The organism is Microbacterium aurantiacum, assembly GCF_002872075.1.
Taxonomy (GTDB): Bacteria; Actinomycetota; Actinomycetes; order Actinomycetales; family Microbacteriaceae; genus Microbacterium; species Microbacterium aurantiacum_A.
In genome coordinates this window covers 335217-392887 of record NZ_PGGU01000005.1, presented here as the reverse complement: position 1 = coordinate 392887, position 57671 = coordinate 335217, and the positions used below count along the sequence as shown (strand labels likewise).

At 68.1% G+C, this 57671-nt stretch carries 55 protein-coding genes and 1 tRNA gene (1 of these 56 only partly in view); 50 read left to right on the top strand and 6 right to left on the bottom strand.

Going from position 1 to position 57671, the window contains the following annotated elements:
- The 31 genes from CUR96_RS04915 to CUR96_RS04765 all read left to right on the top strand — a co-directional run.
- Window positions 1-526, top strand: the 3' portion of a protein-coding gene (locus tag CUR96_RS04915; RefSeq protein WP_102192147.1) for a molybdopterin oxidoreductase family protein. It extends 1583 nt beyond the left edge of the window; only the last 526 of its 2109 coding nucleotides appear in the window; its start codon lies off the left edge, out of view; it ends in the stop codon at window positions 524-526.
- 74 nt (window positions 527-600) lie between these two features.
- Entirely contained in the window at window positions 601-2178 is a 1578-nt protein-coding gene (locus CUR96_RS04910; protein WP_102192146.1) for a Rieske 2Fe-2S domain-containing protein, read from the top strand.
- Window positions 2179-2259: 81 nt separating this feature from the next.
- Window positions 2260-2790 (top strand): bifunctional pyr operon transcriptional regulator/uracil phosphoribosyltransferase PyrR, encoded by a 531-nt coding sequence (gene pyrR, locus CUR96_RS04905; protein WP_102192145.1) that lies wholly within the window; start codon window positions 2260-2262, stop codon window positions 2788-2790.
- Window positions 2787-3752: an aspartate carbamoyltransferase catalytic subunit gene (locus CUR96_RS04900; protein WP_102192144.1), complete on the top strand. Its 966-nt coding sequence runs from the start codon at window positions 2787-2789 to the stop codon at window positions 3750-3752. The genes pyrR and CUR96_RS04900 overlap by 4 nt, the downstream gene beginning before the upstream one ends.
- On the top strand, window positions 3749-5053 hold the full coding sequence (locus CUR96_RS04895) for a dihydroorotase (protein WP_102192143.1): 1305 nt from the start codon (window positions 3749-3751) through the stop codon (window positions 5051-5053). The genes CUR96_RS04900 and CUR96_RS04895 overlap by 4 nt, the downstream gene beginning before the upstream one ends.
- The gene (locus CUR96_RS04890; protein ID WP_102192142.1) at window positions 5050-5577 is read left to right on the top strand and encodes a hypothetical protein; all 528 of its coding nucleotides are present in this window, start codon (window positions 5050-5052) and stop codon (window positions 5575-5577) included. The genes CUR96_RS04895 and CUR96_RS04890 overlap by 4 nt, the downstream gene beginning before the upstream one ends.
- Entirely contained in the window at window positions 5574-6737 is a 1164-nt protein-coding gene (carA, locus tag CUR96_RS04885) for a glutamine-hydrolyzing carbamoyl-phosphate synthase small subunit (RefSeq protein WP_102192141.1), read from the top strand. The genes CUR96_RS04890 and carA overlap by 4 nt, the downstream gene beginning before the upstream one ends.
- Window positions 6737-10024: a carbamoyl-phosphate synthase large subunit gene (gene carB, locus CUR96_RS04880; protein ID WP_102192140.1), complete on the top strand. Its 3288-nt coding sequence runs from the start codon at window positions 6737-6739 to the stop codon at window positions 10022-10024. The genes carA and carB overlap by 1 nt, the downstream gene beginning before the upstream one ends.
- Window positions 10021-10866 carry an orotidine-5'-phosphate decarboxylase gene (pyrF, locus tag CUR96_RS04875; RefSeq protein WP_102192139.1) on the top strand — a complete coding sequence of 282 codons (846 nt, stop codon included), beginning with the start codon at window positions 10021-10023 and terminating at the stop codon, window positions 10864-10866. The genes carB and pyrF overlap by 4 nt, the downstream gene beginning before the upstream one ends.
- Window positions 10859-11767 carry a guanylate kinase gene (gene gmk, locus CUR96_RS04870; RefSeq protein ID WP_102192138.1) on the top strand — a complete coding sequence of 303 codons (909 nt, stop codon included), beginning with the start codon at window positions 10859-10861 and terminating at the stop codon, window positions 11765-11767. Before pyrF ends, gmk begins: the two co-directional genes overlap by 8 nt.
- Before the next feature lie 64 nt (window positions 11768-11831).
- Window positions 11832-12089: a DNA-directed RNA polymerase subunit omega gene (gene rpoZ, locus CUR96_RS04865; protein ID WP_102192137.1), complete on the top strand. Its 258-nt coding sequence runs from the start codon at window positions 11832-11834 to the stop codon at window positions 12087-12089.
- A 90-nt stretch (window positions 12090-12179) separates the two neighbouring features.
- Window positions 12180-13373, top strand: a complete 1194-nt coding sequence (gene metK / locus CUR96_RS04860; RefSeq protein WP_102192136.1) for a methionine adenosyltransferase — start codon at window positions 12180-12182, stop codon at window positions 13371-13373.
- A gap of 31 nt (window positions 13374-13404) precedes the next feature.
- Window positions 13405-15363 (top strand): hypothetical protein, encoded by a 1959-nt coding sequence (locus CUR96_RS04855; RefSeq protein ID WP_102192135.1) that lies wholly within the window; start codon window positions 13405-13407, stop codon window positions 15361-15363.
- Window positions 15364-15381: 18 nt separating this feature from the next.
- Window positions 15382-16302 carry a methionyl-tRNA formyltransferase gene (gene fmt, locus CUR96_RS04850; RefSeq protein WP_102192134.1) on the top strand — a complete coding sequence of 307 codons (921 nt, stop codon included), beginning with the start codon at window positions 15382-15384 and terminating at the stop codon, window positions 16300-16302.
- On the top strand, window positions 16299-17816 hold the full coding sequence (locus tag CUR96_RS04845; RefSeq protein ID WP_102192133.1) for an RsmB/NOP family class I SAM-dependent RNA methyltransferase: 1518 nt from the start codon (window positions 16299-16301) through the stop codon (window positions 17814-17816). Before fmt ends, CUR96_RS04845 begins: the two co-directional genes overlap by 4 nt.
- A gap of 4 nt (window positions 17817-17820) precedes the next feature.
- The gene (gene rpe / locus CUR96_RS04840) at window positions 17821-18501 is read left to right on the top strand and encodes a ribulose-phosphate 3-epimerase (RefSeq protein WP_281255044.1); all 681 of its coding nucleotides are present in this window, start codon (window positions 17821-17823) and stop codon (window positions 18499-18501) included.
- Entirely contained in the window at window positions 18498-18761 is a 264-nt protein-coding gene (locus CUR96_RS04835) for a phosphoribosyl-ATP diphosphatase (protein ID WP_102192131.1), read from the top strand. Before rpe ends, CUR96_RS04835 begins: the two co-directional genes overlap by 4 nt.
- Before the next feature lie 38 nt (window positions 18762-18799).
- Entirely contained in the window at window positions 18800-19639 is an 840-nt protein-coding gene (gene hisG / locus CUR96_RS04830; protein ID WP_102192130.1) for an ATP phosphoribosyltransferase, read from the top strand.
- Window positions 19639-20400 carry an imidazole glycerol phosphate synthase subunit HisF gene (gene hisF / locus CUR96_RS04825; RefSeq protein ID WP_102192129.1) on the top strand — a complete coding sequence of 254 codons (762 nt, stop codon included), beginning with the start codon at window positions 19639-19641 and terminating at the stop codon, window positions 20398-20400. Before hisG ends, hisF begins: the two co-directional genes overlap by 1 nt.
- On the top strand, window positions 20397-20756 hold the full coding sequence (gene hisI, locus CUR96_RS04820; RefSeq protein ID WP_102192128.1) for a phosphoribosyl-AMP cyclohydrolase: 360 nt from the start codon (window positions 20397-20399) through the stop codon (window positions 20754-20756). Before hisF ends, hisI begins: the two co-directional genes overlap by 4 nt.
- Window positions 20753-21349 (top strand): Trp biosynthesis-associated membrane protein, encoded by a 597-nt coding sequence (locus CUR96_RS04815; RefSeq protein WP_102192127.1) that lies wholly within the window; start codon window positions 20753-20755, stop codon window positions 21347-21349. Before hisI ends, CUR96_RS04815 begins: the two co-directional genes overlap by 4 nt.
- Before the next feature lie 48 nt (window positions 21350-21397).
- Complete coding sequence (locus CUR96_RS04810; protein WP_102192126.1) at window positions 21398-21643, top strand: HGxxPAAW family protein; 246 nt, start codon at window positions 21398-21400, stop codon at window positions 21641-21643.
- Window positions 21643-22422 (top strand): indole-3-glycerol phosphate synthase TrpC, encoded by a 780-nt coding sequence (gene trpC, locus CUR96_RS04805; protein WP_102192125.1) that lies wholly within the window; start codon window positions 21643-21645, stop codon window positions 22420-22422. The genes CUR96_RS04810 and trpC overlap by 1 nt, the downstream gene beginning before the upstream one ends.
- Entirely contained in the window at window positions 22419-23642 is a 1224-nt protein-coding gene (trpB, locus tag CUR96_RS04800; protein ID WP_102192124.1) for a tryptophan synthase subunit beta, read from the top strand. The genes trpC and trpB overlap by 4 nt, the downstream gene beginning before the upstream one ends.
- Window positions 23639-24442 (top strand): tryptophan synthase subunit alpha, encoded by an 804-nt coding sequence (trpA, locus tag CUR96_RS04795; RefSeq protein WP_102192123.1) that lies wholly within the window; start codon window positions 23639-23641, stop codon window positions 24440-24442. Before trpB ends, trpA begins: the two co-directional genes overlap by 4 nt.
- Before the next feature lie 10 nt (window positions 24443-24452).
- Window positions 24453-25481 carry a prolipoprotein diacylglyceryl transferase gene (gene lgt / locus CUR96_RS04790; RefSeq protein ID WP_102192122.1) on the top strand — a complete coding sequence of 343 codons (1029 nt, stop codon included), beginning with the start codon at window positions 24453-24455 and terminating at the stop codon, window positions 25479-25481.
- Window positions 25482-25560: 79 nt separating this feature from the next.
- Entirely contained in the window at window positions 25561-30141 is a 4581-nt protein-coding gene (gene gltB, locus CUR96_RS04785) for a glutamate synthase large subunit (RefSeq protein ID WP_102192121.1), read from the top strand.
- Window positions 30134-31600, top strand: a complete 1467-nt coding sequence (locus tag CUR96_RS04780; protein ID WP_102192120.1) for a glutamate synthase subunit beta — start codon at window positions 30134-30136, stop codon at window positions 31598-31600. Before gltB ends, CUR96_RS04780 begins: the two co-directional genes overlap by 8 nt.
- 55 nt (window positions 31601-31655) lie before the next feature.
- The gene (gene pyk / locus CUR96_RS04775) at window positions 31656-33104 is read left to right on the top strand and encodes a pyruvate kinase (protein WP_102192119.1); all 1449 of its coding nucleotides are present in this window, start codon (window positions 31656-31658) and stop codon (window positions 33102-33104) included.
- Window positions 33105-33223: 119 nt separating this feature from the next.
- Entirely contained in the window at window positions 33224-34006 is a 783-nt protein-coding gene (locus CUR96_RS04770) for an alpha/beta fold hydrolase (RefSeq protein WP_102192118.1), read from the top strand.
- On the top strand, window positions 34003-34695 hold the full coding sequence (locus CUR96_RS04765) for an esterase/lipase family protein (protein ID WP_180968937.1): 693 nt from the start codon (window positions 34003-34005) through the stop codon (window positions 34693-34695). The genes CUR96_RS04770 and CUR96_RS04765 overlap by 4 nt, the downstream gene beginning before the upstream one ends.
- A 14-nt stretch (window positions 34696-34709) precedes the next feature.
- On the opposite strand, the gene CUR96_RS04760 is transcribed toward CUR96_RS04765, so the two are convergent.
- Window positions 34710-34792 (bottom strand) — tRNA-Leu (locus CUR96_RS04760).
- Between the two features lie 101 nt (window positions 34793-34893).
- Between CUR96_RS04760 and CUR96_RS04755 the strand changes: the two genes are divergently transcribed.
- The 5 genes from CUR96_RS04755 to CUR96_RS04735 all read left to right on the top strand — a co-directional run bounded on the left by CUR96_RS04755 (window position 34894) and on the right by CUR96_RS04735 (window position 38018).
- Window positions 34894-35520: an ANTAR domain-containing response regulator gene (locus CUR96_RS04755; RefSeq protein WP_102192117.1), complete on the top strand. Its 627-nt coding sequence runs from the start codon at window positions 34894-34896 to the stop codon at window positions 35518-35520.
- Window positions 35520-36074 (top strand): GNAT family N-acetyltransferase, encoded by a 555-nt coding sequence (locus tag CUR96_RS04750; RefSeq protein ID WP_102192116.1) that lies wholly within the window; start codon window positions 35520-35522, stop codon window positions 36072-36074. The genes CUR96_RS04755 and CUR96_RS04750 overlap by 1 nt, the downstream gene beginning before the upstream one ends.
- 148 nt (window positions 36075-36222) lie before the next feature.
- The gene (locus CUR96_RS04745) at window positions 36223-36879 is read left to right on the top strand and encodes a GAF and ANTAR domain-containing protein (RefSeq protein ID WP_102192115.1); all 657 of its coding nucleotides are present in this window, start codon (window positions 36223-36225) and stop codon (window positions 36877-36879) included.
- Window positions 36846-37559: a GAF and ANTAR domain-containing protein gene (locus tag CUR96_RS04740; RefSeq protein WP_245861083.1), complete on the top strand. Its 714-nt coding sequence runs from the start codon at window positions 36846-36848 to the stop codon at window positions 37557-37559. Before CUR96_RS04745 ends, CUR96_RS04740 begins: the two co-directional genes overlap by 34 nt.
- A 111-nt stretch (window positions 37560-37670) precedes the next feature.
- On the top strand, window positions 37671-38018 hold the full coding sequence (locus tag CUR96_RS04735) for a hypothetical protein (protein ID WP_102192114.1): 348 nt from the start codon (window positions 37671-37673) through the stop codon (window positions 38016-38018).
- Window positions 38019-38030: 12 nt separating this feature from the next.
- Here CUR96_RS04735 and CUR96_RS04730 read toward each other — a convergent pair whose 3' ends face one another.
- Window positions 38031-38456: a hotdog fold thioesterase gene (locus CUR96_RS04730; protein WP_102192113.1), complete on the bottom strand. Its 426-nt coding sequence runs from the start codon at window positions 38454-38456 to the stop codon at window positions 38031-38033.
- A 45-nt stretch (window positions 38457-38501) separates the two neighbouring features.
- Here CUR96_RS04730 and polA point away from each other — a divergent pair, with 45 nt between their 5' ends.
- The 6 genes from polA to CUR96_RS04700 all read left to right on the top strand — a co-directional run bounded on the left by polA (window position 38502) and on the right by CUR96_RS04700 (window position 46971).
- Entirely contained in the window at window positions 38502-41135 is a 2634-nt protein-coding gene (polA, locus tag CUR96_RS04725) for a DNA polymerase I (RefSeq protein ID WP_180968936.1), read from the top strand.
- Between the two features lie 65 nt (window positions 41136-41200).
- Window positions 41201-42874: a DUF885 domain-containing protein gene (locus CUR96_RS04720; RefSeq protein WP_102192111.1), complete on the top strand. Its 1674-nt coding sequence runs from the start codon at window positions 41201-41203 to the stop codon at window positions 42872-42874.
- A 93-nt stretch (window positions 42875-42967) separates the two neighbouring features.
- Window positions 42968-44002, top strand: coding sequence for an LLM class flavin-dependent oxidoreductase (locus CUR96_RS04715; protein ID WP_102192110.1), 1035 nt, complete (start codon window positions 42968-42970; stop codon window positions 44000-44002).
- A gap of 50 nt (window positions 44003-44052) precedes the next feature.
- Entirely contained in the window at window positions 44053-45405 is a 1353-nt protein-coding gene (locus CUR96_RS04710) for an MFS transporter (RefSeq protein ID WP_102192109.1), read from the top strand.
- 50 nt (window positions 45406-45455) lie between these two features.
- Window positions 45456-46202 carry an SGNH/GDSL hydrolase family protein gene (locus CUR96_RS04705; RefSeq protein WP_102192108.1) on the top strand — a complete coding sequence of 249 codons (747 nt, stop codon included), beginning with the start codon at window positions 45456-45458 and terminating at the stop codon, window positions 46200-46202.
- Between the two features lie 19 nt (window positions 46203-46221).
- Window positions 46222-46971, top strand: coding sequence for an SUMF1/EgtB/PvdO family nonheme iron enzyme (locus tag CUR96_RS04700; RefSeq protein ID WP_245861082.1), 750 nt, complete (start codon window positions 46222-46224; stop codon window positions 46969-46971).
- 4 nt (window positions 46972-46975) lie between these two features.
- Here CUR96_RS04700 and CUR96_RS04695 read toward each other — a convergent pair whose 3' ends face one another.
- Both CUR96_RS04695 and CUR96_RS04690 read right to left on the bottom strand, forming a co-directional pair.
- Window positions 46976-47395 carry a GNAT family N-acetyltransferase gene (locus CUR96_RS04695; protein WP_102192106.1) on the bottom strand — a complete coding sequence of 140 codons (420 nt, stop codon included), beginning with the start codon at window positions 47393-47395 and terminating at the stop codon, window positions 46976-46978.
- 21 nt (window positions 47396-47416) lie between these two features.
- Entirely contained in the window at window positions 47417-48748 is a 1332-nt protein-coding gene (locus CUR96_RS04690) for an MFS transporter (RefSeq protein ID WP_102192105.1), read from the bottom strand.
- An 81-nt stretch (window positions 48749-48829) separates the two neighbouring features.
- Between CUR96_RS04690 and CUR96_RS04685 the strand changes: the two genes are divergently transcribed.
- Complete coding sequence (locus CUR96_RS04685) at window positions 48830-49198, top strand: VOC family protein (RefSeq protein WP_102192104.1); 369 nt, start codon at window positions 48830-48832, stop codon at window positions 49196-49198.
- Between the two features lie 71 nt (window positions 49199-49269).
- Here CUR96_RS04685 and CUR96_RS04680 read toward each other — a convergent pair whose 3' ends face one another.
- A complete protein-coding gene (locus CUR96_RS04680; protein WP_102192103.1) occupies window positions 49270-49749 on the bottom strand; it encodes a hypothetical protein in 480 nt (159 codons plus the stop codon).
- Between the two features lie 155 nt (window positions 49750-49904).
- Between CUR96_RS04680 and CUR96_RS04675 the strand changes: the two genes are divergently transcribed.
- The gene (locus CUR96_RS04675; protein ID WP_102192102.1) at window positions 49905-50987 is read left to right on the top strand and encodes a DNA polymerase IV; all 1083 of its coding nucleotides are present in this window, start codon (window positions 49905-49907) and stop codon (window positions 50985-50987) included.
- A gap of 262 nt (window positions 50988-51249) precedes the next feature.
- Here CUR96_RS04675 and CUR96_RS04670 read toward each other — a convergent pair whose 3' ends face one another.
- Window positions 51250-51579 carry a GNAT family N-acetyltransferase gene (locus tag CUR96_RS04670; RefSeq protein ID WP_180968935.1) on the bottom strand — a complete coding sequence of 110 codons (330 nt, stop codon included), beginning with the start codon at window positions 51577-51579 and terminating at the stop codon, window positions 51250-51252.
- A gap of 89 nt (window positions 51580-51668) precedes the next feature.
- On the opposite strand from CUR96_RS04670, the gene CUR96_RS04665 reads away from it, so the two are divergent.
- The 6 genes from CUR96_RS04665 (at window position 51669) to CUR96_RS04640 (ending at window position 57291) form a co-directional block, all read left to right on the top strand.
- Complete coding sequence (locus CUR96_RS04665) at window positions 51669-52232, top strand: GNAT family N-acetyltransferase (RefSeq protein ID WP_102192101.1); 564 nt, start codon at window positions 51669-51671, stop codon at window positions 52230-52232.
- Window positions 52233-52236: 4 nt separating this feature from the next.
- Window positions 52237-52782, top strand: a complete 546-nt coding sequence (locus tag CUR96_RS04660) for a GNAT family N-acetyltransferase (protein WP_102192100.1) — start codon at window positions 52237-52239, stop codon at window positions 52780-52782.
- A gap of 188 nt (window positions 52783-52970) precedes the next feature.
- Window positions 52971-53912, top strand: coding sequence for a helix-turn-helix domain-containing protein (locus CUR96_RS04655; protein WP_102192099.1), 942 nt, complete (start codon window positions 52971-52973; stop codon window positions 53910-53912).
- Window positions 53913-54074: 162 nt separating this feature from the next.
- Complete coding sequence (locus CUR96_RS04650) at window positions 54075-55466, top strand: hypothetical protein (protein WP_102192098.1); 1392 nt, start codon at window positions 54075-54077, stop codon at window positions 55464-55466.
- A gap of 290 nt (window positions 55467-55756) precedes the next feature.
- A complete protein-coding gene (locus CUR96_RS04645; RefSeq protein ID WP_102192097.1) occupies window positions 55757-56557 on the top strand; it encodes a CPBP family intramembrane glutamic endopeptidase in 801 nt (266 codons plus the stop codon).
- An 83-nt stretch (window positions 56558-56640) separates the two neighbouring features.
- Window positions 56641-57291: a GNAT family N-acetyltransferase gene (locus CUR96_RS04640; protein ID WP_102192096.1), complete on the top strand. Its 651-nt coding sequence runs from the start codon at window positions 56641-56643 to the stop codon at window positions 57289-57291.
- Window positions 57292-57671: the final 380 nt, after the last annotated feature.

Here is a 57671-nt window from a genome sequence, read left to right as displayed (position 1 = left end):
CCATGCGTTGCTCGATGAGGGGACGCCGGCATACTGGCCGTATCCCGCAGGTTCCGGCGGCACTCCGAGGCCGTTCGAGCGACGTTTCGCGCACTCCGACGGGCTGGCGAGGATCGTCGCCGTCTCGGTCGCGCGACCGTCCGAACCCGCTGCAACTGGTGGCGAGCTCACCCTCATCACCGGCCGGCTCCTCGAGCACTACCAGTCCGGAGCGCAGACGCGCCGGGTTCCGGAGCTGATGGACGCGCGCCCTCGGCTGGAGGCGACGCTGCACCCCGCCACAGCCGCGGACCGCGGTCTGGCGGACGGCGACGACATCGAGCTCTCCAACGGCCGCGGGGTCGTCCGAGCCCGGGTCACGACGACCACCGGCATCCGGCCGGACACCGTGTTCCTGCCGTTCCACTACCCGGACGATCACAGCGCGAACCTCCTCACCAGTGACGCCACCGATCCGATCTCATCGATGCCGGAGTTCAAGACGGCGGTCGTGCGGCTCCGCGCGATGTCCGTCGCCGCACCCTGATGGTCCGGCTCGGACTCCGCGGGCGCCCAGAGAGGCCCGGGTAGAATCGAGCGGTTCACTTCAGGAGGAGCGCAATGCGGATCACGGGACTCGGCCATGCCGGGATGTTCATCGAGACGGCCGGCGGAAACATCATCTGCGACCCCGTGCTCGGGCCGTCCTTCTTCGGCTCCTGGTTCCCGTTCCCCGACAACCGGGGCCTCGACTGGGAGCGGTTCGGCCGCGAAGCGGACTTCCTGTACATCTCGCACCGGCACCGGGACCACTTCGATCCCAAGCTGCTCGAGCGGTACATCCGCAAGGACATCGAAGTGCTCCTGCCGGAGTACCCGATCGACGATCTCGAGAAGGACATCCGCGCCCTCGGCTACGACAACATCACATACGCGCCCGCCGGCGAGGTCATCGAGCGCGGCGACCTGAAGATCATGATCACCCCGCTGCGTGCCCCCAGCGACGGCCCGATCGGCGACTCGTCGCTGAGCGTCGACGACGGCACCGGATCGGTGCTGAACCAGAACGACTCGCACCCGCTGGATCTCGAGGCGCTGCTCGACTTCGGCACGCCCGATGCCTATTTCACCCAGGTCTCCGGCGCGATCTGGTGGCCCATGGTCTACGACTTGCCGCTGGAGGCCAAGCAGAACTTCGCTCAGCTCAAGCGCGACGCGCAGAACAAGCGCGCGATGTACTACATCGAGAAGGTCGACGCTCCGCACGTCTTCCCGATGGCCGGTCCGCCGATGTTCCTCCGCGACGAGCTGTTCGACTTCAACGGCCTGGGCCGGAACGGCGAGTCGATCTTCACCGATCAGAAGCAGTTCCTCGCGCACATGAAGGAGCTGGCGCCGCAGTACGACGGCCGGCTCTTCATTCCGGGCACGGTCGTGACCGTCGACGGCGGAGCTGTCACGAGCGAGCAGACGCTGTACACGGACGCTGAGATCGCGCACATATTCGACGAGAAGTGGGACTACCTCGAAGAGCAGCGCGCCGCGCGACAGCAGGAGATCCGTGATGAGGAGGCTTCGCGCGCCGAGATCATCGCGCCCGCGGAGATGCTCGAGGCGATCAGGACCTGGTGGGAGCCGCTGCTGAAGAAGTCGCGCACCATCCGTCTCGGCGTCGGCGGGTGCGTGCGGTTCCGCATCGGCGAGCTCGACATGGTCGTCGACTTCCCGCGCGCGAAGGTGCGCGAGTACGCCGGTGACGAGTGCATCTACTGGTACACGATCCCCGCCGACCTCGTCTCGACGAACATCCGCGACCATGAGATCGACTGGTCGAACTCGATCTTCCTGTCCATGCAGTTCCATGTGGGCCGCAGCGGCAAGTTCAACGAGTTCCTCACCACCTTCCTCAAGTGCCTCTCGGTGGATCGCATCGAGTACGTCGAGAACTGGTACTCCGAGCAGACGGACCAGACGGAGGATGCCGAGGTCGGCGACTGGGTCGTGCAGCGCCGCTGCCCGCACCTGCGCGCGGATCTCACGAAGACCGGCAAGGTCGACGAGGACGGCATCCTCACCTGCAGCATGCACGACTGGAAGTGGGATCTGAACACCGGGCGCTGCCTGTCCACGAGCGGGCACGCGATCCGCTCGAAGAAGATCGACGACGTCACCGACGAGGCGCTGCGGCCGGCGGTCTGAGGGATGCGGGATCGCTCCGCTAGACTCGACGGAGCAAGCAACCTTTAACACCGTCCTGTGAGGCGGAGAAGGGAGCGGCGAATGAGCACGCGCACCGTGCTGCATGAAGCCGATATCTCGCGGGCACTGACCCGTATCGCACATGAGATCCTCGAATCCAATCGGGGGGCTTCCGGACTCGTCCTGCTGGGGATCCCGACCAGGGGCGTCACGCTCGCACACCGCCTCGGCGCTTTGATCAGCGACATCGCGCAGACCCCGATCCCGGTCGGGTCTCTCGACATCACGCTGTTCCGCGACGACCTGTCGAAGCATCCGACGCGGTCGCCGCATCCGACCGACATCCCGGTCGGGGGCATCGACGGGAAGACGGTCGTCCTCGTCGACGATGTGCTCTTCTCCGGCCGCAGCATCCGGGCTGCGCTCGACGCGATCCAGTCGATCGGCCGCCCTGCCGTCGTGCGTCTCGCGATCCTCGTCGACCGCGGCCACCGAGAGCTGCCGATCCGTCCCGACTACATCGGCAAGAACATCCCGTCCGCCCGGACCGAGCGGGTCAACGTGCGCCTGCGCGAGAACGACGGCGCCGAGGAGGTGACGATCGGCGAATGAGACACCTCCTCGACACCCGCACGCTCGACAGGGCGACGGCCCTGCAGATCCTCGACATCGCCGAGGACATGGCCGACACGCAGTCCCGCGAGGTCAAGAAGCTGCCGACGCTGCGCGGCAAGACCGTCGTGAACCTCTTCTTCGAGGACTCCACACGCACCCGCATCTCCTTCGAGGCCGCCGCGAAGCGCCTCTCCGCCGACGTCATCAACTTCGCGGCCAAGGGGTCCAGCGTCTCCAAGGGCGAGAGCCTGAAGGACACCGCGCAGACCCTCGAGGCCATCGGAGCGGATGCCGTCGTGGTGCGCCACCCCGGCTCCGGCGCCCCGCAGACCCTCGCCACCAGCGGCTGGATCTCGGCCGGCGTCGTGAACGCCGGTGACGGCACGCATGAGCATCCGACTCAGGCCCTGCTCGACGCCTACACGATCCGCAAGCGCCGGTTCGGCGCCGCCAGCCGGGGTCGCGATCTCTCCGGCATCCGCGTCGTCATCGTCGGCGACGTGCTCCACTCGCGCGTCGCGCGCTCCAACGTCTGGCTGCTCGCGACCCTCGGCGCCGAGGTGACGCTCGTCGCTCCGCCCACCCTGGTTCCGCAGAACGTGTCGCTCTGGCCGGCGCGCGTCGTCTACGACCTCGACGAGGCCCTCGCCGAGGGGCCGGACGCCGTGATGATGCTGCGGATCCAGCTTGAGCGCATGAACGCCGCATATTTCCCGACTGAGCGGGAGTATTCCCGCCGCTGGGGTCTGGACGCACTGCGAGTCGCGCGGCTTCCGGAAGGTAGCATTGTGATGCACCCCGGTCCGATGAACCGAGGACTGGAGATCTCCTCCGAAGCCGCTGATTCGCCCCGTTCGACGGTGCTGGAGCAGGTGGCGAACGGAGTCTCCGTCCGGATGGCGGTGCTGTACCTGCTGCTGGCAGGAGAACGAGACGACGAACGAGGGGGAGACCTGTGAGCGAGACCCTCGTCATCACCGGCGCACGGCTTCTCGGCGCGGACAGCGCCGACATCATCGTGGAGAACGGGACGATCACCGAGATCGGCGCAGGCCTCAGCAGGGCGGGCGCCCGCGTCATCGACGCGGACGGCCTGGTCGCGCTGCCCGGCCTCGTCGACCTGCACACGCATCTGCGTGAGCCCGGCTACGAGGCGTCCGAGACGATCCTCACCGGCACGAGGGCGGCCGCTGCCGGGGGTTTCACCGCCGTCTTCGCGATGCCGAACACCTCACCGGTCGCCGACACGGCCGGCGTCGTCGAGCAGGAGCTCGCCCTCGGCGAAGCCGCCGGCTACGCCACGGTGCAGCCGATCGGCGCCGCGACGGTCGGGCAGAAGGGCGAGCGTCTCGCCGAACTCGGCGCCATGGCCTCGTCCCGTGCGAAGGTGCGCGTCTTCAGCGACGACGGCTTCTGCGTGTTCGACCCCCTCATCATGCGCCGGGCTCTCGAGTACGTGAAGTCCTTCGGCGGGGTCATCGCGCAGCACGCTCAGGACCCGCGCCTCACCGAGGGCGCCCAGATGAACGAGGGCACCGTCTCGGCAGAACTCGGCCTCGCCGGCTGGCCGGCCGTCGCCGAAGAGTCGATCATCGCCCGCGACGTACTCCTCGCCGAGCACGTGGGGTCGCGTCTGCACGTCTGCCACCTGTCCACTGCCGGCTCGGTCGACATCATCCGCTGGGCCAAGAAGCGCGGCATCGACGTCACCGCCGAGGTCACCCCGCACCATCTGCTCCTCACGGACGAACTGGTGCGCGGCTACGACGCCCGGTACAAGGTGAACCCGCCGCTGCGCCGGGAAGAGGACGTGCTCGCCGTGCGCGAAGGCCTCGCCGACGGCACGATCGACATCGTCGCGACGGATCACGCGCCGCATCCGAGTGAGCACAAGGCGTGCGAGTGGCAGGCCGCGGCCAACGGCATGGTGGGCCTGGAAAGCGCCCTGCGCGTCGTGCACCAGTCCATGGTGCAGACCGGTCTCATCGGCTGGGAGGATGTCGCCCGTGTCATGAGTGCGGCTCCTGCCCGCATCGGCATGCTCGCCGGGCATGGCACACCGCTCGAGGTCGGACGGCCCGCGCAGATCACGCTCTACGACGCCTCGGTCGACGGGGTGTTCACCGAGGCCGACCTGCATGGGCGCAGCACGAACTCGCCCTACCTGGGCAGGCCGCTGCCCGGACGGGTGCAGTACACGGTGCACGGGGGCGTCGTGACGGTGGATGCCGCCGCGGTCGTCGAGGAGCTGAACGGATGAGCGTACGCGACATCGCCATCGCGATCACGATCGCCGTGGCACTGCTCGTGCTGCTGACGATGTTCTTCGCCTGGCGTCGGCGCCTGCGTCGCGATTCCGGCCTCAGCGCGCCGCTCGGTGTTCCCGAGCACGCAGAGGTCGGGAGCCGGCACGAGGTGCTCTACGTCTCGACCACCCAGCACGACAAGCCCCTGGAGCGCCTGGCGATCTCACCGCTGGCCTATCGGGCACGCGGCGAACTCGCGGTCACGGACCGCGGGATCGCGCTCTGCCTCGACGGTGCCCCCACGGTGTTCCTCGCATCGGCGAAGCTCCGCGCGATCGACCGCGCGACCGTCACCATCGACCGCGTCGTCGAGCCCGGCGGACTCGTCCGCATCGTCTGGAACGCCGACGACGACACGACCGTCGACTCCTATCTCCGACTCACCACCGGAGACCCGAAGAACCTGATCTCCGAACTGCAGCGACTCGTCGCCCCATCCGACGGCCCAGCCGCCCCCGACCAAGGAGCCGCACAATGACCCCTTCGACACACGCCGGGACCTCGCTTCCCGAGAAAGCCGTCCTCGTCCTCGAGGACGGAACCCGTCACACCGGACGCGCCTACGGCGCGCTGGGCACCACGCTCGGCGAGGTCGTCTTCGCCACCGGCATGTCCGGCTATCAGGAGACGCTGACCGATCCGTCCTACGCGGGGCAGATCGTGCTGCAGACGGCACCTCACATCGGCAACACCGGTATGAACGACGAGGACCCCGAGTCCCGCCGGATCTGGGTGGCCGGATACATCGTCCGCGACCCTTCACGCGTCGTCTCCAACTGGCGCGCCGACACCTCGCTCGACGCCGCCCTCGCCAAGGATGGCATCGTCGGCATCAGCGGCATCGACACCCGGTCGATCACCCGGCACATCCGCTCGGCGGGTTCGATGCGCGGCGGCATCTTCTCCGGCCCCGCCGCCGACCTCGATCCCGAGGAGCAGCTGCGCACGGTGCAGGAAGCGCCACTGATGTCCGGACGGAACCTCTCGGCGGAGGTCTCGGTCGACGTCGCCACGATCACGACAGCGCTGGGGGAGCGGATCGGCGACCTCGCCGTGCTCGACCTCGGCGTCAAACAGGCCACGATCGACAACCTCGCCGCTCGCGGCTTCGATGTGCACGTGCTGCCGCAGAACGTCACCATCGAGGAGATCCGCGCCATCGACCCGGTCGCGGTGTTCTACTCGAACGGGCCCGGCGACCCCGCCGCATCCGACGGCCACGTCGAACTGCTGCGCGCCGTGCTGGACGACGGGTTGCCGTTCTTCGGCATCTGCTTCGGCAATCAGCTGCTCGGCCGAGCGCTCGGCCTCGGCACCTACAAGCTGCCCTTCGGTCATCGCGGCATCAATCAGCCTGTGCTCGACAAGACCACGGGCAAGGTGGAGATCACCGCGCACAACCACGGCTTCGCGGTCGACGCCCCGCTGGACGGGCCCTTCGACAGCCCGAACGGCTACGGCAAGGTCGAAGTCAGCCACATCGGGCTGAACGACAACGTGGTCGAGGGTCTGCGCGCCCTCGACATCCCGGCCTTCTCGGTGCAGTACCACCCCGAGGCCGCCGCCGGCCCGCACGACGCCAACTACCTCTTCGATCGCTTCGCGGCAATGGTCCGCGAGAACAAGGACGCCAAGTAATGCCCAAGCGCGACGACATCCGCTCCGTCCTCGTCATCGGCTCCGGCCCCATCGTCATCGGCCAGGCCTGCGAGTTCGACTATTCCGGCACCCAGGCGTGCCGGGTGCTGCGCGAGGAGGGCGTCCGCGTCATCCTCGTCAACTCCAACCCGGCCACGATCATGACCGATCCGGACTTCGCCGACGCCACCTACGTCGAGCCGATCACCTGGCAGGTCATCGAGACCATCATCGCCAAGGAGAAGCCCGACGCGATCCTGCCGACCCTCGGTGGTCAGACCGCGTTGAACGCGGCGATCGACCTGCACAACCACGGCATCCTCGAGAAGTACGACGTCGAGCTGATCGGTGCGAGCTTCGAGGCGATCAACAAGGGCGAGGACCGCCAGATCTTCAAGCAGCTCGTGCTGGATGCCGGCGCCGATGTCGCCGACAGCCGCATCGCCCACACGATGGACGAGGTCCTCGCCGCGGCGGGCGAGCTCGGGTACCCGCTCGTCGTGCGTCCCTCGTTCACGATGGGCGGCCTGGGTTCCGGCTTCGCCTACGACGAGAGCGACCTGCGACGCATGGCCGGCGCCGGACTCCACGACTCGCCGACCAACGAGGTGCTCCTGGAGGAGTCGATCCTCGGCTGGAAGGAGTACGAGCTCGAGCTCATGCGCGACACGGCCGACAACACGGTCGTCGTCTGCTCGATCGAGAACGTCGACCCGGTGGGCGTGCACACGGGCGATTCGATCACCGTCGCTCCGGCGTTGACGCTGACCGACCGCGAGTACCAGAAGCTGCGCGACATCGGCATCGACATCATCCGCGCGGTGGGCGTCGACACCGGAGGCTGCAACATCCAGTTCGCGGTCAACCCGGAGAACGGCCGCATCATCGTCATCGAGATGAACCCGCGCGTCTCCCGCTCGAGTGCGCTCGCCTCGAAGGCGACCGGCTTCCCGATCGCGAAGCTCGCCGCGAAGCTGGCGCTCGGATACCGTCTCGACGAGATCCCGAACGACATCACCGGGGTGACCCCGGCGAGCTTCGAGCCGACGCTCGACTACGTCGTGGTCAAGGTGCCGCGGTTCGCCTTCGAGAAGTTCCCGGCCGCCGACGTCACGCTGACGACGACCATGAAGTCGGTCGGCGAGGCGATGGCGATCGGCCGCAACTACGCGACAGCGCTGCAGAAGGCCCTCCGTTCGCTGGAGAAGCGCGGCTCGAGCTTCCACTGGGGCGCCGAGGACCGCACGGTCGAGGAACTCCTGGAGATCTCGAAGACGCCGACCGACGGGCGCATCGTGGTGCTGCAGCAGGCGCTGCGCAAGGGAGCCACCCTCGAGCAGGCCTTCGACGCCACGGCGATCGACCCGTGGTTCCTCGACCAGATCGTGCTGATCAACGAGGTCGCCGAGATCGTGCGGACGGCTCCCGAGCTGGACGCCGCCACCCTGCGCTACGCCAAGGAGCACGGCTTCTCCGACGCGCAGCTGGCCGAACTCCGCGGCACCACCGAAACCGAGATCCGGGCCAGCCGCCACGGACTCGGCATCCGCCCGGTCTACAAGACGGTCGACACCTGCGCGGGGGAGTTCCCGGCGCTCACGCCGTACCACTACTCGAGCTACGACTTCGAGACCGAGGTCGCGCCGTCGGAGCGCACCAAGGTGGTCATCATCGGCTCCGGCCCGAACCGCATCGGCCAGGGCGTCGAGTTCGATTACTCCTGCGTGCACGCGTCGTTCGCGCTGTCGGATGCCGGCTTCGAGACGGTCATGGTCAACTGCAACCCGGAGACCGTCTCCACCGACTACGACACCTCAGACCGGCTCTACTTCGAGCCGCTCACCCTGGAGGACGTGCTCGAGGTCCTCGATGCCGAAGCCGCCAGCGGCACCATCCTCGGCGTCGTCTGCCAGCTCGGCGGACAGACGCCACTGGGGCTCGCGAAGGGCATCGAGGCGGCAGGGTACGCGATCCTCGGCACCAGCCCCGAAGCGATCGACCTCGCCGAGGAGCGGGCGCTGTTCAGCGGCATCCTCGACGCGGCCGGACTCCTCGCGCCCCGGCACGGCACCGCGACCGACGTCGACGGCGCCGTCGCAGTGGCCGAGGACATCGGCTACCCGGTGCTCGTCCGCCCGAGCTTCGTGCTCGGCGGTCGCGGCATGGAGATCGTCTACGACACCGAGAGCCTGCGCGACTACTTCGTGCGTACCGCCGGCGAGGTCATCATCGAAGAGGGCAAGCCGCTCCTCGTGGACCGCTTCCTCGACGATGCGATCGAGATCGACGTCGACGCGCTGTACGACGGCGTGGACCTGTACATCGGCGGCGTGATGGAGCACCTCGAGGAGGCCGGCATCCACTCCGGCGACTCCAGCTGCACCCTGCCGCCGATCTCGCTCGGCCGCTCCGACATCGACCGGGTGCGCACCGCCACGCTCGCGATCGCCGAGGGCGTCGGCGTTCGCGGTCTGCTCAATGTGCAGTTCGCGATCAGCGCCGGCGTGCTCTACGTCATCGAGGCGAACCCGCGCGCCAGCCGCACGGTGCCGTTCGTTTCGAAGGCTCTGGGCATCCCGCTCGCGAAGGCCGCCAGCCGGATCATGGTCGGCGCGACCGTCGCCGAGCTGATCGGCGAGGGGATGCTGCCCGAGCGCGACGGTTCACGGGTGCCCCTGGGTGCGCCGGTCGCCGTCAAGGAGGCCGTGCTGCCGTTCAAGCGGTTCCGCACCAAGGAAGGCAAGATCGTCGACTCGGTGCTGGGCCCGGAGATGCGCTCCACCGGCGAGGTGATGGGCATCGACAAGGACTTCCCGACCGCGTTCGCGAAGAGCCAGGCCGCGGCCTACGGTGGCATGCCGACATCGGGAACCGTGTTCATCTCGGTGGCCGATTCCGACAAGCGCGCCGTGATCCTGCCCGCGCACCGGTTGCAGCAGCTCGGCTTCACGATCGTCGCGACCGAGGGCACCGCCGAGATCCTGTCCCGCAACGGCATCGCCGTGACGGTCGTCGAGAAGTACAGCGACACGCAGGTCAGCGGCGCGCGGAACATCGTCGACCTCATCAACGACGGCGAGATCGACATCGTCGTGAACACGCCGTCCGGCGGCACCGCCCGTGCCGACGGCTACGAGATCCGGGCAGCCGCGGTCGCCGCGGACAAGGCCCTGTTCACCACGATGGCGGTGCTCGGCGCTGCGGTCAGCGGGATGGACGCGGCGCACAAGGGCTTCGACGTGCGCAGCCTGCAGGAGTACGCGCTCGACCGGAAGGCGGCGCTGTGAGCCCACGCTTCGGTGAGCGGGTCCGCGCGGCACTGGACGCGCGCGGACCGCTCTGCGTCGGAATCGACCCGCACGCGAGCCTGCTGGGCTCCTGGGGCCTGTCCGACGATGCCGCCGGAGTCCGCGAGTTCGGGCTCCGCACGGTGGATGCCGCGGCGGGCCGTGCCGCGATCGTGAAGCCGCAGGTGTCGTTCTTCGAGCGGTTCGGCTCCGCCGGCATCGCCGCGCTCGAGGATGTGCTGCTAGCGGCACATGCTGCCGATCTGCTCGTGATCGCCGACGCGAAGCGGGGCGACATCGGCTCGACGATGGATGCCTACGCCGCAGCCTGGCTGACACCGGGCTCGTCGCTGGAGGCGGATGCCGTCACCGTGAACCCGTTCCTCGGTGTGGGGGCGCTCGACGGCGCCTTCGCGCTCGCGGAGCGCACCGGCAAGGGACTGTTCGTCCTCGCCGCCACGAGCAACCCCGAGGCCCGGCTCCTGCAGCGCTCGACGAACGATCAGGGCAGCACGGTCTCGGCTGCGCTCATCGCCGAGGTATCGGCGCGCAACGCGCAGACGACACCGGCAGGGGAGTGGGGGAGCTTCGGCTTCGTCATCGGCGCCACCGTCGACTGGGCGGATGCGGGACTCGCGCCGTTCGCACCGGCAGCGCCGATCCTCGCCCCGGGTTTCGGCGTGCAGGGCGCTGCACCCGAGGATCTTCGTCTGCGCTTCGGCGCGATGAGCGAGTGCGTGATCGCGAGCGAGAGCCGCAGCATCCTGATGGCGGGCCCGGCGGACCTCGCCGCGGCCATCGACGCGCGCAACGCGCAGTACCTCGAGGTGACCCATGGCTGAGGGCAGGACCGTTCCCGAGGTCGACCGCGCCGCGGCGGCCCGCAAGGCCGTGGAGCGTCGTCGCGCACGTGCCGCACTCAAACGCGACCTCACGATGAGGGTGACGAGCCCGCAGACGGTGCTCGCGCACGCCACCGCCGATGCGGACTCGGTCGCGGGCTCCATGCGCATCACCGACTTCCTGCTGGCGCTGCCGGCGATCGGCTCGGGGAAGCGCGATCGCATCCTCGCCGATCTGCACATCTCTCCGGTGAAGCGCCTCGGCGGTCTCGGCGTACGCCAGCGCGTGCTGCTCCTGGACTGGCTGGATGGCAGGTTCCCGCAGCCACACCCGCGCGACGGACGCAGCCGTCTGCTCGTGCTGGCCGGTCCCACCGCCGTCGGAAAGGGCACTGTCGCGGCGCACATCCGGGAGAACCATCCCGAGATCCACCTCTCCGTCTCCGCGACGACGCGCGCACCGCGGCCCGGAGAGATCGACGGGGTGCACTACTACTTCGTCGACGACGCGGAGTTCGACCGGCTCATCGCGAACGGCGAGCTCCTGGAGCATGCGGTCGTGCACAACCGCTCCCGCTACGGCACGCCGCGGGCTCCGATCGACGACGCTCTGGCTCAGGGGAAGACCGTACTGCTCGAGATCGATCTGCAAGGCGCGCGTCAGGTGCGTCAGGCCGAGCCGTCCGCCACACTGATCTTCCTGCTGCCGCCGAGCTGGGACGAACTGGTCCAGAGACTCGTCGGCCGCGGCACCGAAGGCCCCGAGGAACGGGCGCGTCGCCTGCGCACGGCGAAGGTGGAGCTGGCCGCTCAGAGCGAGTTCGATCACCGCATCGTGAACGAGGACGTCGCCGTTGCCGCGCGCGAGGTCGTAGAATTGTCTTCAAGCTCTGTGCGCTGAACGTCTCCCGCGCCTATTGCACCGTCTTCGCGACGATCCCGTCGCCTGATCAGGAGGTCTCACCATGGCCGGACACCACACCAAGGGCATCATCGATCCCCCCATCGACAACCTGCTGTCGCGCGTCGACTCGAAGTACGAACTGGTCATCTACGCCGCCAAGCGCGCGCGCCAGATCAACGACTACTACTCCGACCTGCACGAGGGCAACCTGTTCGACAACGTCGGGCCGCTCGTCGACTCCTCCGTCGAGGACAAGCCGCTCACCATCGCACTGCACGAGATCAACGAGGACAAGCTCCGCCTGCGTCACGCGGAGTGACATTCGGTCCGCGCCCCCGCTCATGTCGGAGGCGCGGACCAGAATGGGTGCATCAGCCCTTCCCCCGTCCGTCCCCGTTCTGGAGCACCGATGAGCGCCCTGCGTCTGTTCACGTCCGAGTCCGTCACCGAAGGGCACCCGGACAAGATCTGCGACCAGATCTCGGACAGCATCCTCGACGGGCTCATCGCCAAGGATCCGGAGTCCCGGGTCGCGGTGGAGACGCTCGTCACCACCGGCCTCGTGCACGTCGCGGGCGAGATCCGCACCGAGGCCTACGTCGACATCCCGACGATCGTGCGCAAGGTCGTCAACGACATCGGCTACACGTCCAGTGACACCGGCTTCGACGGCGACTCCTGCGGTGTGAGCATCTCGGTGGGCGAGCAGTCCACCGACATCGCGCACGGCGTCGACAATGCGCAGGAACATCGAGACGGCTCATCCGTCGATCCGCTCGACCTGCTCGGCGCCGGCGACCAGGGCATCATGTTCGGCTTCGCCACGAATGAGACCCCCCAGCTGATGCCGATGGCCGCATGGACGGCGCACCGCCTCGCGGAACGTCTCGCCGAAGTGCGCCGCTCCGGGCTGCTCCCGTTCCTGCGCCCTGACGGCAAGACTCAGGTCACGCTCGGATACGACGGGTTCACGCCGAAGACCGTCGATGCCATCGTGCTGTCGACGCAGCACAACCCCGACATCTCCCAGGACGAGCTCAAGGCGCAGCTGCGCGAGCACGTCATCGACCCGGTCCTGGAGACCACAGGTCTCGACCTGTCCGATGTGACCTACTACATCAACCCGGCGGGCCCGTTCGTCACGGGCGGCCCCAAGGGTGATGCGGGCCTCACCGGCCGCAAGATCATCATCGACACCTACGGTGGCGCGGCACGGCACGGCGGTGGCGCGTTCAGTGGCAAGGACCCATCGAAGGTCGACCGATCCGGCGCGTACGCGACCAGGTGGGTCGCCAAGAACGCCGTGGCCGCCGGCCTCGCCGACCGCCTCGAGGTGCAGATCGCCTACGCCATCGGCGTCGCCCGTCCGGTGGGCCTGTATGTCGAGACGTTCGGCACCGGCAAGGTCTCCGACGAGTCGATCATCGAGGCGATCGATTCGGTCTTCGACCTCCGCCCGCAGGCGATCATCGAAGAGCTCGACCTGCTCCGGCCCATCTACGCCCAGACGGCCGCCTATGGGCACTTCGGGCGCGAGCTTCCCGACTTCACCTGGGAGCGCACCGACCGCGCCGAAGAGCTGCGCCGCGCTGCCGGGCTCTGAGGGAGCCGGTTCCCGTGACACCTCGGTCCTCATGAGCGCCGAGAGCCGGCGCATCGCGCGCGTGCTGCTGGATTCTCCGCTGCCGCAGCTCGACAGGCTGTTCGACTACGCGCTTCCCGCGGAACTGGGCGAGGTTCCGCTCGGCGTCCGCGTCCGCGTCCCTCTGCGCACAGCGGGCCGTGTGATCGACGGCTACATCATCGAGATCGACACCGAGGACGACGCGGACCGGGCGCTCTCCGAGGTGGAGAGCATCGTCTCGACGGCCGCCGTCCTGCCGGATCGGCTGTACCGGCTGGCCAGGCGCGCCGCAGACCGGGCAGCCGGTTCCGCATCGGACGTCCTGCGCCTCGCGATCCCCAAGCGCCAGGTGCGGGTCGAGAAGGCCTGGACGGCGGATGCCCCCGCCGTCCGCCCCCACGAGACCGCGCTCACCCGGGCGGCCGAGGTCGTCGGTCGCTACGAAGGCCTCGAAGAGGTCCTGACCGGTCGCGGTCGCGCCGCCGTCGAAGCCGTTCCCGCACTCGACGACGGTTCCCCGGCGTGGGCGCAACTGCTTGCCGCTGCGGCGGTGCGCGCCCTCGCATCGGGATCGTCGACGGTCCTCGTCGTGCCGGACCACCGCGACGTCGACAGCCTTCTCAAGACGCTGTCTGTGCTCGTGCCCGACGAAGCCGTGGTGCGCCATGACTCGAGGCAATCGAATCCCGATCGCTACCGCGCTTTCCTGCGCACCCTCGAGGATGCGCCGTGCATCGTCGTCGGCAACCGCTCCGCCGTCTATTCACCGGTCGAAGCCGGGCTCGTGGTCATCTGGGACGACGGCGATCCGCTGCTGGGCGAGCAGCTCGCCCCCTACATCAACGCACGGGACGCGGCGCTGCTGCGCCAGGAGCAGGAGGGTTCGGCTCTCCTCATCGCCGGACACACCCGTACGACCGACACCGAGCGTCTGGTCCTGCACGGCTGGCTTCAGGAGGTCCGCGCCGCTCGCCGCGTCCTGCCGCGGGTGCTGCTGAGCACGCCGCAGGAGATGGAACAGCCACAGGCGCAGCGGCTGCCGTCTTCGGCATTCCTCGCCGCCCGGACGGCCGCCGCCGAGGGCCCGGTGCTGGTCCAGGTGTCCCGCCCTGGTTTCTCACCATCCCTCGTGTGTGCGGGATGCCGGGCGCCGGCACGTTGCGTCCACTGCGGCGGGCCCCTCGGCGCCCGGCATCGCGGGGCCGTTCCGGTCTGCGGCTGGTGCGGGCGATCGGCACGCGCCTGGGCGTGCCCTTCCTGCTCGGGCGTGCAACTGCGCCTGGCCTCCTCCGGGAGCGAGCGCACAGCCGACGAACTCGGCCGCGCGTTCCCCGGTGTGCGCGTCATCGTCGCCGACGGCGCACATCCCGTCGAGAAAGTCGACGCGCGCCCTGCCCTCGTCGTCGCCACCCGCGGAGCGGAGCCGCTCGCGGAGGGCGGCTATCGCGCGGTGGTTCTTCTCGACGGCGCCCGGATGCTGCAGGCTCCCGATCTGCGCGTCGGCGAGGCGTGCCTGCGATGGTGGTCGAACGCCGCCGCCCTCGCCGCGCCCGGTGCGCCGATCCACCTGGTCGGTGTCAACGGTCCTGTGGCCATGGCGCTCGCGACCTGGAACCACGCCGGGTATGCCCGCTCCGAATTGGAGTCGCGGGCCCCGCTGCATATGCCGCCGACCATGCGGGTCGCGCTCATCGAGGGCACGACGGACGCCGTCGCACGCGCCCTGGAGGCGCTGCGCGAACTCTCCCTTCCTGCCGAGGCCGTGCTCGGCCCTGTTCCCATCGAACCCGAGGATGACCCGCCACGCGTGCGCGCCCTGCTCCGGTTCGACTACGGTTCCGGCCTGCGGGTCGCGACGACACTGCGTGCCGCCGTCGTCGCCGAGGCGGTGCGGCACCGACGTGGCCGAGGTCGCACCACGCGCAGCACTCTCACGGTGCGCCTCGATATCCTCGACCCAGAGCTCTGACCCTCCCGGAGAACCTTCATGCGCCTCGTCTTCGCCGGCACACCCGCTGCCGCCATCCCCACTCTCCGCCGTCTGGCGTCTGAGCACGACATCGCCGCGGTGGTGACCCGACCGGACGCGCCCCGCGGACGCAAGCGTGTGCTGACACCCTCGCCGGTCGCCGAGGTGGCAGGCGAGCTCGGTATCCCCGTGATCAAGGCGGCACGCCTGGACGAGGAGGCCTCGGCGCGCATCGCCGCTCTGCGGCCGGATCTCGGCGTGATCGTCGCCTACGGCGGTCTCGTCCGCGAACCACTGCTGTCCACACCTACGCATGGCTGGATCAATCTGCACTTCTCACTTCTCCCGCAGTGGCGGGGAGCAGCACCGGTCCAACGCGCGCTGATCGCCGGTGACGCGGAACTCGGCGCGAGCGTGTTCCAGCTCGTCGCCGAACTCGACGCCGGAGATGTCTTCGCCGCACGGACGATCGCGGTCCCGGACGGGGCGACGGCTGACGTGGCTCTCGACACGCTGGCCGGCGACGGCGCGCAGCTCACCGCTGAAGTCGTCGCCGGCATCGACGCAGGCACGGCGCGCGCCGTGCCGCAGACCGGGGAAGCGACGCTCGCTCCGAAGCTCACGCTTGACGACGGGCTCCTGGACTGGTCGCTGCCCCTCGATGCCGTCTACGCGCGATACCGCGGGGTCACCCCCGAGCCCGGCGCGCACACGACGGTCGACGGAGTGCGTGTGAAGATCCTCGACGCACGCAGGGCGACCGACGCCGAGGCTCTTCTGCCGGGTGCGATCGCAGCGAGCAGGTCGGCGCTGCTCATCGGCACCGCCAGTCAACCGCTCGCCGTGACCCGGGTGCAGCCGGCCGGGAAGGCGGCGATGAGCGCCGTCGACTGGTGGCGTGGCCAGCGCGGCACCGAGGGCCTGCGAGCCGGCGCATGAGCGGTCAGGAACGACGTCAGCGCCCCCAGGGTCAGGGCGCATCCGGATCCACTCGTCGAAGCACCGACCGCGGTGGTCAACCGCAGCGCTCGGCGCAGCCCTCTCGTGCCGTCCAGCCCGCGCGTCGCGTCGCGTACGACGTGCTGCGCGCGGTCACCGACTCCGACGCCTACGCGAACCTGCTGCTGCCCTCGGCGATCGTCGAGGCGGGTCTCTCGACGCAGGACGCGGCTCTCGCCACCGAGCTCGCCTACGGCACGCTCCGCCGGCGCGGAATGTACGACGCGATCATCGCGGCTGCAGCCGACCGCGACGTGGCGTCGATCGATCCTGCCGTTCTGGATGCGCTGCGACTGGCCGTGCATCAGCTCCTGGCCACCCGCGTGGCCTCGCACGCGGCCGTGAACGAATCCGTGAATCTCGCCGCAACCGCGCAGGGCCGCGGAGCGGCGAGCTTCACGAACGCGGTCCTCCGCCGGATCGCGAAGGAGACGCCAGGGGAGTGGCAGGAACGCATCGAGCGCTCGGCCCGGTCGGACGACGAACGGCTCAGCCTGCGCACCGCGCATCCGGTCTGGGTGATCCGTGCCCTGCGGAGAGCCTTGGCCGCGGAGGGTCGAGCCGACGAGCTGGAAGACCTCCTCGACGCCGACAACGTCTCGCCCGAGGTGACGCTCGTCGCCCTTCCCGGTCTGGCCGAGCGGGACGAGCCGGTCCGGCCCTACGCCGCGACCGCTTTCGGCTCTCCCGGTGGCGACCCGCACCGGATCATGGCCCGCTCCGGTGGCAGGATCCGTGTGCAGGACGAGGGCTCCCAGCTGGTCGCGCTCGCTCTCGCCGATGCCGCGCCGATCCGTCCGGGGGAGCGATGGCTCGACCTCTGCGCCGGCCCCGGCGGGAAGACCGCTCTGCTCGCCGCCATCGCAGCGCAGCACGGTGCACACCTCGAGGCCAACGAGGTCGTCCCGGCGCGAGCCGGACTCGTCCGAAACGCCCTCCGTGCCGTCCCCGGCGACGTGGTCGTGCATCAAGAGGACGGCCGCGAGCTCGCCCGTTCCCGTGCGGGCCAGTACGACCGCATCCTCGTGGACGCACCGTGCACGGGTCTCGGAGCCCTCCGTCGACGTCCCGAGGCGCGCTGGCGGAAGACGCCGGCCGATGTCGCCGAACTCGTGCCGTTGCAGGAGCAGCTCCTCTCCGCGGCGGTGAACGCCCTCGTCCCGGGCGGCATCGTCGCCTACGTCACGTGCTCGCCCCACCTCGCCGAGACCACCGGTGTCGTGCAGGAGGTGCTGCGCGGCCGCGGCGATCTTCGTGAACTCGACGCGCGATCCGTGCTCGCACATGTCGCGCAGTCGCCGATCGATTTCGGAGCGCACGGCGACCAGCCCGGCGGAGGATCCGCGCAGTTGTGGCCGCACCGTCACGGCACCGATGCGATGTTCCTCGCGCTCCTGCAGCGCTCCGATCCGGCTGTGGCAGGCGACGGCGACGCCGCCTCGAAGGGAGAATAGATCTGTGGACCTTCCCCGTGCCCCGCGCATCAACCCCAGCATCCTCGCCGCCGACTTCGTGAACATGCAGCGCGATCTCGCGAAGATCGCCACCGCCGACTTCGCGCACGTCGACGTCATGGACAACCACTTCGTTCCTAACCTCACATTCGGCCCCCAGATGGTCGAACGCATTCAGGCGACCAGTCCGATCCCGCTCGACGTGCATCTCATGATCACGGATCCGGACCACTGGGCGCCCGGCTACGCGGAACTGGGCGCCGCGAGCGTCACCTTCCACCTCGAAGCAGCAGCCGATCCGATCTCGCTGGCTCGCCGTCTGCGGGACATCGGCGCTCGCGCCGGAGTCGCCATCAAGCCGGGAACCCCGGCCGAGGGGCTCTACGACGTGCTCGACGAGTTCGACCAGATCCTCGTGATGACGGTGGAGCCGGGCTTCGGCGGCCAGGGATTCATGCACGAGGCGATGCCGAAGCTGCGCTCGCTCGCCGATGAAGCCCGCCGGCGCGGCTCGAACGTCTGGCTGCAGGTCGACGGGGGCATCTCCGACCGCACCATCGAGATCGCCGCCGCCGCCGGTGCGGACACGTTCGTCGCCGGCTCCGCCGTCTACGGCGCCGACGACGTCGAGGCCGCCGTCACGCGGCTCAGAGACCTCGCACGAGCCGCTAGCCTGGAATCGTGAAGACTTTCGACGAGCTGTTCGCCGAGCTCAGCGTCAAGGCCGAGACCCGTCCGGCAGGATCGGGGACGGTCGCCGAGCTCGACGCCGGCGTGCACACGATCGGCAAGAAGATCGTCGAAGAGGCCGCCGAGGTGTGGATGGCGTCCGAGTACGAATCCGACGAGGCTGCCGCCGAGGAGATCTCCCAGCTGCTGTACCACCTGCAGGTGATGATGATCGCGAAGGGCCTGAGCCTGCAGGACGTCTACCGACATCTGTGATGCGCTCCGCCCCCGTCGACCCCATCTGAAGGTTTCCCATGCTGCGCATTGCTGTACCGAACAAGGGCTCGCTCTCCGAGACCGCCGCCGAGATGCTCGCGGAGGCCGGCTACGCCGGACGACGCGACGCCAAGACCCTGCACCTCATCGACACCGAGAACGACGTCGAGTTCTTCTTCCTTCGTCCCCGTGACATCGCCACCTATGTCGCGTCCGGCGCGCTCGACGTGGGCATCACCGGCCGCGATCTGCTGCGCGACGTGCCGCAGCAGGCGCGTGAGATCGAGTCGCTGGGCTTCGGCGGATCCACCTTCCGCTTCGCGGGTCCTCCCGGACGGTTCCACACGGTCGCGGACCTCGCGGGTGTCCGCGTGGCTTCGGCATACCCCGGCCTCGTCGGCGATTTCCTGCGCGAGCACGGCGTCGCGGCGGAACTCGTCCAGCTCGACGGAGCCGTCGAGTCCGCCGTGCGTCTCGGGGTCGCGGATGCCGTGGCCGACGTCGTCTCGACGGGAACCACCCTCCGGCAGGCGGGGCTGGACATCTTCGGCCCGGTGATCCTCGAGTCCGAGGCCGTTCTGATCAGCCGCCCGGGCGACGCCGAGGGCACAGAGACGCTGCTGCGCCGCCTGCGCGGTGTGATGGTGGCCAGGCGGTTCGTGCTGATCGACTACGACCTGCCGGCCGAGCTCGTCGATCAGGCTGTCCAGATCGCACCGGGCCGTGAATCGCCGACGATCTCCCCGCTTCGCGATCCTTCCTGGGTCGCGGTGCGCGTGATGGTGCCGAGCCGTGGCGTCAATCAGGTGATGGACGACCTGTACGCCCTCGGTGCGCGCGCCATCCTGGTGACCGCGATCCACGCCGCGAGGCTCTGATGACCCTCGCCAGCCGCGTCATCCCGTGCCTCGACGTGGCCGCAGGCCGTGTCGTCAAGGGCGTGAACTTCGAGAATCTCCGTGACATGGGCGACCCCGTAGAACTCGCCCGGCACTACGCCGCGCAGGGCGCGGACGAGATCACCTTCCTCGACGTGACGGCCACCGTCGACGCGAGAGCCACCACCTACGACGTCGTGCAGCGCACGGCCGAGCAGGTGTTCGTGCCGCTCACGGTCGGCGGAGGAGTGCGCAGTGTCGACGACGTCGCCCGGCTGCTCGCGGTCGGCGCCGACAAGGTCGGCGTGAACTCCGCCGCGATCGCCCGGCCCGGGCTCATCGACGAGATCGCCGACCGGTTCGGCGCACAGGTGCTGGTGCTCTCGCTCGACGTCAAGCGCGCCGAGGGAACGCCCTCGGGATTCGTGGTCACCACGCACGGCGGGCGCACGCAGACGACCCTCGACGCCATCGCCTGGGCGCGGGAGGCGATCGAACGGGGTGCCGGCGAGCTGCTGGTGAACTCGATCGACGCGGACGGCACGCGTGACGGCTTCGACCTGGAACTCGTCCGCCTGATGCGCGAAGCGGCGACGGTTCCGGTGATCGCTTCCGGCGGCGCCGGGAAGGCGGCCGACTTCGCACCCGCGATCAAGGCGGGTGCGGATGCCGTGCTGGCCGCCAGTGTCTTCCACACCGGGGCCCTCACGGTCGGCGACGTCAAGGACGCGCTGCGCGCCGAAGGGGTGCTGGTCAGATGAGCGATCTGGAGACGCGCATCGCGCAGGTCGCCTGGAACGACGACGGGCTCGCGCCCGTGATCGTGCAGCAGTGGGACACGCACGAGGTCCTGATGCTGGCGTGGGTGGATGCCGAGGCACTGCGCCGCACGCTCACCTCGGGGCGAGTCACCTACTGGTCGCGCTCGCGTCAGGAGTACTGGCGCAAGGGCGACACCTCCGGCAACATCCAGACCGTCCGTGAGGCGCGTCTGGACTGCGACGGCGACGCCATCCTGCTGCAGGTCGACCAGACAGGCCCCGCCTGTCACACCGGCACTCGCACCTGTTTCGACACCACCGACCTCGAGGCCGTTCCCGGGAACGGCGGCGCATGAGCATCGCACGACGCGGGCGCTCTCTCGCCGTCTCGGGCTTTCTGCTCGCCGGCGCCGTCGGCATCATCTCGTCGACCCAGACCTGGCTCACGGTCGACCGGGCGGATGCCGGCGCGGCGATCCTCGTCCCCGGGGCCGAAGCGCTGCCGCTGCTCGCACCGCTCAGCCTCGCCGTGCTCGCCCTCGGGGCGGCACTGTCGATCGCCGGGCCCATCGTGCGTCTCATCTTCGCCGTCGTCGCTGCCGCCACGGCGGTCCTCCTGGCCTGGTCGACGGTTCCGCTGCTCGTCGCGCCGCCGCTCAGCGCGGTCGCTCCTACGGTCACGGACACGACGGGCCTCGCCGGGCCCGAAGCTCTGTCCGAGATCATCGCGTCGATCACGACATCGTTCTGGCCGGTCCTCGCCCTCATCGCCTGGGTGCTCCTGTTCGCCACCGCCGTGCTGGTGCTGGTCACCTGGCGCCGGTGGAAGGCCGGGGGGCGCCGGTACCGCACCGAGCCCGTGGCCGGTGATCACGGCGACGGCGACAGCGCCGTCGACGCGATCGAATCCTGGGACGAGCTGTCGCGTGGCACCGACCCGACACGATGACCCCGATAGACTGAGCCGACCCCCGCACGTCGTCCCCCGGAGGAGAACATGACCAACCCGATCGCCGACCCCGGCCACGGACACTCGCCTGCGGCCTGGACCGCTGTCGTGATCATGCTCGTGGGCTTCACGGTCGGCACCGTCGCGTACTGCCTGGCCGAGTTCAGCCCCGTGTGGGTCGCGCTCATCTGGGTGGGGGCCGCCATCGTCCCGGTCGGTGCGATCGTCGGCTGGATTCTCGCGAAGGCGGGTTACGGCGTGAAGGGCCCCAAGTACTCGCCGAAGGCGCACTAGTGGTCCTCGCCGACCTGACGGCCGGCGCTGTCGCCGACGCCGAGCGTCGCGCTCTGTCCCGGCCTTTCGCCGAGGTCGAGAAGGCCGCTCTGGCACGCCCGTCCGCGAAAGACGCCCTTGCGGCGCTCGCGCCAGCCGAGCAGGTCAAGGTCATCGCCGAGGTGAAACGCGCCAGCCCGTCGCGCGGGGCTCTCGCCGAGATCCCCGACCCGGCCCACCAGGCGTCCCTCTACGAGATCGGCGGCGCCTCCGCGATCAGCGTCCTCACCGAGGAGCGCCGCTTCGGCGGCAGCCTGGCCGACCTCGAGGCGGTCACCGCCCGCGTGTCCGTTCCGGTGCTCCGCAAGGACTTCATCGCGACGCCCTACCAGGTGTTCGAAGCCCGCGCCGCCGGCGCCGACCTGGTGCTGCTCATCGTCGCCGGGCTCGAGCCCGCTGTGCTCCGCGACCTGTACGCCCTCATCGGAGAGCTGGGCATGACGCCTCTCGTCGAGACCCATTCGGCCGACGAGCTCGAACAGGCGATCGACCTGGGCGCGGGCCTCATCGGCGTGAACGCGCGCGACCTGAAGACCCTGCAGCTCGACCGTGATCTCTTCGGGCGGCTGGCCGACCGCATCCCGAGCACGTCCGTGAAGATCGCCGAGTCCGCGGTGCTGACCCCCGACGACGTCGCGCACTACCGCGCCGCCGGCGCCGACGTCGTCCTGATCGGCGAAGCCCTCGTCACCGGCGACCCGGTCGCCACACTGAAGAGCTTCCTGGAGGTGAAGGGATGAGCCTGCGCGACCAGCAAGGACCGTTCTTCGGAGAATACGGCGGGCGCTACATGCCCGAGTCCCTCATCGCGGCGATCGACGAGCTCGCCGCCGCATACACCGCAGCCGTCGCCGACCCGGCGTTCCGGGCCGAGCTCGCCTCGCTCCTGAGCTCCTATGCGGGCCGCCCGTCCGCGCTCACCGAGGTGCCGCGGTTCGCCGCACACGCGGGAGGGGCGCGGGTTTTCCTCAAGCGCGAAGACCTCAACCACACCGGCTCGCACAAGATCAACAACGTGCTCGGGCAGGCGCTGCTGACCAAGAGGCTCGGCAAGACGCGGGTCATCGCCGAGACCGGCGCCGGGCAGCACGGAGTCGCCACGGCGACCGCCGCGGCGCTGTTCGGCCTGGAGTGCACCATCTACATGGGCGAGGTCGACACCGAGCGGCAGGCGCTCAACGTCGCCAGGATGCGGCTGCTGGGCGCCGAAGTCGTGCCGGTCACGACGGGCTCGCGCACCCTCAAGGACGCGATCAACGATGCCTATCGCGACTGGGTGGCGTCTGTGGAGACGACGAACTACATCTTCGGCACCGCTGCAGGTCCGCATCCGTTCCCCGCGATGGTCCGCGACTTCCAGAAGATCATCGGTGAGGAGGCACGTCAGCAGCTCCTCGATGAGATCGGGCGGCTTCCCGACGCGGTCGTCGCGTGCGTCGGGGGCGGCTCGAACGCGATCGGCATGTTCGACGCGTTCCTCGACGACGAGGGCGTCGCGCTCTACGGCGTCGAGGCCGCAGGCGACGGGATCGACACGGCCCAGCACGCGGCATCGATCGAGCGCGGTCGCCCTGGTGTGCTGCACGGCGCCAGGACGTACGTGCTGCAGGATGAGGACGGCCAGACCATCGAATCGCACTCGATCTCCGCGGGGCTCGATTACCCCGGCGTAGGACCCGAGCACTCGTGGCTCGCCGACATCGGACGCGCCGCATACATCCCGGCTACTGACGACGAAGCCATGCAGGCGCTGCGTCTGCTCAGCCGCACCGAGGGCATCATCCCCGCGATCGAGTCGGCGCACGCCCTGGCGGGTGCTCTGCGTCTCGGACGCGAGCTCGGTCCGGATGCCGTGATCGCCGTATGCCTCTCGGGCCGCGGCGACAAGGACATGGACACCGCCGCGCGCTACTTCGACCTCTACGACTCCACGGCCGAAGCGCGGGAGGGCAGCGCATGAGCCGCGTGGAACAGGCGATCCAGAAGGCGCACGACGCCGGGCGGACGGCGTTCATCGGCTACCTGCCGGTCGGTTTCCCCGATCTCGACACCAGCATCCAGGCCGCCATCGCCCTCGCCGAGAACGGCGTCGACATCATCGAGCTCGGACCTCCCTACAGCGACCCGGTGATGGACGGCGCGATCATCCAGGAGGCCACCAGGACGGCTCTGGCCGCCGGCTACCGGACGGCGGATCTCTTCACGGCGCTCCGGGAGATCACCGCTGCGACCGACGTCCCCGTCGTGGTGATGACCTACTGGAACCCGGTTCTGCAGTACGGCGTCGACCGCTATGCCGACGACCTGCTCGCCGCGGGCGGTGCCGGCCTCATCACTCCGGACATCACCCCGGAGTCGGCGGCCGACTGGATCGCGGCCAGCGAACGCACCGGTCTCGACCGCGTCTTCCTCGCCGCTCCCACATCGACGGATGACCGTCTCGACCTCGTCGTCGCGTCCTCGACCGGCTTCGTGTACACCGTCTCGACGATGGGCATCACCGGTGAGCGCGCCGACCTCGATCGTGCCGCGCGCACCCTTGTCTCCCGTCTCCGAGAGCACGGCGTCGGTCGCGCCTGCGTCGGAATCGGGATCTCCACGGCCGAGCAGATCGCCGCCGTGGGGGAGTACGCCGACGGCGCGATCGTCGGCACTGCGCTCGTCCGCGCCCTCCGAGACGGGGGCGTTCCCGCCCTCGCCGAGGTCACCCGTACCCTGGCAGCCGGCACCGCGTCGGCACGCCCCGCACTCGAGAACTAGAATCGCAATCATGTCCCTCGCGCTCCACAGCACCGTCAACGGCGTGCTCGCCAGCATTCCGAGCCCTCCGGTCTCCTACATCGACCTGGGCCCGATCCGCGTGCACTTCTACGCCCTCTGCATCATCACCGGCATCATCGCCGCGGTGCTGCTGACGAATCACCGCCTCACCAAGCGCGGTGCGGAGCCGTGGGTCGTGATCGACATCTCGATCCTCGCGGTGCCGCTGGGCATCATCGGCGCCCGGATCTTCCACGTGCTCACCCACCCGAACTTCTACTTCGGCGAGGGCAGCAACACCTGGAACCCGTTCGAGCCCGGCTCGGTGTGGGCGATCTGGGAGGGCGGCATCGCGATCTTCGGCGCTCTCATCGGCGGGGCCATCGGCGCGTACCTGGGATGCCGCTGGACCGGCATCCGCTTCTGGACATTCGCCGACGCCCTGGCACCCGGAATCCTGCTCGCACAGGCGCTCGGGCGATTCGGCAACTGGTTCAACCACGAGCTGTTCGGATTGCCGACGGATCTTCCGTGGGGCCTGGAGATCGAAGCCACGAACCCGGCTTTCCCCCCGGGGCTCCCCGAGGGCACCCTGTTCCACCCCACCTTCCTCTACGAGGTGATCTGGAACGGACTCGGCGTCATCGTGCTGCTCTGGCTCAGCCGCAAGGCGACCTCGTTCCAGTGGGGCAAGCTCTTCGCGATCTACCTGATCTGGTACAGCGCCGGCCGCGTGGTGTGGGAGTCGATCCGGATCGATCCGAGCGAGATCATCCTGGGTCTGCGCAGCAACGTGTGGGCCGCGATCATCGGCATCGTGGTGGGTCTCGCGATCCTCGCGGTGCAGACGCGCCGTCACCCTGGACTCGAGCCCTCGCCGTACATGACGGGCCGAGGCCGGAAAGACCTCGACGCTGAGGTAGAATCGCAGAACAATCCCTCCGATTTCGTGGACCTGAGTGAGCCTCCGGCCGAAGAAGTCACCGCAGGAGCCACTGCCACAAGCACCGCTCCCACGGACGCGGACGGCTCCCGATAGCCGCCAGTCCGTGAGGACCCATCGCATCGCCCGGCCAATGACGTCCCCGGGTCACTTGAAGATCTGAGGACGGTACCGCATGGAATCGAGCGACCTCCGCACGCCCCCCGGCATGGGTTTCCCCGCCAAGCAGGGCATGTACAACCCTGCGTTCGAGAAGGACGCCTGCGGTCTGGCTATGGTCGCCACGCTGCGTGGCGAGGCAGGGCACGACATCATCGCCCTGGCACTCGAGGCGCTCCGCAACCTCGAGCACCGGGGTGCGATCGGGTCGGATGCCGGAACCGGCGACGGCGCCGGCATCCTCACGCAGATGCCCGACGAGTTCCTGCGCGCGGTGACCGGGTTCGAGCTTCCGCCTGTCGGCGAGTACGCCGTCGGCCTCGCGTTCCTGCCCCGTGATTCGGGGCAGCGCCGCCAGCAGAAGGCCGGCATCGAGAAGATCGCCAGGGCCGAGGGCCTGCGCGTCCTCGGATGGCGCGAGGTCCCGACCGTCAACGAACATCTCGGAAAGCTCGCAGACGAAGCCCGTCCGGCTTTCGAGCAGCTGTTCGTGAGCGCCGGGGGAGCGACCGTCGAAGACGTCCCTCTCACCGGCATCGCCCTGGACCGGGTCGCCTATCGGCTGCGCAAGCGCGCCGGTCACGAACTCGGCGCCTACTTCGTCTCGCTGTCGAGCCGCACCCTCGGCTACAAGGGCATGGTCACCACGCTCCAGCTCGAGCCGTTCTACCCTGACCTGCAGGACGAGCGGTTCGCCTCGGAACTCGCCGTCGTGCACTCCCGCTACTCCACGAACACGTTCCCGTCGTGGCCGCTCGCACAGCCGCTGCGCATGCTCGCGCACAACGGCGAGATCAACACCGTCGGCGGCAACCGCAACTGGATGCGCGCGCGCCAGTCGCAGCTGGAGTCCGAGTTGCTCGGCGACATGGCGCCGCTGCTGCCGATCTGCACCGACGGGGCCAGCGACTCGGCATCCTTCGATGAGGTGCTCGAGCTGCTCACCCTCACCGGTCGCAGCCTGCCGCACGCGATCATGATGATGGTCCCGGAGGCCTACGAGAAGCAGGCGGACATCACGCCGGAGCTCCGGTCGTTCTACGAGTACCACTCGAACCAGATGGAGCCCTGGGACGGCCCGGCCGCGCTCATCTTCACCGACGGAACGCTCGTGGGCGCGACCCTCGACCGCAACGGACTTCGTCCCGGCCGCTGGACCGAGACGACCGACGGGCTGATCGTGATCGGCTCCGAGACCGGTGTGCTCACATTCGAGCCCGAGCGGATCAAGCGCCGCGGGCGTCTGCAGCCGGGCAAGATGTTCCTCGTCGACACCGCGCAGCGCCGCATCATCGAGGACGAAGAGCTCAAGCGTGATCTCGCGACCATGCACCCCTGGCAGGAGTGGCTGGATGCGGGCGCCGTGCGCCTCGCGGATCTTCCCGAGCGCGAGCACATCGTGCATCCGCCGGCGTCGATCACCCGCCGCCAGCGCACCTTCGGCTACACCGAGGAGGAAGTGCGCATCCTGCTCACCCCGATGGGACAGAACGGCGTCGAGCCGCTCGGTGCCATGGGATCCGACACGCCGATCGCGGTCCTCAGCAAGCGCCCGCGGCTGCTCTTCGACTACTTCACCCAGCAGTTCGCCCAGGTGACGAACCCCCCGCTGGACTCGATCCGCGAGGAAGTAGTGACCAGCCTGAAGCTCGGCGTCGGGCCGGAGTCGAACCTGCTGACCTGGGGTCCGGAGCACACTCGTACGGTGTCGCTCGACTTCCCGGTCATCGACAACGACGAACTGGCGAAGATCCGCCACATCGACAGGGCGCTTCCCGACCGGTCCAGCGTGACCATCCGGGGGCTGTACCACTTCGACGCCCGACCCCAGACGCTGCAGGACCGTCTCACTGAGATGTGCGCCGAGGTCGACGAGGCCATCGAGAACGGCGCGGAGTTCATCATCCTGTCCGACCGCGACTCGAACAAGGACCTCGTCCCGATCCCGTCGCTGCTCATGGTGTCGGCCGTCCACCACCACCTGATCCGCCGCGAGAACCGGATGAAGGTGGGCCTGATCGTCGAGGCCGGTGACGTCCGCGAGGTGCACCACGTGGCCACGTTGATCGGCTACGGCGCATCTGCCGTCAACCCGTACCTCGCCATGGAGACCGTCGAGCACCTCGTGCGCACCGGGTACATCACGGGGATCACACCCGAGAAGGCCGTGCGCAACCTCATCTACGCGCTCGGCAAGGGCGTGCTGAAGATCATGTCGAAGATGGGCATCTCGACGGTGTCCTCGTACGCCGGCGCCCAGGTCTTCGAGGCGGTCGGCCTCAGCCAGGAGTTCATCGACGCGTACTTCACGCGCACCGAATCGAAGCTCGGCGGGATCGGCATCGAAGAGGTCTTCGCCGAGAACCAGGCGCGTCACGACTACGCCTACCCCGAAGACGCGGCGGCTCGCGCTCACGAGCGACTCTGGACGGGCGGCGAGTACCAGTGGCGCCGTGACGGGTCTCCGCACCTGTTCAACCCGGAGACGGTGTTCAAACTGCAGCACGCCACGCGCACCCGTCGCTACGACATCTTCCGCGAGTACACGAAGCTCGTCGACGACCAGGCCGCCGAGCTGAAGACGCTCCGCGGGCTGTTCAAGCTGCGTACCGGCACGCGCAAACCGGTGCCCCTGGACGAGGTCGAGTCCGTCTCCGATATCGTCAAGCGCTTCTCCACCGGTGCGATGAGCTACGGCTCGATCTCTCAGGAGGCGCACGAGACGCTCGCGATCGCGATGAACCGGATCGGCGGCAAGTCGAACACCGGCGAGGGCGGAGAGGATGCGGATCGCCTCGTCGACCCCGAGCGCCGCAGCGCGATCAAGCAGGTGGCCTCCGGCCGGTTCGGCGTCACCAGCCTGTACCTCACCGAGGCCGAGGACATCCAGATCAAGCTCGCTCAGGGCGCCAAGCCCGGCGAGGGCGGCCAGCTGCCGCCGACCAAGGTGTACCCGTGGGTGGCCCGCACCCGTCACGCGACTGCCGGCGTCGGACTGATCTCTCCGCCGCCCCACCACGACATCTACTCGATCGAGGACCTCAAGCAGCTCATCTTCGATCTGAAGCGGGCGAACCCCGAGGCCCGCATCCACACGAAGCTCGTCAGCCAGTCGGGCATCGGCGCGGTGTCGGCCGGTGTCGCGAAGGCGCTCAGCGATGTCATCCTGGTCTCCGGGCACGACGGCGGCACGGGCGCGAGCCCGATGAACTCGCTGAAGCACGCCGGGACGCCGTGGGAACTCGGACTCGCCGAGACGCAGCAGACCCTGATGCTCAACGGCATGCGCGATCGTGTGGTCGTGCAGGTCGACGGCCAGCTGAAGACCGGTCGAGACGTGATCATCGGCGCCCTCCTCGGGGCCGAGGAGTTCGGATTCGCGACGGCGCCGCTGGTGGTCAGCGGCTGCATCATGATGCGCGTCTGCCATCTCGACACGTGCCCCGTCGGCGTCGCCACGCAGAACCCCGCTCTGCGGGAGCGATTCACCGGCAAGCCGGAATTCGTCGTCAACTTCATGGAGTTCATCGCCGAGGAGGTGCGGGAACTGCTCTCGGAGCTCGGCTACCGCTCGCTCGACGAGATCGTCGGCCGCACCGAGCTCATCGAGGTGAACGGTGCGCTCGAGCATTGGAAGGCCGAGGGCCTCGACCTCAGCCCGGTGCTCGAAGGCCCCGCGTTCCCCGCGGGCGAGCCCCGCCGGAGCGGACGCACTCAGGACCACGAACTCGAGAAGCACTTCGACGTCGCTCTGATCGACATGGCCAAGGATGCGCTGCTGAACGGCGACCCGGTACTGGTCGACCTGCCCATCAGCAACACGGAGCGCGCAGTCGGAACCATGCTCGGTCACCAGGTGACCGCTCGGCACGGTGCAGCGGGTCTCGCCCGCGAGACCATCGACATCACCCTGCACGGCACGGCAGGCCAGTCGCTCGGCGCCTTCCTGCCGCCGGGCATCATCCTCCGGCTCGAGGGTGATGCGAACGACTATGTCGGCAAGGGCCTGTCCGGTGGTGACATCACCATCCGGCCGCCGCGCGGCTCGAAGATCGCACCTCACGAGAACGTGATCGCCGGCAACGTGATCGGCTATGGCGCGACCTCAGGCACGATGTTCATCTCGGGCGTCGTCGGGGAGCGGTTCCTGGTGCGCAACTCCGGAGCGACCGCGGTCGTCGAAGGCGTCGGCGACCACGCTCTCGAGTACATGACCGGCGGTCTCGCGGTGATCCTCGGCACGACCGGTCGCAACTTCGGCGCCGGCATGTCCGGGGGAGTGGCCTACGTCCAGTCCCTGAGAACCGAGAAGATCAACGCGCAGTCGTTCGACAGCGGCGAACTGCTGCTCGAGCCGCTGGATCGTGCGGATCTCGAGGTGCTGCGCAGTCTGCTCGTCGAACACGTCGAGCGCACGGCCTCGCCCCTGGCGGCCGACATCCTGGAGCGGTTCGAGACGGCCGCATCCGACTTCGTGAAGGTGCTTCCGCGTGACTTCGCCGCCGTGCGCAGCATGCGCGAGGAAGCAGTCGCCGAGGGAATCGACCCCGACGGCGACATCGTGTGGAACCGCATCCTGGAGGTGACCGGTGGCTGATCCCAAAGGTTTTCTGAAGGTCACCGAGCGTGAGCTTCCCGCCCGCCGTCCGGTGCCCGTGCGCATCATGGACTGGAAAGAGGTCTACCAGGCCGGCGATCAGGCGGTGCTGCGCCGTCAGGCCGGCCGCTGCATGGACTGCGGTGTGCCGTTCTGCCACTCGGGCTGCCCGCTGGGGAACCTCATCCCGGAGTGGAACGATCTCACCTGGCGTGGCGAGGGCCGCGCGGCCATCGAGCGTCTGCACGCCACGAACAACTTCCCGGAGTTCACCGGTCGGCTGTGCCCCGCTCCGTGCGAGAGCTCCTGCGTGCTGGGGATCAACCAGCCCGCGGTCACGATCAAGCAGGTCGAGGTGTCGATCATCGACGAGGCGTTCGCGAAGGGCTGGGTCGACGCGCAGCCGCCGGCACGCCTGACCGGTAAGACCGTCGCGGTCGTCGGTTCCGGTCCCGCTGGCCTCGCGGCCGCTCAGCAGTTGACGAGGGCCGGTCACACCGTCGCCGTCTTCGAGCGCGATGACCGCATCGGCGGACTGCTCCGCTACGGCATCCCGGACTTCAAGATGGAGAAGACCCACCTGGAGTCCCGCCTGCGTCAGATGCAGGAGGAGGGCACCCGGTTCCGCGCGGGCGTCGAGATCGGCAGGGACATCTCCTGGGCCGACCTCCGCGCGCGCTACGACGCAGTGGTGATCGCCACAGGGTCCACGGTGCCGCGCGACCTCCCGATTCCCGGCCGCGACCTCGCCGGCGTGCATTTCGCGATGGAGTACCTGGTCGAGTCCAATCACGCCGTGGCCGGCGACAAGGTGCCGGAGCAGATCACCGCCGAGGGCAAGCACGTCATCGTGATCGGCGGCGGTGACACCGGTGCCGACTGCATCGGAACCGCTCACCGCCAGGGCGCGCTCAGCGTCACCAACCTCGCGATCGGCAAGCAACCGGGCGAAGAGCGTCCCGACCACCAGCCGTGGCCGATGATGCCGACTCTGTTCGAGATGCAGTCCGCGCATGAGGAGGGCGGAGAGCGGGTCTTCCTCGCCTCCACCGTCGAGTTCCTCTCGAACGACGTCGGCGAGCTTCGAGCTCTCCGGGTCGCCGAGACCGAGTACGTCGACGGCCGTCGCATCCCCAAGAGCGGCACCGAGCGGGAGATCCCCGCCGACCTGGTGCTGATCGCCATGGGATTCACCGGCCCCGAGCAGGACGGCTACACCGAGGACACCCGTCCGCAGGTGACCGACCGTGGTGCGTTCCAGCGGGATTCGACCTACGAATCCACCGTCCCCGGCGTCTTCGTCGCCGGCGATGCCGGGCGCGGACAGTCGCTCATCGTCTGGGCGATCGCCGAGGGTCGTGCGGCGGCTGCGAACGTCGACCGGTACCTGATGGGCTCCACCGTGCTCCCCGAGCCGGTGCGTCCGGATGATGTCGCGCTGGGCCTTCAGCCCGCGTAGGCTGAGCCGCGGCACCGTCGCCTGATTTCTATCCCCCTCTACCCTGGAGTATCTGTTGAGACGCGCGAAAATCGTCGCCACACTGGGCCCTGCCACATCCACCTACGACACCGTGCGCGCTCTGATCGATGCCGGTGTGGATGTCGCCCGCCTGAACCTCAGCCACGGTGACTACTCCGTGCACGAGAACAACTACGCGAACGTCCGTCGCGCCGCCGAGGACTCCGGCCGTGCGGTCGCGATCCTCGTCGACCTGCAGGGCCCCAAGATCCGCCTCGGCAAGTTCGAGGCCGGCCCCTACGAGCTCGAGGTCGGTGACATCTTCAAGATCACCACCGAGGACATCATCGGCAACAAGGACATCTGCGGAACGACGTTCAAGGGTCTTCCGCAGGACGTCAACGCAGGCGACTTCCTCCTCATCGACGACGGCAAGGTCAAGGTCGAGGTCATCGAGACCGACGGCGTCACCGTCACGACTCGGGTCATCGTCGCCGGCGCCGTCTCGAACAACAAGGGCATCAACCTGCCCGGCGTGGCCGTGAACGTGCCTGCGCTGAGCGAGAAGGACGAGGATGACCTGCGCTGGGGTCTGCGCATCGGCGCCGACCTCATCGCGCTGTCGTTCGTGCGCAACGCCAGCGACGTCGAGCGGGTGCACGAGATCATGGCTGAAGAGGGCGTCAAGGTCCCGGTCATCGCCAAGATCGAGAAGCCGCAGGCCGTCGACGCGCTCGAGGGGATCGTCGACGCGTTCGACGGCATCATGGTAGCCCGTGGTGACCTCGGCGTCGAGCTGCCGCTGGAAGCGGTGCCGATCGTGCAGAAGCGCGCGGTCGAACTCGCCCGCCGCATGGCCAAGCCGGTCATCGTCGCCACCCAGATGCTCGAGTCGATGATCAACAGCCCGGTGCCGACCCGCGCCGAGACCTCGGATGTCGCCAACGCCGTCCTCGACGGCGCCGACGCCGTGATGCTGTCCGGCGAGACCAGCGTCGGCGAGTATCCGGTCATCGTCGTGGAGACGATGGCGCGGATCATCGAATCCACCGAGGAGCACGGCCTGGAGCGCATCGCGCCGCTCACGAACAAGCCGCGCACGCAGGGTGGTGCGATCACCCTCGCAGCCCTCGAGGTCGCGGAGTTCGTCGAGGCGAAGTTCCTCTGCGTGTTCACCCAGTCCGGCGACTCCGCTCGCCGACTCTCGCGTCTGCGCTCACGCATCCCGATGCTCGCTTTCACTCCGGAGCCCGGGATCCGCCGTCGCATGGCGCTGACGTGGGGCATCCGCTCGACGCTCGTCGACATGGTCCAGCACACCGACCTGATGTACCTCCAGGTGGACACCTACCTCCTCACCACCGGCCTCGCCGAGACGGGTGACAAGGTCGTCGTGATCTCCGGTTCCCCTCCCGGAATCGTCGGTTCCACGAACGACATCCGCGTGCACAAGGTCGGGGATGCCGTCGGCGGCGCCGCCCCGATCTACAAGGCCGTCATCTGACGCCCTGATGACGCAGGAGGGCCGGGGTCGAACGACCTCGGTCCTCCTGCGTGTCCGGCTCCTTGCCCTCAGAGTCAAGCCCCGCGCCATTGGCCGGAGCCCGCGCTAGCGTGACGTGCATGGTCAGTCGCCCGCGCACCTCGAGGCACACGGTGGACGGTTCGACCTTCCGCGTGATCTCCAGCCCCGGGCCCGATCCTCGTGTCGCCTCGCCGCTCTTCGTGCTGGTGCACGGCATCGGGATGTCCCATCGCTATCTCGCCCGCCTGCACGAGGCGCTTTCGAGCACAGCGCCGGTCGCCTCGGTCGATCTTCCCGGGTTCGCCGGGCTGCCCAAGCCCGAAGCGGATCACGGCGTGGCGGAGATGGCCGACGCTCTGGCGGAACTCCTCGCGAGACTCGCGGATCGCCCCGTCGTGTTGGTCGGGCATTCGATGGGTGCGCAATGGGCGGTGGAGACCGCGCGCCGCCACCCCGCGCTCGTCGCGCACGTGGTGATGATCGGGCCGGTGGCGGACGCCGCTCGACGCAGTGTGCGAGCGCAATCCCTCGCGCTGGCGCTGGACAGCCTTGTCGAGTCGCCACGGGCGAACGCGATCGTCTTCTCCGACTATCTCCGTTGCGGTGTTCCCTGGTATCTCACGCAACTCCGGCACATGCTGGCGTACCGGATCGAGGAGGCAGTGACAGAGCTGACCGTTCCGTGCCTGGTGATCAGAGGAGGGCGCGATCCGGTGGCAGGGCGGGAGTGGTGCCGTCGGCTGCGGGATGCGACGCCACGGGGCGCGCTCGTCGAGGTACCGGGGCGTCCTCATGTCGTGCAGGACTCCGCGCCGGATGCCATCGCGGAGGCGATCCTCGCTCACATGACGGCGTCCCTGTCGCACCCAGGGTCCAGATGAGTGGCCACGGGCGGCTGGCCAGTGCCCTCAGGGCCGCGTGCTGGTGGGTACAGGACTACGCGTACGCCGCCACCTGGCAGCTCAGGGCGCTGTTCGATCGCACCGACCCCGGTTCGTTCCGCACGGGATCGCGAGCCGCCATCGTGGTCCTTCCGGGGATCTACGAGACCTGGAGGTTCATGCAGCCGATGGTGGCGGCACTGCACCGACGTGGTCATCCGGTCCATGTGGTCGAGCTGCTCGAACGCAACCTCAGCCCGGTGACGGAGCTGGCGGAGCAGGTCGCCGAGCATCTGCACCGGCACGATCTCACCGACGTGATCCTCGTCGCCCACAGCAAGGGCGGGCTGGCCGGAAAGCTCGTGATGACCGGAGACAGCTCGAGCCGGATCCGTGCGATGGTCGCCGTCGCCACGCCCTTCGGCGGGTCCCGGTATGCGCGTCTGATGCCGACCAGGACCTTGCGGGCGCTCTCACCCGCCGATCCGGGGATCCTGAGCCTGGCCGAGAACGCGATCGCGAACGCACGGATCGTGTCGATCTACGCGAGATTCGACCCGCACATCCCGGAGGGGAGCGAGCTTCCCGGTGCGATCAACGTGCGGCTGGACACCGGTGGACACTTCCGTATCCTGGCGCATCCGCGTGTTCTCGCCGAGATCGCCGCGCTTTCCGAGCGGTCGCGCTGATCCCGATCACTGTGTGCCGGCGGTGGGACTCGAACCCACACGCCCTTTCGGACAAAGCATTTTGAGTGCTCCGCGTCTGCCATTCCGCCACGCCGGCTCGTGTATCGCGTCTTCGACTTTAGCGCAGGGGAAGGGAACGATCCTTCACCGGACGGCCTCCGCCCGCGCTCCCAGCAGCCACTCCACTAAGATGGATCTGTGACCGAGCAAGAACCTCAAGAGCAGGCTGAGCAGCCCACGGCATCCGCACCCCGACGCGTCGTCGTCGCGGAAGACGAATCGCTGATCCGCCTCGACATCGTCGAGATCCTCCGCGACAACGGCTTCGACGTCGTCGGCGAGGCCGGCGACGGTGAGACCGCTGTGCAGCTGGCGACCGAACTGCGCCCGGATCTCGTGATCATGGACGTCAAGATGCCGCAGCTCGACGGCATCAGCGCCGCCGAGAAGCTGCACAAGGGCAACATCGCACCCGTCGTGCTGCTCACGGCATTCAGCCAGAAGGAGCTCGTCGAGCGTGCGAGCGAAGCGGGCGCTCTCGCCTACGTCGTCAAGCCGTTCACGCCGAACGATCTCCTCCCTGCGATCGAGATCGCGCTGGCCCGCCACGAGCAGATCATCACGCTCGAGGCCGAGGTCGCCGACATGGTCGAACGCTTCGAGACCCGCAAGCTGGTCGACCGCGCCAAGGGTCTTCTCAACGAGAAGATGGGCCTGAGCGAGCCGGAGGCGTTCCGCTGGATCCAGAAGGCATCGATGGACCGCCGTCTGACCATGCAGGACGTCGCCAAGGCGATCATCGAGCAGCTCGCTCCGAAGAAGTAGTGTTCGCGCTCGACGCGGAGCACATCCTGCGTCCGGTGCACACCGGTGACGGCGCTGCGCTCGCACGCGCGTATACCGCGAATCGTGCGCATCTGGCTCCGTGGGAGCCCACCCGGAGCGAGGACTTCTTCACGTCCGAACAGCAGGAGCGGCATGTCGCCGTCTGCGTGGAGGATGCGGCGGCCGGTCGTGGCGTCCGCTTCGTCATCGAATCGGACGACGGCGAGATCCGCGGCCGGGTGAACCTGAACAACATCGTGCGCGGCGCTTTCTGGAGCGCGGATCTCGGCTACTGGATCGATGCCAGTCGGTTGCACCGTGGGCTGGGGTCACATGCCGTCGATCGCATCGCGATGTACGCCGGGAAGGAGCTGCGGTTGCATCGTCTGCAGGCGGCGACTCTCCTGCACAACATCGGTTCGCAGCGCGTGCTCACCGGAAACGGTTTCGAACGAATCGGGATGGCGCCGTCCTACTTGAAGATCGCGGGGGAGTGGCAGGATCACCTCCTGTTCCAGCGGATCTTCGAGGGGCCCCAGACGCGATCGCACTGAATCGGAGCCCCATTGCCGGTGTTCCTGTCTCGCGGCTAACGTGGAAGGAGAGGAGGACAGGCTGTGGAAGACGCGTTTCGTATGGCGATGGTGAGTCTGGATGATCCCGCCACGACGGTGAGCTCACTGCCGCAGTCCCTTCCTCGCCGTGCTGCCGGTGACCGGAGCCTCGGTTTCGACACTCGGCAGCTTCCTGGGCAGTCAGACGGTATCGGCGACGGACACGGCCTCGGCCTGGCTGGACGAGCTTCAGTTCGATCTGGGCGAGGGGCCGTGCTGGGATGCCCTGCGCCTGGCGCGCCCCGTCCTGGAGCCGAACCTCCGTGGCCGGCGCGGGCCGGAGCGCTGGCCGGCATTCGGGCGCGCGGTGCAGGAGCGGGAGATCGCCTCGATCTTCGCCTTCCCACTCGCGGTGGGGAGCCTCCGTTTCGGTGCGGTCGATCTGTATTCGCGGTCCCCACTGCGCTTCGATGAGAAGCAGACCCAGCAGGCGAGCGCCCTCGCCTCGGCGGTGGCTCGCCGGGTGCTCCGGCAGAGCTTGGCAGAGCTCGACGTCTCGGACGAGTCGGCCCTGTCGCCCTTCTCCCGGCGCCGCGTGCATCAGGCCACCGGTGTCGTGCTGGCGCAGCTCGACGTCGCCGCGGAGGACGCGCGGATGCTGTTGCAGAGCCACGCGTTCGCGACCGATCGCAGCGTCATGGCGGTCGCAGACGACGTCGTCGAGGGTCGGTTGACCTTCACCAAGGATGCCGGAGCCATCGAGGTGGACTCGTGGCGGCCCTCGATCGCGAGAAGCATCTTCTGACGACGTTCACCCAGCTCGCCGACACTCTCGTCGACGACTACGACGTCGTCGAGCTGATGCAGCGGCTCGTCGACACCTGCCGGGACCAGCTGCAGGTCGCCGCTGCCGGTCTTCTCCTCTCCGATGAGCGGGGCGACCTCGAACTGGTCGCGTCTACGAGCGAGGCCGGGACGGTCGTGGAGGCTCTGATTCTCGGTGCGGAGGTCGCCGCCGGTTCCTCGGCCCGGGCTTCCGCGCCCATCTCGGTGGCTGAGATCGATTCGCTCGGCAGCGGGTGGGAGGAATTCCGGCGGAGCGCCGTCGCCTCCGGGTTCGTCTCCATTGTCACGATCCCGCTGCGCCTGCGCGACATGACGATCGGTTCGCTCAACCTGCTGCAGGAAGCCGGCGGCGTACTCTCGGAGCGCGACCTGGTCATCGCCCGCGCACTGGCCGACGTCGCAACCATCGGGATCCTCCATGAACGGACGCTCCGCGAGACGGAAGCACTGACCGAGCAGTTGCAGAACGCCCTCAGCAGCCGCGTGATCATCGAGCAGGCCAAAGGCGTCGTCTCGCACACGAACGGAGTGCCGATCGACGACGCATTCGCACTCATCCGCACCTATGCGCGGACCCATGGTGAACATCTGGGTGACGTCGCCAGACGGATCGTCGAGAGACGCCTCACCATCAGCTAAACCCTTCCGCGGCATCCGTCAAGGGGGGACGATACTTGCGAGCGAGCGACTATCGTCGTCAGCAGTCGCCCCGGACCCGGTGACGTTCCTCGAGAACGGACGGGACATCTGATGAAGCGAATCCTCACCACCGTCGGTGGTTTCCAGACCGGCGACGACATCGCGGATGCCGTCATCGTGTATGCACTGGCTCTCGCAAGGGCGCACCAGACCGACACCGTGGACATCCCTTACAGAACTGAACGCGGCGCGGTGGAGCGGCTGGAGTTGCGGATCGGCTGGCTCGTCGACATCGGCGTGGTCCAGGACCGCGCCACACGAGAGGACATCGACGGTACCGAGACGTTCGAACCGGAGACCGTACAACAATTGCGGGAGGACGCACTCGCCGTCGGGGGGCACGGATACGTGCCACAGGATGGCGCCCGGTCGTGGCCGAAGTGGGAGTACGAACTCTGAGGCCGCCCCTGGTCAGCTCCCGGGCAGATCCTTGATCATGTTGGTGATGCGGATCGTGGAGCAGCGGCGGCCTTGGTCATCGGAGACCACGATCTCATGGACCGTCACGCTGCGTCCCAGGTGGAGCGGCGTGCAGACACCGGTCACGAGACCGGAGGTGGCAGAGCGGGTGTGGGTGGCGTTGATGTCGACGCCAACGGCGAGCCGGCCGGGGCCGGCGTGCAGATTCGCCGCCATGGATCCGAGCGATTCGCCGAGCACCACGTAGGCGCCGCCGTGCATCAGCCCGACGGGCTGCGTGTTGCCCTCGACCGGCATCGTGGCGACGCAGCGTTCGAGGCCGAACTCGGTGAACTCCATGCCCATTTTCTGTGCGAGTGCGCCCATCCCGCGGGCTGTGGCCCACTCGAGCCCTTCGCTCGTCGCGGTGTCGCTCATCGATCCTCCTCAGCGGGTGTCTGCCGTCCTCGTTAGGCTGACAGGGTGACGGACTCCGCAAAGCCTACCCTCATGGTCGTCGACGGCCACTCGCTCGCCTATCGTGCTTTCTTCGCCCTCCCGGTCGAGAACTTCACGACCAAGGACAATCAGCACACGAACGCCATCTACGGCTTCCTGTCGATGTTCGTGAACCTCATCAAGGCCGAGCAGCCGACGCACATGGCCGTCGCGTTCGACACGTCACGGCATTCATTCCGCACCGATGAGTACCCCGAGTACAAGGCGACCCGCTCCGAGACGCCGCAGGAGTTCCGAGGACAGATCCCGCTGCTGCAGGACTGCCTCGCCGCGATGTCGATCCCGGTTCTCACGAAGGACGGGATCGAGGCCGACGACATCCTCGCCACGCTCGCGAACCAGGGCGCCGCGCAGGGGTTCGACGTTCTCGTCGTCTCCGGTGACCGCGACACCATCCAGCTGGTGACGGATGATGTGACCCTGCTGTATCCGTCGGTGCAGGGCGTCTCCCAGCTGAAGCGCTACGACCCGACCACGGTCCAGGAACGGTACGGAGTCCGCCCGGAGCAGTACCCCGACATCGCCGCGCTCGTCGGCGAGACCAGCGACAATCTGCCCGGTGTCCCCAAGGTGGGGGAGAAGACCGCCGTTAAATGGCTGACGCAGTTCGGATCGCTCGATGAGCTGCTGGAACGCGCCGGAGAGATCAAGGGCGTCGTCGGCGGGAATCTGCAGGCCCACATCGACGACGTGCGGCGCAACCGGAAGCTGAACCGGCTGCTGGTCGACGTGGAACTGCCGGTCGGTCCTGCGGATCTCGGCGTCACGCCCATCGACCCGCAGGCAGTCCGAGACATCTTCGCCCGCCTGGAGTTCCGCACACTGCTGCCCCGCGTCTTCGAGGCGGTCGGCGCCGGCGAAGTCGCCGAGGACCCGGCATCCGTCGTCGTGCTGCCGGTCCCCGTCGAGGTCTCGGCGGCCGAACTGGCCTCCTGGGCGCAGGCTCAGTCGGGCGATGTGGCGCTTCGCATCACCACGACCGGAGGCAGGCCGACACGCGTCGGCGCCGCCACAGAGACAGAGCTCCGCGAGACCGACTGGACAGATGAGGGCGCCGAGGCGCTGCGCGCCTGGCTCGAGTCCGACGCCGCCAAGGTCTTCCACGACGCCAAACCGCAGGTGAAGACACTCATCCGCGCCGGCATCCGTCCCTCCGGACTCGCGTACGACACGAACCTCGCCGGGTGGCTGCTGCGCCCGAGCTACCCCGACAAGACGCTCGCCGACCTCGTCGAGCGCTACCTCGGCGAGAAGCTGCCGGAGGCGGACCCGACGCAACTCGTCCCCGAGACCGAGGGTGCCACACCCGCTCAGGAGGCGTGGTTCATCCTGCGGACAGCCACCGCTCTGCGCGAAGATCTCCCGGAGTCCGTCGCGCAGGTGCTGATCGACATCGAGCTGCCGACGCTGCTCACTCTCGCCGACATGGAGGTCGCCGGAGTCTCGGTCTCCCATGACGTTCTGTCGACGTTCTCCAACGAGCTCGCCACACGCGCCGAAGGACTCGCCCAGGAGGCGTTCGCCGTCGTCGGGCGCGAATTCAACCTGGGTTCTCCGAAGCAACTGCAGGAAGTGCTGTTCGAAGACCTCCAGCTGCCCAAGACCCGCAAGACGAAGACCGGCTACTCCACCGATGCCGCCGTCCTCGTCGACCTGCAGGAATCGAATCCGCATCCGTTCCTGAACCTCCTGCTCCAGCATCGAGAGGCGACGAAGCTCCGCCAGATCATCGAATCGCTCGACACCGCGATCGGCGATGACCACCGTGTGCACACCACCTACGTGCAGACCGGAAGCCAGACCGGTCGCCTCTCCAGCACCGACCCGAACCTGCAGAACATCCCTGTGCGCACCGAGGAATCCCGCCACATCCGCAGCGCATTCCAGGTGGGAGAGGGGTATGAGACCCTGCTCACCGCGGACTACTCGCAGATCGAGATGCGCATCATGGCCCATCTGTCCGGCGACGAGGGCCTCGTCGAAGCCTTCAACAGCGGCGAGGATCTGCACCGCTTCGTCGGCGCGCGGGTGTTCGGCGTCGACCCGAGCGAGGTGACCTCCGCGATGCGCACCAAGGTCAAGGCGATGTCGTACGGCCTCGTCTACGGGCTGTCGGCGTTCGGACTGTCCAAACAGCTGCGCATCGAGCAGTCCGAGGCGAAGCAGCTCATGATCGAGTACTTCGCGCGCTTCGGTGCGGTCCGCGACTACCTGCGCGCCTCGGTGATGAAGGCGAAGGAGGTCGGCTACACGGAGACGATCTTCGGCCGCCGCCGGCCATTCCCCGACCTCGCCAGCCCCAACCGGGTGCTGCGCGAGAACGCCGAGCGCGCGGCACTCAACGCTCCGATCCAGGGCAGCGCCGCGGACATCATGAAGATCGCGCTGTTCCGCATCCACGACGATCTGCGTGCCGAAGGTCTCGCATCGCGAGCCCTGCTCCAGATCCACGACGAACTCGTGGTCGAGGTCGCTCCTGGCGAGTGGGATGCCGCGGAGCGCATCGTCCGCACGCGAATGGGCGGCGCGGCACAGCTGACCGTACCGCTCGACGTGCAGGTCGGCCGCGGAAGCAACTGGAACGAGGCAGCGCACTGACGTCGGACGCTGTGACCGCGCAGCGATCATGATGCTGCGGGCACGTCGAGGGATAGGCTGGCGGGATGACTTCAGTGCCTCGCATCCCGTCTGCCATTGACAGTGTCGCCGACGAATGGGTCGACACCATCGCTGTGCTGTCGCCGACACTCGGCACCTACATCGGACGCACCGAGGCGGGTGACCGCTTCGGCGATCTGAGTCCCGCCGGTCTCGAAGAGATCGCCGAAGCGACGCGCACGACCCTCGGAAAGCTCAGCGCTCTCGATCCGGTCGATGCCATCGATGAGGTGACGAAGACCGATCTGAGCGCCGAGCTGCAGCTCGACCTCGATCTGCACGATGCGAACTGGCACCTGCGCGATCTGAACGTGATCGCCTCCGCCGCGCAGGACGTGCGCGCCGCCTTCGATCTGATGCCCACAGCCACTTCCGACGACTGGGGTGTCATCGCGAAGCGTCTCGCCGCCGTGCCGGACGCGCTGCGCGGCTACACCGAGACCCTGCGAGAGGGAATCGCGCGGGGCGTGACGCCCGCTCGGCGACAGGTCGTGGAAGTCGCGACCCAGATCACCCGCTACACCGCTGACGACGGGTTCTTCGCGGCGTTCGTCGCCGAGGCAGCGCCGGAGGAGGGCAACCTTCCCGCCTCTCTCGCCCGGACACTCGCCGACAACTCCGCGGCCGCGCGGGTCGCCTACGACGAGCTGGGACGTTTCCTCACCGATGAGCTGGCCCCGTCCGCCGGCGAGGTCGACGCGGTCGGTCGCGAGCTCTACGCGCTCAACTCGCGCCGCTTCCTCGGTGCGACGATCGATCTCGACGAGACGTACGAGTGGGGTCGTGAGGAGCTGGCTCGCATGGTGGCCGAGCAGACGGCCATCGCCAACGAGATCCTGCCCGGCGCGTCGGTCGAAGAAGCAGTCGCCCACCTCGAGGCCGACCCTGCCCGCAAGCTCGTCGGCACCGACGCGCTGCAGCGCTGGATGCAGGAGACGAGCGATCGTGCAGTCGCCGAGCTGGGCGCCACGCACTTCGACATCCCCGAGCAGATCCGCACGCTGGAGTGCATGATCGCCCCCACGCAGGAGGGCGGTATCTACTACACCGGCCCGACGGACGACTTCTCGCGGCCCGGCCGCATGTGGTGGTCGGTTCCCGAGGGGGTCACCGAGTTCGACACCTGGCGTGAACTGACGACCGTCTATCACGAGGGCGTTCCTGGTCACCACCTGCAGATCGCCCAGGCGGTGCACAACCGTGCCGAGTTGAACTCGTGGCGCCGCCTCCTCGCCGGCACCTCGGGGCACGCCGAGGGATGGGCCCTGTATGCGGAGCGCCTGATGCAGCAGCTCGGCTACCTCGACGACCCGGCCGATCGCCTGGGCATGCTCGACGGACAGCGGATGCGCGCGGCCCGTGTGGTTCTCGACATCGGCGTGCACCTGGGCAAGCCCCGGCTCGACGGCACCGGCGTCTGGGACGCGGAATACGCGCTGGAGTTCATGCGCAGCAACGTCAACATGTCGGACCAGTTCGTGCAGTTCGAGGTCAACCGCTACCTGGGCTGGCCGGGCCAGGCGCCGTCGTACAAGGTGGGGCAGCGCATCTGGGAGCAGGTGCGCGACGCGTACCAGGCCGAGCGTGGAGCGGACTTCGACATCAAGGAGTTCCACAAGCGCGCTCTCGACATGGGCGGCGTCGGCCTCGACACACTGCGCACGGCACTGCTGCGCTGACCGCCGGCTCGAGCTCGGGACCGCGCGGGTCACCCCGGGAATGCCGGAGCGACCCGCGCGGTTCATTCAGGTGAATACGAAAGGCTGGCGCACATGGACATCGAGTTCGGGCTGGACACGTTCGGAGACATCACCCGCGACGCGGACGGAAAGCTGCTCTCAGCGGCACAGACCATCCGCAACGTCGTCGCGCAGGCCGAGCGTGCCGACGCGGTCGGCGTCGACTTCTTCGGGGTGGGGGAGCACCACCGCACCGAGTTCGCGGTCTCCGCACCCGAGATGGTGCTCGCCGCCATCGCAGCCCGTACCGAGCGCATTCGCCTCGGCACTGCGGTGACCGTGCTGTCCTCAGACGACCCGGTGCGCGTGTTCGAGCGCTTCTCCACGTTGGACGCGATCTCCGGCGGGCGGGCGGAGGTCGTTCTGGGACGTGGGTCGTTCACGGAGTCGTTCCCGTTGTTCGGCTACGACCTGCGCGACTACGAGGCGCTGTTCGAGGAGAAGCTCGACCTGTTCGTCGAACTGCTCAAGGAACAGCCGGTGACCTGGTCGGGAACCATGCGCGCCTCTCTGGAGAACGCGGACGTGTTCCCGAAGACCGAGAACGGCCTCCGTACCTGGGTCGGCGTCGGCGGCAGCCCGGAGTCGGTGGTGCGCGTCGCCCGGCACGGGCTAGGGCTGATGCTGGCGATCATCGGCGGGCCGGCCATCCGCTTCAAGCCGTTCGTCGAGCTGTACCACCGCTCGGTCGCCACGTTCGGCACGACCTCGCATCCGATCTCCGTGCATTCGCCGGGCCACATCGCCGAGACCGACGCAGAGGCATGGGATGCCGCATACTCCGGCTTCGAGGCGATGAACAACACCATCGGCCGAGAGCGCGGATGGCCGCAGTACAGCCGCGCGCGCTTCCAGAACGACGTCGGACCGGAGGGTGCGCTGTACGTCGGTTCACCCGAACGAGTGGCGAAGAAGATCGCCGACACCGTCACCACCCTGGGGCTCGGGCGATTCGACCTGAAGTACGCGACAGGCACGCTCTCGCACGAGGCGATGATGCGCAGCATCGAGCTCTACGGCACCGAGGTCATCCCGCGGGTGCGCGCCCTCCTGGACGCGCAGAAGTAGTCAGTCGCACCGCGCGTCATCTGTGGGGCCGCGGCTCTACGATGAGGTGCATGGCCAACACCGCCCTGCCGAGTCGCGCGTCGCTCGCCGAGCGTCTCGATGATCTTCCGTTCACGCGCCGGCATGCCCGCCTTCTGACGGGCTCGGGGCTCGGTTGGGCTCTGGACGCCATGGACGTCGGATTGATCTCGTTCATCCTCGCCGCTCTCGTGCAGCAGTGGGATCTCACCAGGACCGAGGCGGGATGGATCGCCTCGGTCGGATTCCTCGGCATGGCGGTCGGCGCGACGCTGGGCGGGCTGCTCGCCGACCGGCTGGGCCGCCGGCAGGTGTTCGCCCTCACTCTGCTCGTCTACGGCGTCGCGACGGGCGCCAGCGCGTTCGTCGGCGGCCTCGCCGCACTCCTCGTGCTCCGGTTCCTGGTCGGGCTCGGACTGGGAGCGGAGTTGCCGGTCGCATCGACCTACGTCAGCGAGTTCGCTCCTGCGAGGATCCGCGGGCGGCTGATCGTGGTCCTGGAGGCGTTCTGGGCGGTCGGGTGGACCGCCGCGGCGCTGATCGGCTACTTCGTCATCCCGGCATCCGCTGACGGCTGGCGCTGGGCATTCGCGATCGGGGCGATCCCGGCGCTGTATGCGCTCGTCGTGCGCTGGGGGCTGCCGGAATCCCCCCGGTGGCTCGCCTCCCGCGGGCGCATCGCCGAGGCCGAGCGCATCGTCAGCACCTTCGAAGCAGATGCCGGACTCGTGGCCGAGCCGGCGATCCGCAGAGAACCGCCGTCCAGGTCGATCGCCGTCACCGCGCGGGCACGCCTGCAGACCCTCTGGAACCCGGAGTTCAGCAGGAGGACGATCTGCCTGTGGCTGGTCTGGCTCACCGTGAACTTCGCGTACTACGGCGCGTTCATCTGGATTCCCAGTATCCTCGTCGAGGCCGGATTCGATCTCGTCCGATCGTTCGGCTTCACACTCATCATCACCCTCGCGCAGCTGCCCGGATACGCGGTCGCCGCGTGGTTGATCGAAGTGTGGGGGAGGCGCAGCACGCTCTCCGTCTTCCTCGTCGGGTCCGCGGTCTCGGCCGTGTTCTTCGGGACGGCGACGACCGAGCCGGCGATCATCGCCTCCGGCATGGCTCTGTCGTTCTTCAATCTCGGCGCCTGGGGTGCGCTCTACGCCGTGACACCGGAGATCTATCCGACCTCGCTCCGCGCCACCGGAGCAGGCTGGGCAGCAGGAGTCGGCCGCATCGCGTCGATCGTGGCACCCCTCGTCGTCCCGCTGCTGCTGGTCGCGGGCGGAGCTCCTTTGCTCTTCGCCGTCTTCGGCGGTTGCTTCCTCATCGCGGCTGCCGCCGCGTGGGGGCTTGCCGATCGCAGGGGCATAGCGCTCGACGACCGCTGAATCCGGCACTGCAGCGCACGGTCCGGGCCTATTCTTGGTGAGTGACTGACGTGCGTTTCGTGGCGATCGGAGATTCCTTCACGGAGGGTGTCGGCGATGTCCTCCCGGACGGGCGGGAACGGGGCTGGGCCGATCTCACGGCCCAGGGCTGGGCCGACGCCGCGGGGCGGCCGATCCAGTACGCGAACCTCGCCATCCGGGGTCGGCTCGCCTGGCCCATCGTCGAGCAGCAGCTCGAGCCGGCGCTCGCCCTGCACCCCACGCATCTCTCGTTCAACGGCGGCGGCAACGACATGCTTCGACCGCGTACCGACGTCGAGCACATCGCCGATGCGTTCAGCCGGGTGCTGCGCCGATGCGATGAGGAGGGTGTCACGATGATCCTGCTGTCGGGCGCGAATCCGAGCGGCCAGCTGCCGATGGGCAACATCGTGCAGCGGCGAGGCGATCTGCTCTCCGAAGCTGTGCTGCGACGCGTCCAGGATCGCCCCGACGTGATCCGCGCGCTGAACTGGCCGGACAGGGAGCTCTCACGCGCGCCGTACTGGTCTGAGGACCGGCTGCACATGAATGCCGCCGGACACCACAGGGTGGCGGCCAGAGTGCTGCACGCGCTCGGGTTCGAGCCTCCGGAGATCTGGTGGGCCCCGCCGCAGCCGGGAACCGGTGGGCCGTCCGGAGCGTCCTATTACCGCGAGCACGTCGGCCCATGGGTGAAGCGGCGCGTCACCAGAACGTCATCCGGCGATGGACGTACGGCCAAGTACCCCGCGTGGGTGGAGCGGATTCCGCAATGATGAGCCCTTCGGTCGGAACGTGAGCGGCGACTTCGAACTCGCCGGAATCCCGTCCGGTACGGTGACGCTGCATGATGCGCGGCGCAAGATGCAGCGCGTCGTCGAACTCGAAGCGTTCGAGATCGGCGTTTACGCCGTCACCGAGGAGCAGCTGGCCGAGATCCTCGGCATCCCAGCCCCGCATCCGCGCCGTCCGGCCTCGGACGTGAGCTGGTTCCGCGCTGTGCGCTTCTGCAACGCCGCGTCGGAGTGGGAGGGTCTTGACCCCGTCTACCGCTTCGATGGCGAGGAAGTCACCTGGGACGTGACTTCCGATGGATACCGCCTGCCGACCGAAGCCGAATGGGAGTTCGCCTGCCGAGCCGGTTCGGTCGGCCCCCACTACGCGCCGCTGTCGGATGCTGCATGGACCGGCGCCGACGGCGTGGGCACCCCGCAGCCGGTGGGCGGGAAGATCCCCAACCTCAACGGCCTGTTCGACACGCTCGGCAACGTCTGGGAATGGTGCTGGGATCTGCTCGACCCCGCACGCTACGACGACTACCGGGTGTTCCGCGGCGGAGGGTTCGCCGATGACGCGTGGAGCGTGCGTGCCTCGGTACGGCGAGGAGGGGCCCCGCGGATGCATCACGAAGACGTGGGCCTGCGTCTCGCACGCGGTGCGTTCGACACGTTCGATGAGGCGCAGGGCTGGTCCGCGCAGGCCGACCGGGAGCGCGCTCTGATCGACGGCGCACTCCCTTCCGGTTGGACCCCGCGGGGACGGTGACCGGTCAGGGGCGCATCTGCTTGATCATGTAGCGGGTGGGGTCCTCGGAGGGCGCGAAGCCGTACTGCGCGTAGAGGCCGTGCGCGTCCGCAGTCGCCAGCAGCATCCGGGTGAGGCCGAGCGGCTGGAGGTCGGCGATCACTCCCTCGACGAGCATCTTCCCGATGCCGTTGCCACGCTCTTCTTCGTCGACGAAGACATCGCACAGCCAGGCGAACGTGACGGCATCCGTGACGACGCGTGCGTAGGCGACCTGCGTACCGGATGAATCCCACACGCCGTAATTGCGCGAACCGTCGATGGCCGCATCCTGCACCTCGCGTGCACGCCCGTTCGCCCAGTACGACTTCTCACTCAGCCAGAGGTGCACCCGATCGCGATCGATGCGAGCGGAGTCGTTGGAGAACGTGTAGGAGGAAGGCATGATTCATCCTACGAACCGTGATCAGGGGCGGCGTGCACGCTCAGGGTCGAGCCCCATCCGGATGCGGGTGCTCTTGCGTTCGATCAGGATGAAGACGACCCCGAGGATCCACAGCGGGATCGGAGTCAGGAAGGCCACGCGGAACGCATCGAGAGAGTAGGTCTCCGGAGTTCCTGCACCCTGAAGATCGAGGGCCAGTCCGATGAAGAAGATCGCGATGAGCGCCGCGATGAATCCGCCCGCGTTCGTGACGCCTGTCGCCGTGCTGAGGCGATGAGAGGGGTTGTGCGTGCGTGCGTGATCGAACGCGATCATCGAGGCGGGGCCGCCTGTCGCGAGAGCGACGGCGAGGACGTACAGCAGCCAGACGGGAGCAGCTGCAGGCAGCGCGATGACGGCGACCCAGGCGATCATCTGTACGGCGATCGCCGGCAGCACGAGAGCATACGACCGCTGGTTCGGCAACCGGCGGGACAGTTCGCCGATCACGGGACCGAGCGCCATGCCGGCGACGACGTACACCGAGATGATGCCGGCCGCGTGCGCGGTGCTGAGACCCTGACCGGCGGTGAGGAACGGCATTCCCCAGAGCAGCACGAATGCGGTGCCCGCGAACGGCGTCGTGAAATGCGACCAGAAGGCCAGTCGCGTGCCTGGGTGCGCCCAGGAGGCGCGGATGCCGACACCCGTGTCGATCGCCGAGGTGACGACCCGGATGACACCGGTGTCGGTGTTGACCGAGACGTCGGCGCCGCGTTCCGGCGGATGATTGCGGATCACGACCGCCACGAGGATCGCGAAGAGCATCCCGAGCCCGGCGATGCTGCCGAACGTGATCGTCCAGCTCGTCGCGTGCAGGAGTGCGGCGAGCGGGACCAGAGCCACCAGCTGACCGGCCTGACCGATGATCCCGGTGAACTGCACCATGAGCGGCGCGCGCTGGGCGGGGAACCACGTCGCGACCAGCCGGAGCACAGCGGGGAACACCGCTGCGTCGCCGGCGCCGAGGAGGATGCGGGCGACGATCGCGACGCCGATGCTGGGGGAGAGCGCCATCGTCAGCTGACCGGCCGCCATGAGCAGCATTCCGATCGTCATGATCGGCCGTGACCCGTATCGGTCCAGCAGCACGCCCACCGGAATCTGCATGCCCCCGTACACCGCGAGCTGCACGACCGCGAAGAGTGCGAGCGTGGCCGCATCCGCATCGAAACGATCTGCGGCGTCGACGCCGACCGCGCCGAGAGAGGTGCGATTGGTGATGGCGAGCACGTACGCGGCGACGCCCACCGACCAGATCAGCCATGCCCGCCAACCCGGGGACGCGATGGGGGTGACCGGGACTGTGCGCACACCTCAACGCTACCCCCGGCGCCAGGACGACGCGGGCGACGCGACCCGCGTCGTGTCGGACAGCGGCGTTAGGGTGCCGACATGACATCAGACACGCCCGTGCACCATTCGATCAACTACGTCGAGCTCACGGTCACCGACCTCGAAGCCGCAAAATCGTTCTACGCCCACGCGTTCGGCTGGCGGTTCAACGACTACGGCCCGACGTACGCCGGCATTGCTGCCCTCAACGGTGGGGGAGAGGTCGGAGGTCTGTTCGGCGGCGCCGAACCGCGCCCTGTCGGCGGTCCGTTCGTGCTGCTCTACTCCGACGATCTCGACGAGACCAGGCGCGCCATCGTCGGGGCCGGAGGCGAGATCAGGACGGAGCCGTACGGCTTCCCTGGTGGACGTCGGCTGCATTTCGCCGACCCGAGTGGCAATGAGCTCGGTGTGTGGTCCACGCGATGATCTGATCGCCACTTCGCGCACAGGAGCCCCGCGACCGTCAGATCGCGGGGCTCCTGTGCATCAGATCCGGTTCAGGCGGCGCAGAGCGTGCCGATCGCCGCAGCGGACTCCTGGATCTCGGTCGCGACGGCGCCGATCTCGGCGACGGCAGAGGCGTCCTGGTCGATCAGCATCCTCGAAAGAAGGTCGTTCATCGTCGCGAAGTCCTCGTGGAAGGCGCTGACTGCAGCCTTGACCTCGGGGTTGGAGACCGATTCGGCGGCGGCGCCGATCGCCTCCGCGGCCTCGGTGTACTGCGCGATCGTGCCCTGCGGGTCTGCCGTCGCGGCCGTGACGTCCAGCTCGCTCAAGGTCTTGGTCGCCTCCTGCACCTGCGCGCCGGCCTCTGCGCATGCTTCGGTCAGCGACTGCTCGCTGGTTGTCTCCTCCGCCGGGGCGGAGTTTCCGGCCTCAGGGGACGAGCTCTCCGAGGTGGTCGGCGAGCCGGAGCAGGCGGTGAGTCCGAGCATGGCGACCGTGGCGATGGTCAGAGCGGCGAGACGGCGGTTCATTGGTTCCCCCATGGGTTCTTCGATGTGCGTGCGCAGGTTCGCGCAAACGCCGCCCAGTAAACCACACGGGGATGGCCGGGGTCGTGACGGCGCCCCGGGAGCACGGCTACAGTGGGCGCCATGCGAGAACTCTCATGGTCTAGTACGGGAGTCCGATGAACGCGGTTCCCTGGGTGCTGCATGTCGACATGGACCAGTTCATCGCCGCGGTCGAGGTCCTGCGTCACCCGGAACTCGCCGGCAGACCGGTGATCGTCGGCGGGCAGGGTGATCCGACAGAACGGGCAGTCGTCTCGACCGCCTCGTACGAAGCCCGCGCGTACGGCATCGGCTCCGGGATGCCGTTGAAGATCGCCGCCCGCAAGGCACCGGAGGATGCAGTGTTCCTGCCCGTCGACCATGCGGCGTACGAGGCAGCATCCGGCGCGGTGATGATGACCCTCCGCGCGCAGCCCGGCGTCGTGCTGGAGATCATCGGCTGGGACGAGTGCTTCCTCGGCGTGACCACCGATGACCCCGAATCCGTAGCACGTGGGGCGCAAGCCGCCATTCTGGAGGCGACCCGCCTGCACTGCTCGGTGGGCATCGGCGACAACAAGATCCGCGCCAAGATCGCGACCGAGTTCGGCAAGCCGAGAGGGACCTTCCGCCTGACGAAGGAGAACTGGTTCGAGGTGATGGGGGAGAGACCGACGCGTGACCTCTGGGGCGTCGGCTCACGGGTCCAGAAGCGCCTCGCGGATCACGGCATAAAGACTGTCCGGGAGCTCGCTGACGCGGAACGCGACGACCTCATAGCGGAGTTCGGTCCGAAGATGGGGGTGTGGTACCACGGGCTCGGCTCGGGAGACGGCCCAAGTGTCGTCGACGACACGCCGTGGGTCGCTCGCAGTCACAGCCGCGAGACGACCTTCCAGTCGAACCTGACGACCGCGTCGGAGATCGAGGAGGCGATCCGTGCGCTGGCGGAGGACGCTTTCGATGATTGCGCCGCGGAGGGACGAGCGGTGATCCGCGTCCATCTCAAGGTGCGGTACGCGCCCTTCGTCACCAAGACCACCGGACGCAAGCTCGCGTCGGCGACGACCGACCGTGCCGCGTTCGTGGCTGCTGCCTTGGCACTCGGCGGCGAACTCGACGAGGACCGCGAGGTGCGTCTGCTGGGTGTGCGCGCGGAGATGGAGATGCCCGCAGACGGGGACACGGTGGAGCGTACGCCGGTGCGGGGGAGGATCTGAGGACCGCACGCTCTGGTTCAACCCGTCTGCCCGCTCACCACGGAGTGCCGAGCAGATCCACCTCGCCTCGGGGCCAGTCAGCGAGCGTCGAGCGGACCGGGTAGATCAGAATCGGGGAATCATGAGCGGTGATGGTCGTACCCGGCTCGCTCCAGGACTCGCAGTGCTCCACGACGTGGATGCGGTGCCAGCCGGTGGCTTCGTAGAAGGCGACGACCTCGTCACGGCACCCCAGATATCCGAACGAGATGGACGGGTTCGCCTACATGGCATCCTGAGCGTGCTGCATCACCCGCCTGCCGACACCGGTTCCACGCCACCCGGCATCGACGAGCACCCCACCGGTCCCCGCCACCGTGATGGCCGCGCCGCCGACGGTGATCGTGCGGAGCTGGTGACCGACATGCGCCACCAGTTCATCGTCGTCGTCGATGACCATGGTGTGCAGATCGGCAGGGGAGTAGCCGTAGGGTGCATCGGGGTTCCACGGCCCCAGATCCGCCGCGTACTCTCGCTCGAACAGCGCGCGCAGGGCAGCGATGTCGCTCGTCGATAGATCGTCATGCGGGACATTCCTGACAGACTCAGCCATGAGATGGGAGTCTACGAGTCCGCAGACCTCGCGCAGCCGACCGCTCGCATGAAGGCAGGCGTGACCGGACGTGCTGGGAGGATGGGGGCATGTCGTCGGCATCCGTATTGAAGAACCTGGAAACCGAGCGTCTCCTCCTGCGCCGGCAGCGAGTGGAGGATGCGTCTGTCTTCCATCGGTTGTGGACGGAACGGGATGCGCGAGTGCCGCCGCATCGTCGCGTGGGTCCGGACGGGCGTCCTACGGAGTCGGATGTCGCAACTCACATCAGGGGGCAGCTCGACGACCCGGGACCGGGGCTGCTGACGGTGGAGCGAAAGGGCACCGATGACGTGATCGGATACTGCGGGCTCGTCTTCAACGGCAACGGCTCGCCCGATGACCCCGAGCTGGCGTTCGAATTGCTGCGCGCGATCCACAGTCGCGGTTACGCCACGGAAGCCGGGGAGGCGGTGATCACGTGGGCGAGCACCGCGGGCTATCCGCGGTTGTGGGCGTCGGTGTGGGACTGGAACATCGCTTCACGAAAGGTCCTCGAGAAGCTCGGATTCCGAGACACAGGCCACACGAATGCGGAATCCGAGCACGGTCGCAGTCTGCTGACCGTGCGGGACCTACATCGCCGGCAGCATGCGCCGGGACGGCGATACTGATGGGATGACAGCACTCCCGGAAGTCGTCGTTCCCCGGATCGCGGGTGACAGGATCGTCCTTCGCGCATTCGAGAGCACTGACGCCGACGCGGTGCTCGATGCCTCCACAGATCGATCGATCACGGCGGTCACCACGGTCCCCGCAACGAACGATCCCGATCTCGCCGCGGAATGGATCGCGCGGCAGCACGAACGCGCGCGCACGGGCTCCGGCTATTCGTTCGCCATCCAATCAGCGGATGAGTGCGTGGGACAGATCGGACTCTGGCTTCGCGAACTGCACGAAGGTCGCGCGACGATCGGCTACTGGATCCGCCCGAGTCGTCGCCGTCGTGGGTATGCGCTCGACGCACTGCATACGCTCTCCGACTGGGCATGGAGCCTCCCGAACCTTCACCGGCTGCAGCTTCACATCGACCCGGCGAACAGGGCTTCCTGCAGGACAGCCGAACGGGCCGGCTATGAGCGCGAAGGGTTGCTCCGCTCGTGGCAGGAGATCGCTGAGGAACGCCGCGACATGCTCGTTTACAGCATGATCAGGTCGCGATAGGTGCCGCTGCTGCTGGCACCGTACCCACCGCCACGATGAGTCGTGCCGGCTCGACTCCGCGGCCGGGAGCCTCGTGGCCGTCGAACTCCTGTCTCGCCCGCTGACAGTGCGGCGTTACGACGTTGCAGAGCGGTATACCAAACTGTGGCAGAGTGTGGTTGTTGAGTCGCGTTGCAGTCGGAGAGAGCGTGTCGAAGAGAACCCACTTCCTAGCCGAACGAGGTGTAGTCAAGAAGGACCAGGCGGCGGCAGACTGGCTGGAGTCTCGTGGGTTTCGTGTGGATGCCAGAAACCCGCTGCGTGTCTTTGCAGATACCCTTCGCTCACCTGGCTTTGAGATCGCTCGCATCCGACACACGCCCGCGCGGATCGCGTACGGGCCTCTTGCACCGAGAGCGGAGGGCTCGCGAACCATCATCCAGCTCGAAGGCGAGACGGTGTGCACGAGCTCATCCCTGCACGCCCCCGTCTTCCTGGCTCCGGGCTCGTCGATGCTCACCCCGATCTCCTCGGATATCGAGTTGAACGCCGCTGTCCCTGTGGCGCGACTGGAGATCAGAACGGATCGGCGGCTACCGCAGGTCGTCTCGGAAGCGGCCGCGGGCGTTGTGACGGAGCGCACTGGGTACCGGCCCCCGCTCGTCGCCCTGGTGAATGCGGCGTTCTCTATCGATATCGATCCGAAGGACACGGGGTTCGGTGATGTCCGTGCCGCCGTCGAACACCTCGTCTCCGCTCTCTTCCGTGAGCACCAACCGCACTGGGCGCCGCAGAACCGCCAGCAGCGCCTGCACCAAGACGCGCTCGCACTCATCCGGCGCGAGGCCAGGGATCCGCAGCTGACGGTCGTCGGCGTGGCGAAACGACTCGGTGTTTCCGAGAGGACCCTTCGACGCACCTTTGCCCAGCACGCAACGTCTGTCCGCGCGGAGATCGCCCGCGAACGAGCCGACTCCGCGCATGCGGCGATCGCCCGAGGTTCAGCGCGATCCTTCGAAGGCCTGCACTCCATCGCGCTCTCGAGCGGATACACGTCCATCCGGTCGATGCGAGAGTCATTGCGACGGCGCGGCGGGGCCACCGATCTGGGGGCGTTAGACCCCGACGCGTTCCACGGGTTCGCCGAATAGGCGCCCTGACGCGCGGGTGCCGCATCCGATGATGGACATGCGCACGATGATCGGCCATCGCGACGCCGAGAATCGGCCAAGGCTGCGTTCCGTTCGCACAGCGAAGTTGATCGTCGCCAGGATCGGGTCAGCCCCCCGTTTTGAGAAAGGCGATCAATAACAATGACCAATGAAATAACCCCTCAGGCATCCGATCACAATCCTGCAGAGGTTCCCGCGGACTCTGCCAAGAAGCCTGGTCTGAAGCGTCGCACCGTCATCACCACCGCCGCGTGGAGCATCCCTGTCGTTGCGCTCACCGTGGCGACTCCGCTCGCAGCTGCTTCGGTCGCTGCACCCAGCCTGTCGTTCACCAACGGTCCGTACACGGCAGGTCCGTGCGCGCCGCTCGGCGAGATCGTGCTGATTCTTACGACCAATGGCACAGATCCCGACCCTGGAAAGTCTGTGACTGTCGTGCTGCCGGCCGGGCTCACGTGGTCGGACGGCACGAATCTTCCGAAGGTGTTCTCGTCGACGGACGTCAACGGCAACATCTCGATTCCTGCCGGGCAGATCGTGGCCTCGACGCCCGGAGACCACACGATCACGGCAACGGCGAGCACCGGCGTCTCCGCCTCTGCACCCGCATCCTTCGCGCCGAATCTCGTCGCGAAGGACTGGCACAGTGCAGGTGGCCTCATCGCCACGTTCGCTCCGGCGGCGGCCGTGGCGATCGGGTGGAACTTCTTCCTCGGCCCGGATGGCACCCTCTACCACGGTGACGGTCCTATCGCCACGAACGTCTCCAGCGCAGTGGGAGACACCCTGGGCGATGCATCCACGGGCCTCCTCGATGGTGTGGCTTTCGTCGACGGGAACGGCGTGGCGCAGGTGTGGCAGTGGAACCCGTCCGACGGTGCCATCGGGACGGCGTCGTTCCCGGGAGTACCGACCGGGTCGACCGCGGTCGGCTGGAGCTTCTTCCTCGCCTCCAACGGCGACCTCTATTACGGCGACACTCTCGTCGACTCCGGGGTCACCAGCGCCGTCGCCGAGCAGATCATCGGCCCCACCGACGCCGTGACCTACGTATCGAACGGTCAGGGCAAGGTTCATCTCGTGAGCTCATCCGACCCCGCCAACCCGGTGACCGGAAACTTCCCGCCGGCTGTTCCATTGGGCGGCACGGCTGTGGGACACAACTTCCTCCTCGCGGCGAACGGCGACCTGTTCCACAGCAGCGGCGTCCTCGTCGCCAGCGGTGTGACTGCGGCGGTCGGCGATCAGCTGGGTGATCTCACCACCGGTGCGACCGACGGCGTGTCCTTCGTCCAGAACGGGGTCGCCGGGTCGTGGGAGTGGCTTCCGCTCACTCCCGGCACTCCGACTTTCACAGCGTTCGCATCGGTCCCGGCGGGCTCCACCCCTGTCGGCTGGAACTTCTTCCTGGCTCCGGGTGGGTTGCTCTACCACGGCAACGATCTCATCGCGCAGAACGTCGTGAGCGCGGTCGGCGGCGAGTTCACCGGCGGCGTCGACGGTGTCACCTACGTTGAAAGCGTCGCCTGCTGATCAAGCATCCGTGCAAGCCGTGCTCACGTGCCGATCCTCTGTACCGGAAGGATCGGCACGTGAGCATGACCGTCTCTGATCAGCCGCGGCGGGAGCGCGCAGCCCGCCAGCCGTAGTATCACGCTGGAAGTGCCGTTGTCGTTCCGTCGAACCAGGGGAGTGGTCGCCTGCATTCGGGATATCCCGCACCGTCGCTCCGGTTTCCCGCGTTCCTGCAGGCATGAGACCTCGCTTAGAGTCCTAGACGCGCGAGGTCCGCGCGTCCGCCTCCGAGAGGAACCGAGGTCGCCATGACTGCGTCTTCCACGCGCACCCGTTCTGCCCGCTCGACGATCATCGATGTCGCATGGTTCTTCACGATCGCCATCCTGTTGTGTTTCGCGCTGTCGATTCCGATGGTGTTCCGGCTCGTCCCCACGGACTACGACAACCTGATCACTCCGCTGTTGCAACTGACGCCGCTGATCGCCGGAATCATCATGTGGCTTGTCCGACGACCAGGAACGTTCGGAAGGACCTTCGCCACACAGTGGCGCGGCACACCCAAATGGGCCACCATCGGCGTCGGCCTGATCGCCGCGATCGCGGCCATGCAGACAGGCGTCGCGTTGGCGTCGGGGATCTGGCCGCTCAATCCGTTCGACCAGATCGCCGCGGCCACGATGTGGATCGTTCCGGTCTTCCTCATGCAGTCGGTCTTCGCCATCGGGGAGGAATTCGGGTGGCGGGGCTGGCTCGCCACCCGCGCCCGCTCCTGGGGTTTCTGGCCTCTGGCCCTCGTCAGCGGCCTGGTCTGGATCGTCTGGCATCTGCCGGTGCTCGCCGTGATCGGCGATCGCCCGCTCTGGGACATCGTCATCTACTTCGCGGGAATGCTGCCCTGGGCGCCGCTGCTTCTCGCACTTCGCTGGCGGTCGGGGAGCGTCTGGCCCGCGGTTCTCGCGCACGGAGCAATCAACAGCGTCCGCGTGTATCTGCTGCAGTCCGTTCCCGATGCAACGGATCACCTGCTCATCGAGGTGATCGGCTGGGTGCTCACGCTGGCCGCTGCCGCGTGGTTGATGCGCTCTGGAAGGACAGGGATGGTCTGAGGCGTCAGACGGATACGTTTCGAATCGAGCGCGCCTCATCACACATGGCACGGCTCTCCTGCTGTCCGGGGTAGTGTCCCGGTATGCAACTGGAGGAGATCTGGCCGCTGTTCGGACTCGAGATCACGACACCACGACTGGTGCTGCGACCGGTCAGAGATGTCGATCTGCCAGGACTGGCGCAGGCAGCGCTGGACGGCGTGCACGATCCGGAACGCACCCCCTTCGGCGTCCCGTGGACGGACGCTGCTCCCGAGGATCTTCCTCGGAACCTCGCCTCGTTCCAGTGGAGCCTTCGAAACCGGGTCAGCCCACGCAATTGGGCGATTGCATTCGCCGTCCATTTCGAAGGTCGCGTGGTGGGATCGCAAGACCTTTCGGCGCATGACTTCGCCCATCGACGCACGGTGAACACCGGATCATGGCTCACAAGATCCGTGCACGGTCGGGGGATCGGCACCGAAATGCGTGCGGCGCTCCTGCTGTTCGCCTTCGACGTCCTCGGTGCGGATTGGGCCGAGTCCGGTGCCGCGAGTTGGAACGAAGCATCCCTGAAGGTCTCGAAGAAGCTCGGCTACGAGCTGAACGGTGTGACGCGCGTCGCTCCGCGCCCGGGGGAGTCGGTCGACGAGCAACGAGTGCGCCTCGAGGAGGCGTCTTTCGTTCGGCCACAATGGTCGATCACCGTCCGCGGCGCGGAACCGGTCCTTGACCAATTGGGGATAGCTCGGTAGCACCCGGTTGCAATCGCAGGGTACCCCGCTTCACGCACGTTGCTGAGGCGAAAGTGGTACGAGCCGGGGACCCCAGCTACGTACTGGGTGATGCCGGCAGCAGCAAGGGGCAGCACGATCAGCAGGAGGAGCGCGTCGATGAACGGGGCGAGATCGACGACATCGGCGAGATCAGGGCCGACGAACAGCGACAGGTACAACGGCAGAAGCAACATGTGTCCCAGCATCAGGATCGGCGCTGCAGCAAGCAGCCGTTCCTTCGCGCCTCCGGCCAGTCCGGTGAATACGATCAACCGCTGCAGCTGCCAACTGAGGGTCAGGGTATTTCTCCCTATTCCCTTCCTCGTCGCGTATCGGCCATGCTGTGTGGGGGAGCGCGC

Bases quoted from the DNA above. Each gene is read 5' to 3' on its own strand.
- CUR96_RS04910 (WP_102192146.1), top strand. From the start codon at position 601: ATGCGGATCACGGGACTCGGCCATGCCGGGATGTTCATCGAGACGGCC.
- pyrR (WP_102192145.1), top strand. From the start codon at position 2,260: ATGAGCACGCGCACCGTGCTGCATGAAGCCGATATCTCGCGGGCACTG.
- CUR96_RS04900 (WP_102192144.1), top strand. From the start codon at position 2,787: ATGAGACACCTCCTCGACACCCGCACGCTCGACAGGGCGACGGCCCTG.
- CUR96_RS04890 (WP_102192142.1), top strand. From the start codon at position 5,050: ATGAGCGTACGCGACATCGCCATCGCGATCACGATCGCCGTGGCACTG.
- carA (WP_102192141.1), top strand. From the start codon at position 5,574: ATGACCCCTTCGACACACGCCGGGACCTCGCTTCCCGAGAAAGCCGTC.
- carB (WP_102192140.1), top strand. From the start codon at position 6,737: ATGCCCAAGCGCGACGACATCCGCTCCGTCCTCGTCATCGGCTCCGGC.
- gmk (WP_102192138.1), top strand. From the start codon at position 10,859: ATGGCTGAGGGCAGGACCGTTCCCGAGGTCGACCGCGCCGCGGCGGCC.
- rpoZ (WP_102192137.1), top strand. From the start codon at position 11,832: ATGGCCGGACACCACACCAAGGGCATCATCGATCCCCCCATCGACAAC.
- metK (WP_102192136.1), top strand. From the start codon at position 12,180: ATGAGCGCCCTGCGTCTGTTCACGTCCGAGTCCGTCACCGAAGGGCAC.
- CUR96_RS04855 (WP_102192135.1), top strand. From the start codon at position 13,405: ATGAGCGCCGAGAGCCGGCGCATCGCGCGCGTGCTGCTGGATTCTCCG.
- fmt (WP_102192134.1), top strand. From the start codon at position 15,382: ATGCGCCTCGTCTTCGCCGGCACACCCGCTGCCGCCATCCCCACTCTC.
- CUR96_RS04845 (WP_102192133.1), top strand. From the start codon at position 16,299: ATGAGCGGTCAGGAACGACGTCAGCGCCCCCAGGGTCAGGGCGCATCC.
- hisG (WP_102192130.1), top strand. From the start codon at position 18,800: ATGCTGCGCATTGCTGTACCGAACAAGGGCTCGCTCTCCGAGACCGCC.
- hisF (WP_102192129.1), top strand. From the start codon at position 19,639: ATGACCCTCGCCAGCCGCGTCATCCCGTGCCTCGACGTGGCCGCAGGC.
- hisI (WP_102192128.1), top strand. From the start codon at position 20,397: ATGAGCGATCTGGAGACGCGCATCGCGCAGGTCGCCTGGAACGACGAC.
- CUR96_RS04815 (WP_102192127.1), top strand. From the start codon at position 20,753: ATGAGCATCGCACGACGCGGGCGCTCTCTCGCCGTCTCGGGCTTTCTG.
- CUR96_RS04810 (WP_102192126.1), top strand. From the start codon at position 21,398: ATGACCAACCCGATCGCCGACCCCGGCCACGGACACTCGCCTGCGGCC.
- trpB (WP_102192124.1), top strand. From the start codon at position 22,419: ATGAGCCTGCGCGACCAGCAAGGACCGTTCTTCGGAGAATACGGCGGG.
- trpA (WP_102192123.1), top strand. From the start codon at position 23,639: ATGAGCCGCGTGGAACAGGCGATCCAGAAGGCGCACGACGCCGGGCGG.
- lgt (WP_102192122.1), top strand. From the start codon at position 24,453: ATGTCCCTCGCGCTCCACAGCACCGTCAACGGCGTGCTCGCCAGCATT.
- gltB (WP_102192121.1), top strand. From the start codon at position 25,561: ATGGAATCGAGCGACCTCCGCACGCCCCCCGGCATGGGTTTCCCCGCC.
- CUR96_RS04770 (WP_102192118.1), top strand. From the start codon at position 33,224: ATGGTCAGTCGCCCGCGCACCTCGAGGCACACGGTGGACGGTTCGACC.
- CUR96_RS04765 (WP_180968937.1), top strand. From the start codon at position 34,003: ATGAGTGGCCACGGGCGGCTGGCCAGTGCCCTCAGGGCCGCGTGCTGG.
- CUR96_RS04735 (WP_102192114.1), top strand. From the start codon at position 37,671: ATGAAGCGAATCCTCACCACCGTCGGTGGTTTCCAGACCGGCGACGAC.
- CUR96_RS04730 (WP_102192113.1), bottom strand. From the start codon at position 38,456: ATGAGCGACACCGCGACGAGCGAAGGGCTCGAGTGGGCCACAGCCCGC.
- CUR96_RS04720 (WP_102192111.1), top strand. From the start codon at position 41,201: ATGACTTCAGTGCCTCGCATCCCGTCTGCCATTGACAGTGTCGCCGAC.
- CUR96_RS04715 (WP_102192110.1), top strand. From the start codon at position 42,968: ATGGACATCGAGTTCGGGCTGGACACGTTCGGAGACATCACCCGCGAC.
- CUR96_RS04710 (WP_102192109.1), top strand. From the start codon at position 44,053: ATGGCCAACACCGCCCTGCCGAGTCGCGCGTCGCTCGCCGAGCGTCTC.
- CUR96_RS04695 (WP_102192106.1), bottom strand. From the start codon at position 47,395: ATGCCTTCCTCCTACACGTTCTCCAACGACTCCGCTCGCATCGATCGC.
- CUR96_RS04685 (WP_102192104.1), top strand. From the start codon at position 48,830: ATGACATCAGACACGCCCGTGCACCATTCGATCAACTACGTCGAGCTC.
- CUR96_RS04680 (WP_102192103.1), bottom strand. From the start codon at position 49,749: ATGAACCGCCGTCTCGCCGCTCTGACCATCGCCACGGTCGCCATGCTC.
- CUR96_RS04675 (WP_102192102.1), top strand. From the start codon at position 49,905: ATGAACGCGGTTCCCTGGGTGCTGCATGTCGACATGGACCAGTTCATC.
- CUR96_RS04670 (WP_180968935.1), bottom strand. From the start codon at position 51,579: ATGGCTGAGTCTGTCAGGAATGTCCCGCATGACGATCTATCGACGAGC.
- CUR96_RS04665 (WP_102192101.1), top strand. From the start codon at position 51,669: ATGTCGTCGGCATCCGTATTGAAGAACCTGGAAACCGAGCGTCTCCTC.
- CUR96_RS04660 (WP_102192100.1), top strand. From the start codon at position 52,237: ATGACAGCACTCCCGGAAGTCGTCGTTCCCCGGATCGCGGGTGACAGG.
- CUR96_RS04650 (WP_102192098.1), top strand. From the start codon at position 54,075: ATGACCAATGAAATAACCCCTCAGGCATCCGATCACAATCCTGCAGAG.
- CUR96_RS04645 (WP_102192097.1), top strand. From the start codon at position 55,757: ATGACTGCGTCTTCCACGCGCACCCGTTCTGCCCGCTCGACGATCATC.
- CUR96_RS04640 (WP_102192096.1), top strand. From the start codon at position 56,641: ATGCAACTGGAGGAGATCTGGCCGCTGTTCGGACTCGAGATCACGACA.